64 protein-coding genes, 4 pseudogenes and 2 riboswitches (2 of these 70 cut by a window edge) are annotated in these 56,129 nt (G+C 42.7%); of the genes and pseudogenes, 59 read left to right on the top strand and 9 right to left on the bottom strand.

Annotation, left to right across the window (positions count from 1 at the left end):
• The 6 genes from B9L23_RS13870 to B9L23_RS13845 all read left to right on the top strand — a co-directional run.
• Positions 1-151, top strand: the 3' end of a protein-coding gene (locus tag B9L23_RS13870; RefSeq protein WP_062677625.1) for a peptidylprolyl isomerase. Its footprint begins 290 nt before the window's first position; the window shows 151 of its 441 coding nt (coding positions 291-441); the start codon falls outside the window, past its left edge; the stop codon is at positions 149-151.
• 264 nt (positions 152-415) lie between these two features.
• A riboswitch (FMN riboswitch) is annotated at positions 416-550 on the top strand.
• 376 nt (positions 551-926) lie between these two features.
• A complete protein-coding gene (gene ribD / locus B9L23_RS13865; protein ID WP_089097881.1) occupies positions 927-2,012 on the top strand; it encodes a bifunctional diaminohydroxyphosphoribosylaminopyrimidine deaminase/5-amino-6-(5-phosphoribosylamino)uracil reductase RibD in 1,086 nt (361 codons plus the stop codon).
• Between the two features lie 15 nt (positions 2,013-2,027).
• Entirely contained in the window at positions 2,028-2,675 is a 648-nt protein-coding gene (gene ribE, locus B9L23_RS13860) for a riboflavin synthase (RefSeq protein ID WP_081188210.1), read from the top strand.
• A gap of 21 nt (positions 2,676-2,696) precedes the next feature.
• Positions 2,697-3,890 carry a bifunctional 3,4-dihydroxy-2-butanone-4-phosphate synthase/GTP cyclohydrolase II gene (locus tag B9L23_RS13855; RefSeq protein ID WP_081188212.1) on the top strand — a complete coding sequence of 398 codons (1,194 nt, stop codon included), beginning with the start codon at positions 2,697-2,699 and terminating at the stop codon, positions 3,888-3,890.
• 73 nt (positions 3,891-3,963) lie between these two features.
• The gene (ribH, locus tag B9L23_RS13850) at positions 3,964-4,428 is read left to right on the top strand and encodes a 6,7-dimethyl-8-ribityllumazine synthase (protein ID WP_015864364.1); all 465 of its coding nucleotides are present in this window, start codon (positions 3,964-3,966) and stop codon (positions 4,426-4,428) included.
• Between the two features lie 123 nt (positions 4,429-4,551).
• Positions 4,552-4,899 carry a GNAT family N-acetyltransferase gene (locus tag B9L23_RS13845; protein WP_062752802.1) on the top strand — a complete coding sequence of 116 codons (348 nt, stop codon included), beginning with the start codon at positions 4,552-4,554 and terminating at the stop codon, positions 4,897-4,899.
• A gap of 15 nt (positions 4,900-4,914) precedes the next feature.
• Here B9L23_RS13845 and B9L23_RS13840 read toward each other — a convergent pair whose 3' ends face one another.
• Positions 4,915-5,430: a DUF309 domain-containing protein gene (locus B9L23_RS13840; protein WP_062677628.1), complete on the bottom strand. Its 516-nt coding sequence runs from the start codon at positions 5,428-5,430 to the stop codon at positions 4,915-4,917.
• Between the two features lie 126 nt (positions 5,431-5,556).
• On the opposite strand from B9L23_RS13840, the gene B9L23_RS13835 reads away from it, so the two are divergent.
• The 4 genes from B9L23_RS13835 to B9L23_RS13820 all read left to right on the top strand — a co-directional run bounded on the left by B9L23_RS13835 (position 5,557) and on the right by B9L23_RS13820 (position 7,902).
• Positions 5,557-6,327, top strand: a complete 771-nt coding sequence (locus B9L23_RS13835) for a segregation/condensation protein A (RefSeq protein ID WP_041269704.1) — start codon at positions 5,557-5,559, stop codon at positions 6,325-6,327.
• The gene (gene scpB, locus B9L23_RS13830) at positions 6,314-6,904 is read left to right on the top strand and encodes an SMC-Scp complex subunit ScpB (protein WP_015864360.1); all 591 of its coding nucleotides are present in this window, start codon (positions 6,314-6,316) and stop codon (positions 6,902-6,904) included. Before B9L23_RS13835 ends, scpB begins: the two co-directional genes overlap by 14 nt.
• Positions 6,905-6,966: 62 nt before the next feature.
• Positions 6,967-7,386 (top strand): hypothetical protein, encoded by a 420-nt coding sequence (locus B9L23_RS13825; RefSeq protein WP_089097880.1) that lies wholly within the window; start codon positions 6,967-6,969, stop codon positions 7,384-7,386.
• A gap of 24 nt (positions 7,387-7,410) precedes the next feature.
• Positions 7,411-7,902 carry a YpuI family protein gene (locus tag B9L23_RS13820; protein WP_171699241.1) on the top strand — a complete coding sequence of 164 codons (492 nt, stop codon included), beginning with the start codon at positions 7,411-7,413 and terminating at the stop codon, positions 7,900-7,902.
• Positions 7,903-7,944: 42 nt separating this feature from the next.
• Here the strand turns inward: B9L23_RS13820 and B9L23_RS21170 are convergent.
• Positions 7,945-8,211, bottom strand: a pseudogene (locus B9L23_RS21170) (DUF2935 domain-containing protein); the annotation flags it as partial.
• Between the two features lie 132 nt (positions 8,212-8,343).
• On the opposite strand from B9L23_RS21170, the gene B9L23_RS13810 reads away from it, so the two are divergent.
• The 18 genes and pseudogenes from B9L23_RS13810 to B9L23_RS13730 all read left to right on the top strand — a co-directional run bounded on the left by B9L23_RS13810 (position 8,344) and on the right by B9L23_RS13730 (position 24,473).
• A complete protein-coding gene (locus B9L23_RS13810; protein ID WP_089097879.1) occupies positions 8,344-9,390 on the top strand; it encodes a superoxide dismutase in 1,047 nt (348 codons plus the stop codon).
• A gap of 201 nt (positions 9,391-9,591) precedes the next feature.
• Positions 9,592-10,737 (top strand): D-alanyl-D-alanine carboxypeptidase family protein, encoded by a 1,146-nt coding sequence (locus B9L23_RS13805; protein WP_081188220.1) that lies wholly within the window; start codon positions 9,592-9,594, stop codon positions 10,735-10,737.
• On the top strand, positions 10,730-11,326 hold the full coding sequence (locus B9L23_RS13800) for a nucleoside recognition domain-containing protein (protein WP_089097878.1): 597 nt from the start codon (positions 10,730-10,732) through the stop codon (positions 11,324-11,326). Before B9L23_RS13805 ends, B9L23_RS13800 begins: the two co-directional genes overlap by 8 nt.
• Positions 11,326-11,859, top strand: coding sequence for a spore maturation protein (locus B9L23_RS13795; protein WP_015864354.1), 534 nt, complete (start codon positions 11,326-11,328; stop codon positions 11,857-11,859). The genes B9L23_RS13800 and B9L23_RS13795 overlap by 1 nt, the downstream gene beginning before the upstream one ends.
• A 152-nt stretch (positions 11,860-12,011) precedes the next feature.
• Entirely contained in the window at positions 12,012-12,743 is a 732-nt protein-coding gene (rluB, locus tag B9L23_RS13790; protein WP_062677609.1) for a 23S rRNA pseudouridine(2605) synthase RluB, read from the top strand.
• Positions 12,744-12,845: 102 nt separating this feature from the next.
• Positions 12,846-13,370, top strand: a complete 525-nt coding sequence (resA, locus tag B9L23_RS13785) for a thiol-disulfide oxidoreductase ResA (protein ID WP_015864352.1) — start codon at positions 12,846-12,848, stop codon at positions 13,368-13,370.
• A gap of 12 nt (positions 13,371-13,382) precedes the next feature.
• Positions 13,383-15,044, top strand: a complete 1,662-nt coding sequence (gene resB / locus B9L23_RS13780; RefSeq protein ID WP_015864351.1) for a cytochrome c biogenesis protein ResB — start codon at positions 13,383-13,385, stop codon at positions 15,042-15,044.
• A complete protein-coding gene (ccsB, locus tag B9L23_RS13775) occupies positions 15,028-16,215 on the top strand; it encodes a c-type cytochrome biogenesis protein CcsB (RefSeq protein WP_081188226.1) in 1,188 nt (395 codons plus the stop codon). The genes resB and ccsB overlap by 17 nt, the downstream gene beginning before the upstream one ends.
• Positions 16,216-16,323: 108 nt before the next feature.
• Complete coding sequence (locus B9L23_RS13770; protein ID WP_015864349.1) at positions 16,324-17,046, top strand: response regulator transcription factor; 723 nt, start codon at positions 16,324-16,326, stop codon at positions 17,044-17,046.
• Positions 17,046-18,839, top strand: coding sequence for an ATP-binding protein (locus B9L23_RS13765; protein WP_081188228.1), 1,794 nt, complete (start codon positions 17,046-17,048; stop codon positions 18,837-18,839). Before B9L23_RS13770 ends, B9L23_RS13765 begins: the two co-directional genes overlap by 1 nt.
• A gap of 174 nt (positions 18,840-19,013) precedes the next feature.
• Positions 19,014-20,186 (top strand): N-acetylglucosamine-6-phosphate deacetylase, encoded by a 1,173-nt coding sequence (gene nagA, locus B9L23_RS13760; RefSeq protein ID WP_089097877.1) that lies wholly within the window; start codon positions 19,014-19,016, stop codon positions 20,184-20,186.
• A gap of 17 nt (positions 20,187-20,203) precedes the next feature.
• Positions 20,204-20,959, top strand: coding sequence for a glucosamine-6-phosphate deaminase (nagB, locus tag B9L23_RS13755; RefSeq protein WP_089097876.1), 756 nt, complete (start codon positions 20,204-20,206; stop codon positions 20,957-20,959).
• Positions 20,956-21,684: a GntR family transcriptional regulator gene (locus tag B9L23_RS13750; protein ID WP_089097875.1), complete on the top strand. Its 729-nt coding sequence runs from the start codon at positions 20,956-20,958 to the stop codon at positions 21,682-21,684. The genes nagB and B9L23_RS13750 overlap by 4 nt, the downstream gene beginning before the upstream one ends.
• Before the next feature lie 17 nt (positions 21,685-21,701).
• Positions 21,702-22,106, top strand: a pseudogene (locus tag B9L23_RS13745) (PTS transporter subunit EIIC); the annotation flags it as partial.
• Positions 22,107-22,230: 124 nt separating this feature from the next.
• Complete coding sequence (locus tag B9L23_RS20135) at positions 22,231-22,392, top strand: hypothetical protein (protein WP_245842427.1); 162 nt, start codon at positions 22,231-22,233, stop codon at positions 22,390-22,392.
• A pseudogene (locus B9L23_RS21165) lies at positions 22,382-22,660 on the top strand (RNA-guided endonuclease TnpB family protein); the annotation flags it as partial. The gene B9L23_RS20135 and the pseudogene B9L23_RS21165, both read left to right, overlap by 11 nt.
• A 58-nt stretch (positions 22,661-22,718) precedes the next feature.
• Positions 22,719-23,468 (top strand): annotated as a pseudogene (locus tag B9L23_RS13735) (glucose PTS transporter subunit EIIB); the annotation flags it as partial.
• An 87-nt stretch (positions 23,469-23,555) separates the two neighbouring features.
• Positions 23,556-24,473, top strand: a complete 918-nt coding sequence (locus tag B9L23_RS13730; protein WP_089097874.1) for a DUF7916 family protein — start codon at positions 23,556-23,558, stop codon at positions 24,471-24,473.
• A gap of 49 nt (positions 24,474-24,522) precedes the next feature.
• Here the strand turns inward: B9L23_RS13730 and B9L23_RS13725 are convergent, their stop codons facing one another.
• Entirely contained in the window at positions 24,523-24,702 is a 180-nt protein-coding gene (locus B9L23_RS13725) for a Fe3+ hydroxamate ABC transporter substrate-binding protein (RefSeq protein WP_089097873.1), read from the bottom strand.
• Between the two features lie 153 nt (positions 24,703-24,855).
• On the opposite strand from B9L23_RS13725, the gene B9L23_RS13720 reads away from it, so the two are divergent.
• The 16 genes from B9L23_RS13720 to B9L23_RS13645 all read left to right on the top strand — a co-directional run bounded on the left by B9L23_RS13720 (position 24,856) and on the right by B9L23_RS13645 (position 38,065).
• Positions 24,856-25,470 carry a PH domain-containing protein gene (locus B9L23_RS13720; protein WP_089097872.1) on the top strand — a complete coding sequence of 205 codons (615 nt, stop codon included), beginning with the start codon at positions 24,856-24,858 and terminating at the stop codon, positions 25,468-25,470.
• 130 nt (positions 25,471-25,600) lie between these two features.
• A riboswitch (cobalamin riboswitch) is annotated at positions 25,601-25,815 on the top strand.
• A gap of 129 nt (positions 25,816-25,944) precedes the next feature.
• Positions 25,945-26,901: an ABC transporter substrate-binding protein gene (locus B9L23_RS13715; protein ID WP_089097871.1), complete on the top strand. Its 957-nt coding sequence runs from the start codon at positions 25,945-25,947 to the stop codon at positions 26,899-26,901.
• The gene (locus tag B9L23_RS13710; RefSeq protein WP_062752781.1) at positions 26,867-27,919 is read left to right on the top strand and encodes a FecCD family ABC transporter permease; all 1,053 of its coding nucleotides are present in this window, start codon (positions 26,867-26,869) and stop codon (positions 27,917-27,919) included. Before B9L23_RS13715 ends, B9L23_RS13710 begins: the two co-directional genes overlap by 35 nt.
• Complete coding sequence (locus B9L23_RS13705) at positions 27,919-29,403, top strand: adenosylcobinamide amidohydrolase (protein WP_089097870.1); 1,485 nt, start codon at positions 27,919-27,921, stop codon at positions 29,401-29,403. The genes B9L23_RS13710 and B9L23_RS13705 overlap by 1 nt, the downstream gene beginning before the upstream one ends.
• Positions 29,400-30,371: an adenosylcobinamide-phosphate synthase CbiB gene (gene cbiB / locus B9L23_RS13700; RefSeq protein ID WP_089097869.1), complete on the top strand. Its 972-nt coding sequence runs from the start codon at positions 29,400-29,402 to the stop codon at positions 30,369-30,371. Before B9L23_RS13705 ends, cbiB begins: the two co-directional genes overlap by 4 nt.
• A complete protein-coding gene (cobD, locus tag B9L23_RS13695; protein ID WP_089097868.1) occupies positions 30,328-31,398 on the top strand; it encodes a threonine-phosphate decarboxylase CobD in 1,071 nt (356 codons plus the stop codon). The genes cbiB and cobD overlap by 44 nt, the downstream gene beginning before the upstream one ends.
• Positions 31,395-31,955, top strand: coding sequence for a bifunctional adenosylcobinamide kinase/adenosylcobinamide-phosphate guanylyltransferase (locus B9L23_RS13690; protein WP_062752776.1), 561 nt, complete (start codon positions 31,395-31,397; stop codon positions 31,953-31,955). Before cobD ends, B9L23_RS13690 begins: the two co-directional genes overlap by 4 nt.
• Entirely contained in the window at positions 31,952-32,740 is a 789-nt protein-coding gene (gene cobS, locus B9L23_RS13685; protein WP_089097867.1) for an adenosylcobinamide-GDP ribazoletransferase, read from the top strand. Before B9L23_RS13690 ends, cobS begins: the two co-directional genes overlap by 4 nt.
• On the top strand, positions 32,698-33,351 hold the full coding sequence (locus B9L23_RS13680) for a histidine phosphatase family protein (protein ID WP_015864335.1): 654 nt from the start codon (positions 32,698-32,700) through the stop codon (positions 33,349-33,351). The genes cobS and B9L23_RS13680 overlap by 43 nt, the downstream gene beginning before the upstream one ends.
• Positions 33,285-33,701: a bifunctional adenosylcobinamide kinase/adenosylcobinamide-phosphate guanylyltransferase gene (locus tag B9L23_RS13675; protein WP_062677593.1), complete on the top strand. Its 417-nt coding sequence runs from the start codon at positions 33,285-33,287 to the stop codon at positions 33,699-33,701. Before B9L23_RS13680 ends, B9L23_RS13675 begins: the two co-directional genes overlap by 67 nt.
• A 14-nt stretch (positions 33,702-33,715) precedes the next feature.
• Positions 33,716-34,291, top strand: a complete 576-nt coding sequence (locus B9L23_RS13670; RefSeq protein ID WP_081188246.1) for a cob(I)yrinic acid a,c-diamide adenosyltransferase — start codon at positions 33,716-33,718, stop codon at positions 34,289-34,291.
• Complete coding sequence (locus B9L23_RS13665) at positions 34,288-34,482, top strand: hypothetical protein (RefSeq protein ID WP_089097866.1); 195 nt, start codon at positions 34,288-34,290, stop codon at positions 34,480-34,482. The genes B9L23_RS13670 and B9L23_RS13665 overlap by 4 nt, the downstream gene beginning before the upstream one ends.
• The gene (locus B9L23_RS13660) at positions 34,475-35,191 is read left to right on the top strand and encodes an AIR synthase related protein (RefSeq protein ID WP_089097865.1); all 717 of its coding nucleotides are present in this window, start codon (positions 34,475-34,477) and stop codon (positions 35,189-35,191) included. The genes B9L23_RS13665 and B9L23_RS13660 overlap by 8 nt, the downstream gene beginning before the upstream one ends.
• A 125-nt stretch (positions 35,192-35,316) precedes the next feature.
• Positions 35,317-35,865 (top strand): RNA polymerase sigma factor SigX, encoded by a 549-nt coding sequence (gene sigX / locus B9L23_RS13655; protein ID WP_081188252.1) that lies wholly within the window; start codon positions 35,317-35,319, stop codon positions 35,863-35,865.
• Positions 35,843-36,985: a GerMN domain-containing protein gene (locus tag B9L23_RS13650; protein ID WP_089097864.1), complete on the top strand. Its 1,143-nt coding sequence runs from the start codon at positions 35,843-35,845 to the stop codon at positions 36,983-36,985. The genes sigX and B9L23_RS13650 overlap by 23 nt, the downstream gene beginning before the upstream one ends.
• Before the next feature lie 267 nt (positions 36,986-37,252).
• Positions 37,253-38,065: a histidinol-phosphatase gene (locus B9L23_RS13645; RefSeq protein WP_015864328.1), complete on the top strand. Its 813-nt coding sequence runs from the start codon at positions 37,253-37,255 to the stop codon at positions 38,063-38,065.
• A gap of 48 nt (positions 38,066-38,113) precedes the next feature.
• Here the strand turns inward: B9L23_RS13645 and serA are convergent, their stop codons facing one another.
• The 3 genes from serA to B9L23_RS13630 form a co-directional block, all read right to left on the bottom strand.
• Entirely contained in the window at positions 38,114-39,691 is a 1,578-nt protein-coding gene (serA, locus tag B9L23_RS13640) for a phosphoglycerate dehydrogenase (RefSeq protein WP_015864327.1), read from the bottom strand.
• Positions 39,692-39,875: 184 nt separating this feature from the next.
• Positions 39,876-40,379 (bottom strand): inorganic diphosphatase, encoded by a 504-nt coding sequence (locus B9L23_RS13635; protein ID WP_015864326.1) that lies wholly within the window; start codon positions 40,377-40,379, stop codon positions 39,876-39,878.
• A 303-nt stretch (positions 40,380-40,682) separates the two neighbouring features.
• Positions 40,683-40,931 (bottom strand): ferredoxin, encoded by a 249-nt coding sequence (locus B9L23_RS13630; RefSeq protein ID WP_011231729.1) that lies wholly within the window; start codon positions 40,929-40,931, stop codon positions 40,683-40,685.
• Positions 40,932-41,187: 256 nt separating this feature from the next.
• Between B9L23_RS13630 and B9L23_RS13625 the strand changes: the two genes are divergently transcribed.
• From B9L23_RS13625 to B9L23_RS13605, 5 genes are all read left to right on the top strand, one after another.
• Positions 41,188-42,240, top strand: coding sequence for a YpbB family protein (locus B9L23_RS13625; protein ID WP_089097863.1), 1,053 nt, complete (start codon positions 41,188-41,190; stop codon positions 42,238-42,240).
• Complete coding sequence (locus tag B9L23_RS13620; RefSeq protein WP_089097862.1) at positions 42,234-43,730, top strand: RecQ family ATP-dependent DNA helicase; 1,497 nt, start codon at positions 42,234-42,236, stop codon at positions 43,728-43,730. Before B9L23_RS13625 ends, B9L23_RS13620 begins: the two co-directional genes overlap by 7 nt.
• Positions 43,731-43,747: 17 nt before the next feature.
• Positions 43,748-44,365: a CPBP family intramembrane glutamic endopeptidase gene (locus B9L23_RS13615; protein WP_089097861.1), complete on the top strand. Its 618-nt coding sequence runs from the start codon at positions 43,748-43,750 to the stop codon at positions 44,363-44,365.
• Positions 44,362-44,937 (top strand): LysM peptidoglycan-binding domain-containing protein, encoded by a 576-nt coding sequence (locus B9L23_RS13610; protein WP_015864322.1) that lies wholly within the window; start codon positions 44,362-44,364, stop codon positions 44,935-44,937. Before B9L23_RS13615 ends, B9L23_RS13610 begins: the two co-directional genes overlap by 4 nt.
• Positions 44,938-45,027: 90 nt before the next feature.
• A complete protein-coding gene (locus tag B9L23_RS13605; RefSeq protein WP_081189594.1) occupies positions 45,028-45,480 on the top strand; it encodes a YpbF family protein in 453 nt (150 codons plus the stop codon).
• Positions 45,481-45,507: 27 nt separating this feature from the next.
• Here the strand turns inward: B9L23_RS13605 and B9L23_RS13600 are convergent, their stop codons facing one another.
• Genes B9L23_RS13600 through B9L23_RS13590 form a run of 3 tightly spaced genes read right to left on the bottom strand, consistent with a single transcriptional unit; the run spans position 45,508 to position 46,599 of the window.
• Positions 45,508-46,077, bottom strand: a complete 570-nt coding sequence (locus B9L23_RS13600; RefSeq protein WP_015864320.1) for a manganese catalase family protein — start codon at positions 46,075-46,077, stop codon at positions 45,508-45,510.
• Between the two features lie 34 nt (positions 46,078-46,111).
• Complete coding sequence (locus tag B9L23_RS13595; protein WP_015864319.1) at positions 46,112-46,372, bottom strand: spore coat protein CotJB; 261 nt, start codon at positions 46,370-46,372, stop codon at positions 46,112-46,114.
• Positions 46,369-46,599: a spore coat associated protein CotJA gene (locus B9L23_RS13590; protein WP_015864318.1), complete on the bottom strand. Its 231-nt coding sequence runs from the start codon at positions 46,597-46,599 to the stop codon at positions 46,369-46,371. Before B9L23_RS13590 ends, B9L23_RS13595 begins: the two co-directional genes overlap by 4 nt.
• Before the next feature lie 111 nt (positions 46,600-46,710).
• On the opposite strand from B9L23_RS13590, the gene B9L23_RS13585 reads away from it, so the two are divergent.
• The 10 genes from B9L23_RS13585 to B9L23_RS13540 form a co-directional block, all read left to right on the top strand.
• A complete protein-coding gene (locus B9L23_RS13585) occupies positions 46,711-47,103 on the top strand; it encodes a hypothetical protein (RefSeq protein WP_235603552.1) in 393 nt (130 codons plus the stop codon).
• Between the two features lie 8 nt (positions 47,104-47,111).
• Positions 47,112-47,897, top strand: a complete 786-nt coding sequence (locus B9L23_RS13580) for a metallophosphoesterase (RefSeq protein ID WP_089097860.1) — start codon at positions 47,112-47,114, stop codon at positions 47,895-47,897.
• A gap of 106 nt (positions 47,898-48,003) precedes the next feature.
• Complete coding sequence (locus tag B9L23_RS13575) at positions 48,004-48,594, top strand: genetic competence negative regulator (RefSeq protein ID WP_015864315.1); 591 nt, start codon at positions 48,004-48,006, stop codon at positions 48,592-48,594.
• A 255-nt stretch (positions 48,595-48,849) separates the two neighbouring features.
• Positions 48,850-50,136 carry a Glu/Leu/Phe/Val family dehydrogenase gene (locus B9L23_RS13570; RefSeq protein ID WP_015864314.1) on the top strand — a complete coding sequence of 429 codons (1,287 nt, stop codon included), beginning with the start codon at positions 48,850-48,852 and terminating at the stop codon, positions 50,134-50,136.
• Between the two features lie 84 nt (positions 50,137-50,220).
• Positions 50,221-51,201, top strand: a complete 981-nt coding sequence (locus B9L23_RS13565; protein WP_089097859.1) for a YpdA family putative bacillithiol disulfide reductase — start codon at positions 50,221-50,223, stop codon at positions 51,199-51,201.
• 161 nt (positions 51,202-51,362) lie between these two features.
• Entirely contained in the window at positions 51,363-52,328 is a 966-nt protein-coding gene (locus tag B9L23_RS13560) for an asparaginase (RefSeq protein ID WP_062752755.1), read from the top strand.
• Between the two features lie 497 nt (positions 52,329-52,825).
• Entirely contained in the window at positions 52,826-53,500 is a 675-nt protein-coding gene (gene prsW / locus B9L23_RS13555) for a glutamic-type intramembrane protease PrsW (RefSeq protein ID WP_062752753.1), read from the top strand.
• Positions 53,501-53,591: 91 nt separating this feature from the next.
• Entirely contained in the window at positions 53,592-54,404 is an 813-nt protein-coding gene (gene sleB / locus B9L23_RS13550) for a spore cortex-lytic enzyme (RefSeq protein WP_062753196.1), read from the top strand.
• A 20-nt stretch (positions 54,405-54,424) separates the two neighbouring features.
• Positions 54,425-55,768: a germination protein YpeB gene (ypeB, locus tag B9L23_RS13545; RefSeq protein ID WP_089097858.1), complete on the top strand. Its 1,344-nt coding sequence runs from the start codon at positions 54,425-54,427 to the stop codon at positions 55,766-55,768.
• Between the two features lie 115 nt (positions 55,769-55,883).
• Positions 55,884-56,129, top strand: partial view of a flagellar brake protein gene (locus B9L23_RS13540; protein WP_089097857.1) — the 5' portion only. It continues 447 nt past the right edge of the window; only the first 246 of its 693 coding nucleotides appear in the window; the start codon lies at positions 55,884-55,886; the stop codon falls past the right edge of the window.

Below are 56,129 nucleotides of genomic sequence, written 5' to 3'. Positions count from 1 at the left end.
AAGCTGCCAATTTTTCATCGTTCATGAACCACAGCCGCACTTAGATGGGGTACACACCGTATTTGGCCAAGTAACATCGGGAATGGATGTTGTAAAATCAATGAAAAACGGCGATGTCATGAAAGAAGTAAAAGTGTTTGATGAGGAATAAGGATGAAAAAGGCTTAACAGTTTCTCTGTTAAGTCTTTTAAATATGTGAAACACCATCTCCGTAAGAGGTGAAAGAATGGAGCGGAAAAAATGGATATTATTTTTTCTTTTATTAGGAGCAAGTTTTGTATGGGGGATTATTTATTGGCTGTTTATCGCGAAATAATAAAAACATCGTTTAAGCCATCCGTTTTTGTTTCACAATCGTAAATGAATGGACAAACCGCTTTTGTGTGATATAATAATAAAAAATTCCATATTGTTCGTATCCTTCGGGGCAGGGTGAAATTCCCGACCGGCGGTGATGAAGTGGTGTCACTTCTCAGCCCGCGAGCCGTATAGGCACGATCCGGTGCAATTCCGGAGCCGACAGTATAGTCTGGATGGGAGAAGGATCACAAGATGCACATGGCCGTACTATATTAGATAAGGAGCGGTTTCGTTTGTCGCAACTCCGCTTTCCAAAATATAGAACGCGATATTTAGCGGGGATAGCTATGTGGAGTAGCGAATAAATGGCGTTTTCGCAATATGTGAGTTATTTTTTCCATATTTCAACAAAGAAAGCTGTCTAAGTTATTTTTTGGATAACGTGTCTTTGTATGAATTGTGGCTAAAAACAGACATATTCTTTCACACAACTGAAAAACTTGCTTCCCCGCTTATATAATGCCGTTTTTTAGTACGCAAAAATGTAATCATTGTGATTCTGCATAATCCTGCCCTAGGACTTTGGACCTAGGGTTTTCTTTATGCCAAAAAAGGAGGCAGCGCCATGCGAAACGATGAACAGTATATGCGCCTAGCAATCGAAATCGCCAAAGCAGGAATTGGACAAACGTCTCCTAATCCGGTTGTCGGCGCTGTTGTGGTGAAAGATGGAGAAATTGTCGGATTTGGCGCCCATTTGAAAGCAGGGGAGCCGCACGCGGAGGTACATGCCATCCGTATGGCGGGAGAAAAAGCGAAAGGATCTACCGTTTATGTAACGCTGGAGCCGTGCAGTCATTATGGGAAAACGCCCCCTTGCGCCGATTTATTAGTGGAAACAGGTGTTCAACGCGTTGTCATTGCGACGACAGATCCGAACCCGCTCGTAGCCGGTAAAGGCATCGAAAAACTAAGAAGTGCGGGAATTGACGTGAAGCTTGGGGTGCTGAAAGAGGAAGCGGATGAGTTAAACCGCGTGTTTTTCCACTACATTGCGACAAAAATGCCGTTTGTGACGCTAAAATATGCAAGCAGTCTTGATGGAAAAATTGCAACGACAACCGGAGAAAGCAAATGGATTACATCCGAAGCGGCCCGGGAAGATGTGCATCGCTATCGGGCGGTGCATGATGCGATTCTTGTTGGGGTAAACACCGTTATTGCGGATAATCCAAGTTTAACCGTAAGGCTTCCCGAAGGTGGAAAAAATCCGATACGCATCGTTTTAGATACGCATTTGCGCACGCCGCTTGATGCAAACATTCTCAATGATGGCCAAGCAGAAACGTGGATTGTTGTCGGCAGTGAAATCAGCGTTGAAAAAAGGAAGCGGTATGAGAAAGAAAATGTACAAATTATTTCCATGAAAAAGCCGCATATTGATATAGATGAATTGCTGCGCGTACTTGGTGAGAAACGAATTACTTCCCTTTTTGTTGAAGGCGGATCACACGTGCATGATAGTTTCGTGCGCGCCAAGGCAGTTAATGAAATCGTCGCATACTTTGCTCCGAAGATCATTGGCGGAAAACAAGCGCCAACGCCAATAGGGGGAATTGGTTTTGCCGGCATGGCTGACGTTATGCAGCTAGAAATTCGGCGAGTAGAGACGATCGGGCCAGATATAAAAATCGTCGCAATACCAAAATAAAAGGGTGAGTACACGATGTTTACAGGAATTATTGAGGAAGTCGGTACGATCGAGCAAATGAGACAGTCAGGCGAAGCGATTGTGATGACGATTGGAGCAAAAAAAGTTTTAGAAGACGTTCATCTTGGGGACAGCATCGCGGTCAACGGAGTTTGTTTGACCGTAACGTCGTTTACGGACCGATCGTTTACCGTTGATGTGATGCCGGAAACGGTAAGAGCCACATCGCTGCGCACGTTAACAAAAGGTTCGAAAGTGAATTTAGAACGGGCGATGGCAGCAAACGGCCGTTTTGGCGGTCACTTCGTTTCCGGACATGTCGACGGCATCGGTGAAATCATTCGTAAATGGCCATCGGCGAATGCGGTGTATTATGAAATTAAAATCCCGCAGGAATTGCGGAAATATATGATTTTAAAAGGGTCTGTCGCTGTCGATGGAACGAGTTTAACGATCTTCGGACTCACCGATGACACGTTTACGATTTCACTCATTCCGCATACGCGCACGGAAACGATTTTAGGCGATAAACATCCAGGAGATATTGTCAATATCGAATGTGATGTCATCGGAAAATATGTTGCCCAGTTCATGGAAGGAAAAAAAGAAGAACCGAAGTCGGCGATTACGCTTGAATTTTTAGAACGGCACGGTTTTAAGTAAGCAATAAAGGAGGAGCTGACGATGTTTGACACGATCGAAGAAGCGATTTATGAATTGATGCAAGGGAAAGTCATTATTGTATGTGATGACGAGGATCGTGAAAACGAAGGAGATTTTGTCGCATTGGCGGAAAAAGCGACCCCAGAAGTGATTAATTTTATGATTAAATACGGCCGCGGCCTTGTTTGCGTTCCGATTACGGAAGAATTAGCCGATAAGCTTGATTTAGCCCCAATGGTCAATCATAATACGGATTCTCATGGCACTGCTTTTACGGTTAGCATTGATTATAAATCAACGACAACAGGCATTAGCGCTTATGAACGTTCGATGACGATTCAAGCGCTGTTAGATCCCAATGCGAAAGCGAGCGATTTTAAACGTCCTGGGCACGTTTTTCCACTTGTGGCGAAAAAAGGAGGCGTATTGCGGCGCGCCGGCCATACGGAAGCGGCGGTCGATTTAGCGCGATTATGTGGCGCAAAGCCGGCCGGTGTGATTTGCGAAATCATTAAAGAGGATGGCACGATGGCGCGTGTTTCGGATTTAAGAAAAATCGCTGATGAATTTGATTTGAAAATGATCACGATTAAAGATTTAATCGAGTATCGGAGCCGAAAAGAAAAATTAGTGAAACGCGAAGTAGAAGTGATGCTTCCAACAGAGTTTGGCAAGTTTAAAGCAATTGGCTATACAAATATTGTTGATGGAAAAGAGCATGTTGCTTTAGTCAAAGGCGAAATCATTCCAGATGAACCAATCCTTGTTCGGGTTCATTCCGAATGCTTAACAGGCGATGTGTTTGGCTCCTGCCGTTGTGATTGCGGACCGCAGCTTCATGCGGCGCTCCGCCAAATTGAAGAAGAAGGCCGCGGCGTTTTATTATATATGCGTCAAGAAGGCCGCGGCATCGGGTTAATCAACAAATTGCGCGCGTATAAGCTGCAAGAGCAAGGCTATGATACGGTGGAAGCAAATGAAAGGCTTGGATTCCCTGCCGATTTGCGTGACTATGGGATTGGCGCGCAAATTTTAAAAGATCTCGGCGTGACGAAAATGCGACTATTGACAAATAATCCGCGGAAAATCACTGGATTAAAAGGACACGGCCTTGAAGTCGTCGAGCGTGTTCCACTGCAAATGCCGGCGAACAAGGAAAATGAAAAATACTTGCGGACGAAGTATGAAAAATTAGGACATATGTTGCATTTTTAAAAAACATGTTCGCCATTTTTGCTTTTTTGTATTATGATGAATACGGTGGGCGGAAAAGATAGGAGGATTTGCGATGAAAGTAATGGAAGGAAATTTAGTCGGTACAGGATTAAAAATTGCCATTGTCATTTCCCGTTTTAATGAATTTATTACGAGCAAGTTATTATCTGGCGCCATGGATGGCCTCAAACGGCACGGGGTCAATGAAAACGATGTGACAGTAGCATGGGTGCCAGGAGCGTTTGAAATTCCGCTTATAGCGAAAAAATTAGCCGAATCGAGGCAATATGATGCCGTCATTGCGCTTGGCGCGGTCATTCGCGGGGCGACAAGCCATTACGATTACGTATGCAATGAAGTAGCAAAAGGGGTTTCCCACGCAGCTTTATCAACGGGAACACCGGTTATATTTGGAGTATTAACGACAGATACGATTGAGCAAGCGATTGAACGCGCCGGAACGAAGGCGGGAAATAAAGGATGGGAAGCTGCGGTAAGCGCCATTGAGATGGCAAATCTTCTTCGCACGTTTGCTTAATTGGAGTAAAAATGCATGAAAGAGTTCACAATATAACTAAGAACGTTTATAATACGTAATGAGAAAATGACGGAAGCACTTTTCTATTTTGGAAAAGTCTTTGTCGGTAATGAGGGAGTTTTTATGCTGATTCGTTATCGAAAAAACTATGAAAAAATTGCCATGGGTCTTCTGTCGTTCATGCCGACAGAAAAAGACTTAAAAAAACTGCAGCAAACGATCAAACAGTACGAAACAAACGATGATTGGCAACTGTTTTTATGGAAAGAGAACGATGATATTATTGGCATTATCGGAGTGCTGTTGCGAGACGAAGACGTTGTCGAAATTCAACATATTAGTGTAAATCCTTCGCACCGTCATCAAGGTATTGGAAAACAAATGGTAAAGGCGTTAAAGGATATGTATCCTAATCATCGACTGCAGGCAAATGAATTTACCGCGTCTTTTTTGGATAAATGTGAGTTTTAACGAAAGAGCTGCCGTTTAGTGGTTTGGCAGCTCTTTACTCTTTTTCTTTTCCTCTCGTGCCGCGATCACATCTGAGCGATCGCGCAATTTATGTTTGTGAATTAAAAATACATCACTCATATCGCTTGCTTTTCCCCAAGAAAGCCCGCGCTCATCGCATATCGCTTGACACATTTTCCGCAATGTTTCATCGCAAACAGGCAGCTCGATGCTTTTATAAGCCTCGTTTTGTGCTATACGTTCGATATAATGTTCCAGCTGTTTGGCAAGTCGCTGTTCATCTAACCCTAACTCGCGAACCGCTTTTTGTTCTTTTTGTAAAAGTGATAGCGCTTTTCGCATCATACGCAGCGCCCCCTGACCGTTGCCGCGGCGATGATGGTACAGCGCTACGGCAATTTGAATAAGCACGACCCATACTTTTTTGTAGCCGTCTTTTTTCCAATGCTCTTCTAATATTTCATGACATTCAAAATAATCACGGTCTGTATGAAAATGAATTAAATAGCGGATATAAGCGTCAGGATACATCGTTTCACAACCTTTCTATTGTTGTATCCGTATTGTATCAATTGTATCATATTAGACGTGAAAAATTTGCTTGGACAATGTTAGGTGATCGTCTATACTTAACGATAGCGTAATGAAAATGGTGGGATGAACGTGCAATATAATGTGAAAATTGATGCGTTTGAAGGTCCGCTCGACCTTTTGTTGCATTTAATTAATCGTTACGAAATCGATATTTATGATATTCCTGTTGCGCAAATTACCGAGCAATATATGGCATATATTCATGCGATGCAAGAATTGCAGCTGGATATCGCAAGTGAATATTTGGTGATGGCGGCAACGCTTTTGGCGATCAAAAGCAAAATGTTGCTGCCAAAACATGAAGAAGAAATATTGGATGAAGGCGTGGAACTGCCTGAAAGCGATCCGCGTGAAGAATTAATGCAGCGGTTGTTAGAATACAAAAAATTTAAAGAAGCGGCGCAAGCATTGAAAAAGAAGGAAGAAGAGCGAGCGCTTTTATTTACAAAGCCGCCGAGCGATTTAAGTATGTATGCAGACGAAAAAGAAATGATGAAGCGGCCGCTCGATGTAAATGTTTACGATATGCTTGGCGCGCTGTCAAAACTATTGCGCCGCAAAAAATTGCAAAAACCGCTTCACACGAAAGTTACCCGTCAAGACATTTCGATCGAAAAGAGGATGGAGGAAATTTTGGAGGAGCTGAGGCGTACAAAAACGAGAAAAAATTTTTATGATTTATTTCCATATTATGACCGTGGACACATTGTGGTGACATTTTTAGCGATTTTAGAATTAATGAAAAAAAATGCGATTATTATTGAGCAAGAGCGAAATTTTGCCGATATTTTCATCTCTAGCAATGAAAGGATGGAACAACATGGAGATGAATGAATATAAAGCGATTGTCGAAGGACTGCTATTTGCTGCAGGTGATGAGGGATTGTCGCTTCAGCAAATTGCCGCCGTCTTAGAAATTGAAGAAGAACAAGCACAGGCGATCATTCATATGCTGAAAGAGGAGTATGAACAGCAAAAGCGCGGCATTCAGCTTATTGAATTAGCAGGAGTATTTCAACTGGCGACAAAAAAAGAACATGCCCCATATTTAAAAAAGCTTGTTGAATCGCCAAGTTCGACTTCGTTGTCGCAAGCGGCGTTAGAAACATTGGCGATTATCGCTTACCGCCAACCGATTACAAGAGCGGAAATTGAAGAAATTCGAGGGGTGAAAAGCGATAAACCGATACAAACGCTAATTGCCAAAGCGCTTATAAAGGAAGTCGGGCGTGCGGAAGGAACGGGGCGCCCGATTTTATATGGCACGACGAAGGAGTTTCTTGACTACTTCGGTTTGAAAACGTTGGAGGAACTGCCTCCGCTTCCGGAATTACAGGGAGATGATGAGGTGGAGAAAGAAGCTGATTTGTTTTTCGAAAAATTTGAAGAAAATTTTAACGAATCAACATGAGTATGATAAGATAGGAATAACTTTATATTTTCGTTTTTTGGCATGATAAGGGGGCTTGTTGTATGTGGATTTGCCGCTTGCAAGGATATGAGCTGGAAAAATCGAAGCCGAATACGTTTGAAGATTATTTCAGCCGCTCGGAAGTAACGTTTCGCGAAGATGGGGTTGAAAAAACGCTTCACGTTCTATATTTGCGCTATTTTGAGGAATCTATTTCATCGTTTACGCCGTATGAACAAAATCCGATTTTTACTGTTTTAGGGCGTGACGTCTATTTCCGCGATATCGTTGCTTTCGTATGTTTATTGCAAAATCCGGCTTTCCGGCACCGTAAGCGAGTATATATTAATGAGAAAGAAGAATTTCGCCGCTATTTTGCGCATATGGAATTTACGAAGCTTCCAGACATATTTGCATCATTGCAGACAAATGGCGAATATCATTTAACGTCACCGCTTCTTTTTATTCGCCAGCCATCTTAAAACCGATATGGGGGTCTTGTGAATATGGGGAACTCAATGGTTTTGAATCAAACGAAACAAGTAGAAGCCTTTTTGCAAAAAACCGTTCAGACGATTTCCAATTATTTAAATGAAATAACATTGACCAAACTATTGGCGGAACAAGAAGGAGGCGACAAAGCCTACTATGAATTATTGCTTTCGAATTTACGCCGCCTCGTTGTATATTGCGAGGAGGGGCTTGAGGCGTGCCGTATCATATTAAATGATGAACCATTTCGTAAAGCGGCGGCGGAAAAAACATTGTATCGTGTCTATCATCTATGTATTGCCGAATATTTTACGCCAAAAAGCGATGCGTGGTATGAAGATAGCCGTTCCGCTTATACGGGACGCAACTCGATTAAGTTTCGTCAAACCCCTCCGCCTTCGTTGAAAGCTTTGTTGTTATCGCTTGAAAGCGAGTTTCAGACAATTCGTGAAGAGCTGGAATTTTATGAAACGGATTATCGGACGAAAATGATACAATCCAATTGAACGCAAGCTGTCCCACATCTGGGGCAGCTTTTTTGATGTTCATCATTCTGTCCTTGGTTTTGTCGGGTCACAGGCAGGCGGTTTTACTTCATACGTCGTTTCAGCTAGTTTTTGCAAATAATAACATTCTTCTCGTGCCATATGGTTCGCCATAAGCGGCGTCAGGACGCCAAGCACTTCTTTGTTTAGCTCCATTTCTTCCAATTCGCGCAAAAAACATTGAAAAATAACCATTTCTAATTGAATGCCCCGGTGAAAGCGATGTAAAGCAGGGAAATCGTATACGTTTGTTCGTAAATATTGTTCCAATGTGTTTTTCACTTGTTCCTCATCTCGATTTATATGTATGAGTACTAAGGAAAATGGGTGAATGCGGACAAGAACGAGTTTTAGGTAGTGGGCATACGATATGGTGATAAAAATTAAGGGAGGTTTTTCAAGATGAATGAACAAGAACGAATTCAACAATATGTGGCGGAAGTAAAAGAATGGGGAAAACAAGTCGAGCAAATTTTGCTTCAGCGGGGGGAGGACGGCGGCGATTGCCGCGTTGATTCATTGCTTTCCTACATCGAACATCATGGCGACGCATGGACAGAGGACGCCATTTATGAACTTCAGCGCATGGTGGACGAAGTATATGAAAAAGCGCTGGTGTTTCAGCAAAATGGACAGTCGGCCATCAGACAGGAGGAAAGCGGAATAGAAGAAAGACAACAAACGTCCATCGGACAGGAGGAAAACGGGATAGAAGAAAGACAGCAAACGGTCGTCAGACAGGGGGAAAGCGGGACAGAAGAAAGACAACAAGCGGCCAGCGAACAGGAAGAAGAAAGCGAGGCAGAAGAAAGACAACAAACATATGTGGCAGCAGGAAGACACGTCCTTCCGCCGCTTCCATACAGCTACGATGCGCTTGAGCCGCATATTTCCAGAGAAATTATGCGGCTGCATCATACAAAGCACCATCAAAGCTATGTGGACGGCTTAAATAAAGCGGAAAAAATGATGAAAAAAGCGCGCGAAACAAATGACTATGAACTGTTGAAGCATTGGGAGCGGGAAGCGGCGTTCCACGGTTCTGGACATTATTTGCACACGATTTTTTGGAATAATATGCATCCAAAAGGCGGCGGCCAACCGCGCGGTGAGTTGCTAGAACAAATAAAACGAGATTTTGGAAGTTTTGAAAGATTTAAGCGTCATTTTACCGAGGCGGCAAAAAGCGTCGAAGGAGTCGGCTGGGCGCTGCTCGTTTGGTCGCCGCGGTCGCACCGCTTAGAAATTTTACAGACGGAAAAGCATCAATTCATGACGCAATGGGATACGATTCCGCTTCTTGTGATAGACGTTTGGGAGCATGCCTATTATTTACAATATAAAAACGACCGTGCAGCATATATTAACAGCTGGTGGAATGTTGTTCATTGGCGCGATGTGGAAGAACGGTTTGAGCAGGCAAGAAAATTGCGCTGGAAACCGTTTTAATGAAAGGCGAAGGGGCATCCTTCGTCTTTCTTGCGTTAGCGTCATCTACAAGCGAAAGCTATCATGTTTTTCGTTCGTTAACAAGGCGGATTTGTACACTTGCAAATGACGTTTGTGCTGATGAACTTGTACATTTTACAATCATATCTATATTTTTTTGCGCATACACTTGTACAAAACAGCAAAAGGGATGGGGATTACATGAAGATACGGAAACAAATTGCACTGTTCATCGCAGCGGTGATGATGCTTTTTTCATGTATTCCGGATCGGGCAAAGGCAATGAACGGAGTCAGTGCGCAAAGCGCCATTTTGATGGAGCAGAATTCCGGACGCATATTATTTGAAAAAGACTCGCATACGAAGCGGCGCATTGCAAGCATTACCAAAATTATGACGGTGATTTTAGCGATCGAATCAGGCAAAATGGATGACACGGTAACGGTAAGCGCCCGCGCTGTTCATACAGAAGGGTCGTCGATTTATTTAAAGGAAGGAGAAAAAATAAAGCTTCGCGATCTTGTCTATGGGACGATGCTGCGTTCCGGAAATGACGCGGCGGTGGCGATTGCCGAACATGTGGGTGGCAGCGTGGAAGGCTTTGTTTTTTTAATGAACCAAAAAGCAGCGGAAATCGGCATGCGCAATACCCATTTTGCCAATCCACACGGATTAGACGATTCGGAAAATCACTATTCCACTGCCTATGACATGGCGCTTCTTATGCAGTATGCGATGAAAAATAAGGAGTTTCGCAAAATTTCCGGAACAGAAGTATACCGGGCTCCTGCTTCTCCCGGAGAAGATTGGGATCGGGTATGGAGGAATAAAAATAAGCTGCTCACTAGTTTGTATGAGTATTGCACCGGAGGAAAAACCGGCTATACAAAACGGGCAAAGCGAACGCTTGTGACTACCGCTTCCAAAGGCGGAATGGATTTAATTGCGGTAACATTGGATGCACCGGATGATTGGAATGACCATATTGCCATGTATGAATATGGCTTTGGCCATTATATGATTGCAAAAGTAAACCGAAAACGAATGGTGAAAAAAATTCGTGATTCCTTTTACAGAAAAAACATACAAGCAAGCCGTGATTTGCGATATCCTGTGACGGAAGAAGAAATCAAAGAACTGCACGTAAAAATTTATCTTCTTCGTCCGAAAAAAGATTGGAAGAAAGACGAAAGGGGCATTCCGACCGTCGTTGGGAAAGCGGTGCTGTATTTAGGGGATCAAGCGGTGGATGAAGTTCCGCTTTTGTATAAAAAGAGCGTAAGCAAGGAAACGAACCATTCCATTTGGAACGCATTTCATTTTTTAGGTGTGGGAAGCGATGGTTAATCTTATTTGGGTAGCGATGGCCATTATTGGAATTGTTTTTGCGATGATAAACGGTACGATGAATGAAGTGAATGAAGCGATTTTTAAAAGCGCGAAAGAAGCGGTCACAATCAGCATCGGCATGATCAGCATATTAGTGTTTTGGCTTGGATTAATGAAAATTGCCGAGGAAGCCGGTCTTCTTGAGAGGCTTGCTGCTTTTTTCAAACCGCTTGTCCGCCGTTTGTTTCCGGAAGTGCCAGCAAACCATCCAGCGCTTGGCTATATCGTCTCCAACATGATTGCCAATATGTTCGGGCTTGGCAACGCCGCCACTCCAATGGGGATTAAGGCGATGGAAGAATTGAAAAAGCTCAATGGCCATAAAGACGAAGCAAGTCGTTCGATGGTAACGTTTTTAGCAATTAACACATCAAGCATCACCCTTATTCCAGCGACGGTCATTTCGATTCGCATGACATATGATTCGGCATCGCCTGGAGAAATTATTGGGACTACGCTCGTCGCTTCAACCATTTCGACGGTTGGCGCGGTTTTCATCGACCGTTATTATTATTGGAAACGCATGCGGAAAGGCGGGAAGCGGTAATGGCGTTCATCCAACTCCTTTCTACTTGGCTTATTCCAGTAACCATTGCGTTTATTCTTTTATACGGAACCGTAAAAAAAGTGCCAACTTATGAAGCGTTTGTCGAAGGCGGAAAAGAAGGGATACAGATTGCCTTTTCGCTTATTCCGTATTTAGTCGGCATGCTTGTTTCGATTGCCATTTTCCGCGCGTCTGGCGCGCTTGATTATATGATGAACGGGATTAAACCGCTTGCTGATGCGATCGGTCTTCCGGCTGAAGTGGTGCCGCTGGCGATGATTCGCACCATTTCCGGCACCGCTGCGCTTGGGATGACAACCGATTTAATTGCTACATATGGTCCCGATTCGTTTATTGGCAGGCTTGCATCCACCATACAAGGAAGCACGGAAACAACGTTGTATGTTTTAACCGTTTATTTTGGCGCCGTCGGCATTAAAAAGATGGGAGATGCGCTCAAAGTAGGGATTTTAGCAGATATTCTCAGCTTTATCGTTTCCTTTTTTATTGTGCTGTTTGTCTTTGGAAGATAGCTCGCCTATGATTAGGCGGCTTTTTTTTGTCGTTTTCTATCGATATAACTTTTGTATTTGTCGAAAAAGGGCGAGTATGATAAAAATAGTGAGAGAGCATGCTTGTATCTTTTGGATCGAAAGAGTAAGATGATGAAAGAGGTGAAACAGTGATGGAACGATTGCAAAAAGTTATTGCTCATGCAGGCATCGCATCAAGACGAAAAGCAGAACAACTCATATTGCAAGGAAAAGTAAAGGTAAACGGGAAAGTCGTTACCGAGCTTGGCGTGAAAGTAGGTCCTCAGGATAAAGTGGAAGTAGATGGGATACCGGTAGAAAGAGAGGAGCCAGTATATTATCTTTTTTATAAACCGCGCGGGGTCATTTCAAGCGTAAAAGACGATAAAGGCAGGAAAGTCGTAACCGATTTTTTTAAAGATGTTGATAAACGCATTTACCCGATTGGCCGTCTCGATTATGATACGTCCGGAATTCTTTTGCTTACGAACGATGGGGATTTTGCCAATTTATTAATGCATCCTCGTTACGAAATCGAGAAAGTATATATCGCAAAAGTGAAAGGGATTCCGACACGGGAGCAATTAAAACAGCTTGAAAAAGGAATTATGCTCGAAGATGGCATGACGGCGCCGGCAAAAGTAAAACTGCTTTCTCACAATAAACAAAAACAAACAGCCATTATTGAAATTCGCATCCATGAGGGACGGAATCGCCAAGTGCGCCGAATGTTTGAAGCAATTGGATGCAAAGTGATGAAACTAAAGCGAGAGCGATACGCTTTTCTCGATTTAAAAGGGTTAAACCCTGGTGAATATCGTAAACTTACACCGCATGAAGTAAAGCAGCTGCGCGCGCTTGCGTTGTCAGGCGGTGGAAAATAACCGTTTACATTGTCACATAAATTTCATATAATATGAATTTTCACTATAAATAACACTGTTATAATGGAAAATGGAATATTATGATTTCGAGGGGTTAGGAATATGAAAAAACAACAACGCCTTATCATGCGAACAATTGTTTTGTTGTTATTATTGGCGGCGGTAGGATATACGATTTATTCCAACTTTTTTACAGAAAAAGAAAGGGTAAAAGTTGGTTCGACGGCGCCGGATTTTGTCTTGACCGATTTAAGCGGAAAAGAACACCGTCTTTCTGATTATCGCGGCAAAGGGGTGTTCTTAAACTTTTGGGGAACGTGGTGTAAGCCGTGCGAAAAGGAAATGCCGTACATCAACAGCCAGTATGGCGTATATAAAAAGCAAGGGGTCGAAGTATTGGCGGTCAACGTTGGCGAGCCGAAGTTGAGCGTGCAAAAATTCGCCGATCGATTTGGTTTGACGTTTCCAATTATGATTGACCGTGAAGATCAAGTCATGAACGCATATGATGTCGATCGATTGCCAGCAACCTTTTTAATCGACAAAAACGGCAAAGTCAAAAAAATCATCACAGGAACAATGACGGAAGAAATGGTAAAGCAGTACATGGAAAGCATTAAACCGTAAGGAGTTTTGCCAATGGAACATGTAAAATGCGAATGCGGTCATGTTAATCCACATGGGACTTTTTTTTGTGAATCATGCGGAAAACCGCTTGAGGAAAATACAGAGAAGCGACTTTTGGACATGCGCTATGAAGGGAGCGCGCGCCGTTCCCAAACATATAATAAGACCATTATCGATAAAATTTGGGCGTTTTTCTCTTCCGTGAAGGTCGGAGTGGCGCTTATTGTTATTACACTCATCGCCTCAGCGATCGGAACGATTTTTCCACAGGAAATGTATATTCCGCCGAATGTTAGCCCTGCTGAATATTATGCCGATCAATACGGATGGGCAGGAAAATTATATTATAAGCTCGGATTTAATAACTTGTATAAGTCATGGTGGTATATGCTTTTAATTGCGTCAATCGGCGTATCGCTCGTCATTTGCAGTTTAGACCGTGTGATTCCTCTTTATCGCGCGTTGAAAAAACAAGGCGTCACAAGACATCCGAACTTTTTGCGGAAGCAGCGGTTATTTAGTGTTTCGAAAGTCGATGATGCCGATGATGTGTTAAAACGCGTGAAAGAAAAATTGGCGCAGCGCCACTACCATATTCGTGAAGAAAACGGCAATATTTTAGCAGAAAAAGGTCGTTTTTCCCGCTGGGGCCCTTATGTCAATCATATCGGATTAATTATTTTCTTAATTGGAGCGATGCTTCGCTTTGTTCCGGGAATGTATGTCGATGAGGTGCTGTGGATTCGCGAAGGAGAAACAAAAGAGATTCCCGGTACACAAGGAAAATATTTTTTAAAGAGCGAAAAGTTTATTTATGAGACATATGAAAAAGGAAAAGAAAATGAAGTGTTTAATGCGGCGATTGATCGCGTCGGCAACGGCACGGTAGCAAAAAATTACCAAACGAACGTTGTACTCTACAAACGTGTCGGTCCTATTGTCGCCGGTGAAGAACCGAAGCTACAAAAAATAAAAGAGTATAAGATACGTGTCAACGAACCGTTGAAATATGATCATTACGCGCTATATCAAGTCGATTTTAAACAAAACGAGCCGTATAAAATGGCGTTTCAATTAATGGATAAAACGTCGGGAAAATCGTTTGGCACTGTCGTTATTGATTTGCACAATCCGAAATCTTCCTACGATCTTGGCAACGGTTATCGGGTAGAACTATTAAGCTATTTCCCTGATTTTTATTTTGATGAGGAAGGGAATCCGGCTACAAAATCAAAAATTCCAAACAATCCGGCGTTCGTGTTTAAAATGTTTACCCCTGATAAGCCGAAAGGGGAAGTAAGCTTTGTGGCCATTCAGCAAACGATTGAACCGTTTGGGGATAACAAGTATAAAATGAAGTTTGCTGGATTAGAGACGAGAAACGTATCAGGACTTACTGTGCGCCGCGACTTTACGCTTTGGATTTTAGGCGTTGGCGGAGCGATCTTTATGATTGGTCTCATCCAAGGAATGTATTGGAACCATCGCCGCATCTGGCTGCAGCGCGTCAATGGCGAAGTATGGCTTGCTGCGCATACGAATAAAAACTGGTTTGGTTTAAAAAATGAAATTCGCCGCATCCTTGACGGAACCGGATTAGCGATGCCGGTCGATCAGGCGGATGAGGAGACAAAAGCGGGACAAGGAGGGCAAATGCATGGCGCAGCTCAGTAGCACGTTACTATATATTGCTTTTATTCTTTACTTAATTGGAACGTTTTTTTTCGGCGGCGCGATTCGCGATAAAAGAAAGGAACGAACGGGAAAAAATCGCTGGTCACAACTTGGAATTATCACGACGATTATCGGTTTTCTGTCTCAATTAGGCTACTTTATTACACGGTGGATTGCAGCGGGACATGCCCCGGTCAGCAATTTGTTTGAGTTTACTACCTTTTTTGGAATGATGATTGTCGCCGCCTTTATCATTATTTATTTTATTTATAAAATAAGCATTCTCGGCTTATTCGCACTGCCAGTCGCCTTATTGGTGATCGCTTACGCCAGCATGTTTCCGCGCGAAATTACGCCGCTGATTCCTGCATTGCAAAGCGACTGGCTACATATCCATGTGACCACTGCCGCGGCGGGAGAAGCAATTTTGGCTGTTAGCTTTGTTGCCGGTCTCATTTATTTAATCCGTGTCGTGGACCAGTCCAAGCCAAGCAAGCGAACATTTTGGCTGGAAGTCGTCATGTTCTGCTTAATTACGACGCTCGGCTTTGTGCTTGTATCAACAGCATTCAGCCTTGCGGACTATGAAGCAAAATTTACATGGATCGATAAAAACAAGCAACAGGCGGAAGTCGTTTATCATATGCCTGCATTAGTCGGGCCGCATGAAGGAAAGCTAGTGAAAGAAAGCGCCGATCGTTTTGAGCCGCTTGTTTATATGCCGGCAATTATCAATGCGAAAAAATTAAATACGGTGATTTGGTCGCTAATCGGGGGCGCGATTTTATATGCATTGCTCCGTCTCGTGCTGCGGAAGCGGATCGCCGCTGCCTTGCAGCCGCTTGTCAAAAACGTAAACTTAGATTTAACGGATGAAATCAGTTATCGCGCTGTCGCCATCGGGTTTCCGGTATTTACACTTGGAGCGCTCATTTTTGCGATGATCTGGGCGCAAATTGCGTGGACTCGATTTTGGGGCTGGGACCCGAAAGAAGTATGGGCGCTCATTACATGGTTATTTTACGCCGCGTTTTTGCACCTTCGTTTGTCAAAAGGATGGCACGGTGAAAAATCGGCATGGCTTGCGGTCATTGGTTTTGCGATCATTATGTTTAATTTAGTCGCAGTTAACTTAGTGATTGCCGGGCTGCATTCATACGCCGGAACATGACAACATGACTGGAATAAAAGGATGCCCGAGGCTTGGCATCCTTATTTTACAATGAAGTAGATAATTGTCATGAATTTTTGTACAATAGTGAACAAGGGAGGATGTTCTATGGATAAAGATCAACAAGTCAAAATTTTAGTAGTAGATGATGAAGAACGCATTCGGCGCTTACTAAAAATGTATTTAGAGCGCGAAAACTATATCATTGATGAGGCTGATAACGGCGATGACGCGCTCGAAAAAGCGCTCGAAAACGACTATGATGTCATTTTGCTTGACCTCATGCTGCCAGGGAGGGACGGTATTGAGGTATGTAAAGGAATTCGCGAAAAGAAAGCAACCCCGATTATTATGCTGACAGCAAAAGGGGAAGAATCAAACCGTGTTCAAGGGTTTGAAGTAGGGACAGACGATTATATTGTTAAGCCATTTAGCCCGCGCGAGGTCGTATTGCGCGTAAAAGCGCTGTTGCGGCGTGCGGCGAATACTGCGTATGTTCTTGCTGACACGACCGCAAAAGATGTGCTCGTTTTTCCGCATTTAACAATTGATAACGATGCCCATCGCGTAACGGTTGACGGTCAGGAAGTGAATTTAACGCCGAAGGAATACGAGTTGCTTCTATTTTTGGCAAGATCTCCAGATAAAGTATTTGACCGTGAACAGCTATTGAAAGAAGTATGGCACTACGAATTTTTTGGCGATTTGCGCACGGTAGATACCCATATTAAACGTTTGCGTGAAAAGTTGAATAAAGTCTCCCCAACGGCGGCAAAGATGATCGTAACCGTTTGGGGGGTTGGCTATAAATTTGAGGTAGTGAATGACTAATGTGGCTTTTTCGCAGCGTAGTCGGGAAATTATGGGTTACTATATTATTGCTCGTTTCGTGTGTGTTATTTGTTCTTACGATTCTCTTGTTGAAATTTTTTGAAAATTATTATGTGCAAGAAGCGGAAAAAGAATTAACTCAGCTAGCAACAAAAATATCGGAAGTAATACATGATTACGAAGACGAAAAACTGGCCCGTTCCATTGCATGGACGCTTGTCGGTAATATGTCTAAAGCTGTTATTTTTGTTGATTCATCGCATTACTGGTATTCTCCTACAAACGATGAATTGCGGGATCTGCCGTTATCATTCATTAAGCAAGATAAAGATTTGCGAAAAGTATTGACAGAAGGAAAAAACGTAAAAAAGAAAACCTATTTGCCAAACGTACAAACCGGCAGAAGTCGATATAGCAGTGATGTGATTATTGTTGGCGTGCCGCTTGAAATGGCAAATGGAAATCGGGGCGGAGTATTTATTTACCAATCATTGCAGGCAATTGAAGATACAACAAGGCAAACGAAAAAGTTAATTTTTCTTGCGGCATTTATCGCCATTGTGTTAACAACATTTTTTGCCTTTTTCTTATCGACCCGTATTACCGCTCCATTGCGGAAAATGCGGCAAGCAGCGTTTGAAGTGGCGCGAGGCAAGTTTGATACAAAGGTGCCAATTTTAACGGATGATGAAATTGGCGGCTTGGCAATGGCGTTTAATCAGATGGGCAGACGGCTGCAGTTTAATATTAATGCCCTAAATCAGGAAAAGGAGCAGTTAGCAAGCATTTTAAGCAGTATGGCCGATGGAGTTATTACATTTAATCGCGATGGCGAAATATTAATTACGAATCCGCCTGCGGAGCGGTTTTTGCAAGCATGGTATTTTGAGCAAGGAAACGGTGCGGAAACGATGGCTCCGCTGCCGCCGCAAGTAAAAGAGTTATTTATTCGTGTTGTCCGCGAGGAGAAAGAGCAATCGATTGAATTGTCGCTACAAGGACGGACATGGGTGATTTTGATGACGCCGCTTTACAGCAAAACGACTGTACGCGGTGCGGTAGCGGTGCTGCGCGATATGACGGAAGAACGCCGCTTGGATAAACTTCGCAAAGATTTTGTCGCCAACGTTTCCCATGAGCTGCGCACGCCGATTGCGATGCTTCAAGGGTATAGCGAAGCGATTATTGATGATATTGCGGCAACGGATGAAGAAAAGAAAGAAATGGCAAAAGTGATTTACGACGAATCGTTGCGCATAGGCCGTCTTGTCAATGACTTGCTTGATTTGGCGCGCATGGAAGCGGGGCATATTACATTAGATTACGAAACCGTTCAGCTCGTTCCGTATATTGAGCGGATTATTCGCAAATTCCAAGGGCTAGCAAAAGAAAAACAAATTGATTTGTCGGCAGAGTTTAAAAATGAGGATATCCAAATTACGATGGATCCAGACCGGATCGAGCAAGTTTTGACGAATTTAATTGATAATGCGATTCGTCATACGGATAAAAACGGAATGGTCAAGATCATTGTTGAGCGAAGCGGAGACGGCGTCACGATTCATGTCCAAGATTCCGGCTCCGGCATCCCAGAAGAAGATTTGCCGTTTGTGTTTGAACGCTTCTACAAAGCGGATAAGGCGCGTACGCGCGGCCGCTCGGGAACGGGATTGGGCCTTGCCATTGCGAAAAATATCGTTGAGGCCCATAAAGGGACGATTTCCGTTCATAGCAAGCTTCATGAAGGAACGACGTTTACGTTTTATTTGCCAAACGGTCCTCATGAAACATAATATGCCCCCTTGTCTAAGCAGCGGGGGCTGTTTTTTTGATGGCAGAGCGAAAAAGAATAGGGAAGCTAATGAGTAATGATGCGTTTATTTCGAACGATACAAAATATATAGTGGTATAGACAACTAGATGATATGATGTTAATATAATTATATAGAAAGAAGGTGCAATAATCAGTGAAACGATGGTTGCTTAAAAATGCGGTTATATATGCGGAAACAGGAAAAATCGAGCAAGGATATGTGCTGACAGAGGGAGACAAAGTGATTGAAGTAGGGCCGATGTCCTCATGCCCAGCTTCTAGTGAAGCGGAGGTGATAGAGCTTGACCCAAGCTTCTCCATTGTACCAGGGTTTATTGATGTCCATATCCATGGAGCATCTGGAGCCGATGTAATGGATGCGACAGACGAATCGTTGCGCACAATGGCAAAAACATTGCCAAAGGAAGGAACAACAAGTTTTTTAGCGACGACGATGACCGCACCGATTGCGGATATTGAACGTGCTTTGCAAAACGTTGCGCAATATATATATAGAAGCAATCCACCCGGAGAAGCAGAGGTGCTTGGCATTCATTTAGAAGGTCCATTTATTTCTCCAAAACGCTCGGGAGCGCAGCATCCAAAAAATATTATTGAACCAAACATCGAACTATTTCAAAAATGGCAGAACATCGCGAATGGACATATTCGTCTTGTCACGCTGGCGCCGGAAGAAAAGAATGGATTGGCGCTTGCGGCATACTTAAAAGAAACTGGTGTCGTCGCCTCGATCGGTCATTCCGATGCGGTTTACGAACAAGTAACCGCCGCCATTCAATCAGGAGTGACCCACGCCACTCATTTATTCAACGGCATGCGCGGTATTCATCATCGCGAGCCGGGAGTTGCCGGAGCGGTTCTTATGCACGATGAAGTTGTATGTGAACTAATTGTCGATGGAATTCATGTTGCGCCGGAAATGGTCCGCTTTGCGTACAAAATGAAAGGCTGTGATGGTCTCATATTAATTACGGATGCGATGCGCGCGAAATGTCTCGGCGCCGGTATATATGAACTTGGTGGCCAAGACGTCATTGTTCAAGGAGAAAAAGCAACATTACGAGATGGCACATTGGCTGGAAGCATCTTAAAATTAGGCGATGCGGTGAAAAACATCATGTCTTTTACAGGCTGTACGCTGGAAGATATTATCCGCATGGCTAGCTGGAATCCGGCAAAGCAGTTAGGCGTTTCAGACAAAAAAGGAAGCATCCGCGCCGGGAAAGACGCTGATCTTGTCGTATTAGACGAACAGCATCATGTTGTGATGACGATATGCCGTGGTAAACTTGCCTATTCAAAATAAAAAAGGGGGATCAGACGATGAAATTAATTGAAGCAGCCAACTACGAAGAGATGAGCCAAAAGGCGGCTGACATCATTATTGCCCAGGTAAAGGAAAAACCTGATTCCGTTCTTGGTCTTGCTACGGGATCGACAATGCTTGGCACATATAAACAATTAGTCGAGGATCATCGCCAAAATGGAACATCTTGTCGAAACGTTCGTACGGTCAATTTAGATGAATATATTGGTTTGTCACCCGATCACCCGAACAGCTATCGTTACTATATGAATCAACATTTATTTTCCCATATCGATATCCCGCTTTCGCAAACATATATTCCAAATGGAGCAAGCGATGATGTGGAGGCGGAATGTCGACGCTATGAACAGCTAATTGAAAGTTTGGGAGGAATTGATTTACAGCTGTTAGGAATTGGAAGAAATGGACATATCGGTTTTAATGAGCCAGGGACATCGTTTTCGGCACCGACGCATGTAGTCGAGCTGGCGCCGTCAACACGGCAAGCGAATGCCCGCTTTTTTCCATCTTTAGATGATGTACCGCGCCAAGCGATTACAATGGGAATCGCAACGATTATGAAAAGCCGTCATATATTGCTATTAGCGTCAGGAACGGCGAAAGCGCCAATTATGGCGAAGCTGTTCGAAGAAACCGTGACTACAGATGTGCCGGCATCGGTGCTTCATACTCATCCGAACGTCACGGTAATTGCTGATCAAGATGCATTGTCGCTTGTACCAGATGAAAAACGAAAGGTGTATGCAAAATGATTAGCAAAAACTCACCGCTTCCTATCTACTATCAATTAGAGCAAGGAATTAAAGAAATGATCGAAAAAGGGCAGCTCAAGCCGGGAGAAATGATTCCGTCCGAGCGGGAACTGGCAGAAACATACGATATTAGCCGAATGACTGTTCGACAGGCGATCAATAACTTAGTGAATGATGGATATTTAGTAAGAAAACGCGGCAAAGGAACATTTGTTGCCGCGACAAAAATCGAACAGCCGCTGAAAGGGCTTACAAGTTTTTCGGAAGATATGCGCGCGCGTGGCATGGAACCTGGAACAAATGTGCTCGATTTCAACATTGTTCCTGCCAGTACGTCGTTAGCACAGCTGCTCGACGTCCGCGAAGGAGCGGATCTTTACGAAATCCGCCGCGTTCGTCTTGCCGACGGGTTGCCAATGGCGCTGGAAACGTCTTATATCCCATGCTCGCTTGTTCCAGCATTAACGCGTGAAATTGTAAGCGGTTCCGTCTATGAGTTTATCGAAAAAAATGCAGGTTTGTCCATTCGCTCCGCCGTGCAAGTGCTGGAGGCATCTGTTGCCCGCAAGATGGAGGCGGAGCTGCTGCAAGTGAAAGAAGGCGCGCCTGTGTTGTTAATGCTGCGCAGAAGCTATTTAGACAACGGGCGGCCGTTAGAAGTCGTCAAATCGGTTTATCGTGGCGACCGCTACAAATTCACGATTGAGATGGAACGCGCAAAATAAAAAGAGGGGGAGTTTCTATGTTGGGATTTTTACAACGGCTTGGAAAAGCTCTAATGCTGCCGATTGCTGTTTTGCCGGCAGCGGGGTTGTTGCTTCGGCTAGGACAGCCAGATTTATTGGATATTCCGTTTATCGCGGCGACAGGGGATGCCATTTTTTCGAATTTAGCGCTTATTTTTGCGATCGGGGTCGCTGTCGGGTTCGCGAAAGACGGAAGCGGCGCCGCGGCGCTTGCCGGCGCGATTGGCTACTTTGTATTAACGAAAGGAACAGCGGCCATTGATAAAGACATCAACATGTCTGTACTAGGCGGGATCCTTTCCGGTGTCATTGCCGGTCTGTTATATAACCGCTATCATGATATCAAGCTGCCGGATTGGCTTGGCTTTTTTGGCGGGAAGCGATTTGTTCCGATTGTCACGAGAACATCCGCCGGAAGCCCACTGCTTTAGCTGTGGGAGGAAGGCGGGGTTTATATTTTCAGTATATATTGAATTTTTCGTTCAATATAAGTACACTGGATTTAGAAAGGTAGGTGAATCAAGAATGCTCTGCACTCTCAAGATTAAATTAATGCCAACTCTTGAACAGTTTCATGCGCTGCTGGAAACAATGAAACGGTTTAACCAAGCATGCAACTATATTAGCGAGATTGCTTTTCGCTCCAGAACCTTTTCCAAAACGAAAATCCAGCGGCTTTGGCATTAAATTCTTCAAACAGGAAGAGTCATATACGTCTAAAGCCAGCTTTTTTGACGGGGATGAGATTCCTGAATATAATGCCGACAATCCAAAAGAATATAAGTTCAGTGGCAAACGTATTAAGCGCGGCTTGTATCGAACAAAGTCTGGCAAACTAATCAATGCTGATGTCAATGGCGCATTAAACATCTTAAAGAAAAGTAAAGCTGTAGACCTGAGTGTCTTATGCTCTAGCGGCGAAGTGGACACGCCTCAAAGAATAAGGATTGCTTAAAGCAGTCAAACTTCTTTGGAAGCCCCCACTTCAAATTTTCGCTAGAAAATTAAGTGGGGGTAGTTCACGGCGGTTCTTTGCGGGCGATCCAGATGCCGGTATTTTCATGGCAGGATTTTTCCCGATTATGATGTTTGGTCTTCCAGCAGCGGCGCTTGCAATGATTGCGGCGGCAAAAAAAGAGCGGCGCAAAGCGGTAGCCGGAGCGCTTCTTGGAGTGGCGTTCACATCGTTTTTAACAGGAATTACCGAGCCGATTGAATTTTTATTTATGTTCTTATCCCCGCTTCTTTATGTTGTTCATGCCGTGTTAACAGGTCTTTCGATGGCAGTTGCGACGATGCTCGGCATTCATCATGGATTTACTTTCTCAGCCGGTGCGATTGACTTTTTCTTAAACTACGGAATTGCGCAAAAACCTTATTTGTTAATCGTTCAAGGACTCATTTATGCGATTGTCTATTTCGTTGTATTCTATTTCCTTATTACGAAGCTAGATTTGAAAACGCCGGGACGCGAAGATGAGGTAGAGGGCGAGTTTATCGGCAGCGGCGTGTCGCAATCGGGTGCAAAATACGAAGATCTTGCGGCAAAATATATGGAGGCATTAGGCGGTAAAGAAAATCTTGCGCAAATTGACAATTGCATTACACGCTTGCGCTTAAAAGTAAATGATATGTCAAAAGTCAATGAAGCTGAATTGAAGCGTTTAGGAGCGAAAGGCGTACTCCGTCTGAATCAAACCGATTTGCAAGTCGTTGTTGGTACAGATGTCGAATTTTTAGCAAATGCACTGAAAAAATTATAAAAAAGTAAAATGGACGGCCCATTCCTTTATTGGAATGGGCTAAATGCTAGCATACGAGGATCATAATACAATAAGGGGAGTGTTTCCATGAAACGGCTGTTGGACTGCAGCGCTTCTGATTTTCGCAAGATGACTGGGAAACAATTAAAACAATCGATTCAAGCGTCAGAAGGAAGGGTAATCGTCGCGGAAGTCATTGGAGCCTTTGCGCCGCTTTATCCAGCGGTGACAAATGCAGAATTGGCGGCCGCGTTTGGGGCGGATTTGCTATTGTTGAATATGTTCGATGTGTTTCAGCCGGTTGTGAACGGTTTGGATACGAATGAGCCGAATCAGATGGTGGAACGTCTAAAGCAGCTGACAGGACGTCCAATTGGCGTCAATTTAGAGCCTATTGACCCGAACGCGAAGCAGCTAGAGAATTTTGCTTCGCTTCCAAAAGGAAGGATGGCAACGGAAGAATCATTGCAAGAAGCAAAGCGTCTAGGTTTTGATTTTATCTGCTTAACAGGAAATCCGAAAACAGGCGTTACGAATAATGAAATTGTGAAAGCAATTGAAACAGCGCGATCTGTTTTGGGAGAAGACGGTCTTATTATCGCGGGGAAAATGCACGCAGCAGGCGTTGCCAACGAAACGGGAGAAGGCATTGTATCCGAAGAAGTCGTTGTGCGTTTTATTCGTGCCGGTGCTGACGTCGTTCTTATGCCGGCCCCAGGAACCGTACCGGGAGTGACATTAGACAAAACAGAACAGCTTGTTCGGGTTGCACATGAACATGGGGCGCTTGTTATGCTTACGATCGGTACAAGCCAAGAAGGGGCGGATGAGAATACGATTCGTCAAATCGCGCTTGCAAGCAAAATGGCAGGAGCAGATTTATACCATATCGGTGACGCCGGCTATCACGGAATCGCCATTCCGGAAAACATTATGACGTATTCCATCGCCATTCGCGGCAAACGTCATACGTATATTCGCATGGCAAGATCCCCATTGAGATAGTGAACATATATTGATTGTGTCATGATAGAGCTGTTACGAAGAAGGATGATTATTCCTTCTTCGTTTTTTGTTGGAAGCAATCTTCGCAAATGATTTTGCCTTCCTGTTGGAGGAATGCCTTGATTTCTACCATTCCTCTGTATGCCGGATATCTCATATGAACATAAATCGGTTCATTTTTTTCAATTGTTTTGTTGCAAACAGAACAAGTTGGACGAATGCGAAACATAAGGCATCTATCCTTTCCAACTAGTGATGCGTTTATTATAGCATGAAAAGTTTCACTATTCTTCAAAAAATAGAAAAATTTTAGGGATATTCCGTTTACTCATGATACAATAAAAGTAATTACCATTTTTTAAATAAGGAGAGGAGCTGCACGATGTTTGGAAAAGTAGCCGCCGATGTGCTTGGATTAAGCGATATCGGCTCGGTTATTAAACCGGAAAACTATGATAAAGTCGATGCCGATGATTACGTGATGCATGAAGATGGGGAAAAGATTTATTTCTTAATTAAATCGAAATCGGATGAGTATTGCTTTACCAATAAAGCGCTTATTCATTTGGATGGCACGAGCGCAACAAGCAAAAAACGCGTATTGCGCCGCTATGATTATTACAAACATACGATTTCCGATGTGTCGCTCGAAACGGCAGGCACGGTCGATTTAGACGTGGAGATTAAGTTTAAAATCGGCGCCCATGCCTATTCGATTGACGTCCATAAAAGGCATTTAGAAGAACTAAAAGATTTATATAAATCGCTGCTCGCCATCTCTGAGCTTTGCCATGAAAACAAAACGAAGCTCGAGTACGCGCATAAAAGTTTGGAATTGACGGCAAACGTATTCGGGCAAGTGAAAAGTGACACAAATAATTTCGTTGCCGATTTCAAAGCGGTGAATGAACTTGCGTTTCAATGGCTCGTTGACGCGAAAACAAAATATACGGTGAAAGACTTCGGCTTTGTGTTTGAACGGTATATTAATAATTAATTGCATTGTAACCCCCGAATCGCTAAAAGTTCGGGGGTTTTAATGAATTGAAAACATTGAAACTTTGAATTTTTTATTGCCAAACGATCTTTCTTCCTTTAATATTATAACTGTCAATTGTTCGACAATTTTATACAATAGCGGCAAGGTGCCGAATGGAGCGATTCGCTCCTAATGGCTTAATAGGGAATCTGGTGAAAGTCCAGAACTGTCCCCGCAACTGTAAATGCTGACGAAATGAAATCGCCACTGTACGGTGGAATGGCAAGCGCCGTTTGCCGTATGGGAAGGTTCAGAGTAGGATGAAGCATGAGTCAGTAGACCTGCCTTGTTCGCTTATAGTTTCCTATCTTCGGGGGGTGAGATGAGGAAACGGCAACGGTGGCTGCCTTCGTGTATACATATTGCCGTTTCTCGCTCATTCCGAGTTAGGAATGAGTTTTTTTATTTTACATAAAGAAGGGGGAACAAAAAATGAAAAAATGGAAACAGTATGTCATGTTGCTCGTATTCATCCTTACATTTGGCTTCTTGTTTGGATGTAATGGAGAGAACACAAACAAAGAGCCTGCAAAAAAAGAAGAACCGAAAACGGAACAAGCGGCGTTTCCGGTAACGGTAAAAGATGGATTAGGCGAGGATGTAACGATACAGTCTGAGCCAAAAAAAATCGTTTCCTTAATTCCAAGCAACACAGAGATTGCCTATGCGTTGGGATTAGGAGACAAAATCGTTGGCGTCAGCGATTTTGATAACTATCCGGAAGATGTAAAAAATAAGGAAAAAATAGGCGGCTTAGAGTTTAATGTAGAAAAAGTTATTTCGTTGAAGCCAGATTTAGTACTTGCCCATGCGTCTAGCGCACATAACTCGAAAGATGGGCTTCAGCAATTAAGAGATGCGGGTATTGCTGTATTGGTTGTCTATGACGCGAAAACGTTTGATGATGTATATCATTCAATCGAATTAATTGGCAAAGCGACAGGAACTGCGGACAAAGCACAAGAAATCATCCAAAATATGAAAACAAAATTAGAAGCTATAAAAGAAAAAGCAAAGCAAATTAAAGAGGAAGATCAAGCAAAAGTATGGGTCGAAATATCACCAGCTCCAGAAATTTATACTGCTGGAAAAGGAACGTTTATTGATGAGATGCTCCAGGCGATCTCCGCGAAAAATGTCGCCGGTGATTTAGAAGGGTGGCCGATGGTTACGGAAGAAAAAGCGGTCGCGTACAAGCCGGATGTCATTATTACAACATACGGCGGAGCGAAGCAAGTGTTGGACCGTCCTGCTTGGAAAGATGTCCCGGCGGTGAAAAACAAACGGGTGTATGATGTAAATACAGACTTAGTAAGCCGTCCAGGTCCACGTTTGATCGAAGGAGTAGAGGAACTTGCAAAAACAATTTACCCGGATATTTTTAAGTAATATATGGATGTATGCAGTTGCAATAACGGTCGTTATTACTTCGCTCTTGCTGGGGATATCGATAGGTTCTCTATCGATTCCCTTTTCTACTATTATCAAGATTATTTTTTCGATCTCGTTTGGGTTGCCGTTGCCCGGCGATGTTCCCGATGATCTCGTGCAAATCGTGATGGCGATCCGCCTTCCACGCGTTGTGCTTGCGTTTCTTGTCGGGGCGTCGCTGGCGGTCGCGGGAGCTGCGTTTCAAGGGCTGTTAAAAAATGCGCTTGCCGATCCGTATACGCTCGGCGTGTCGTCAGGTGCTTCTGTCGGTGCTGTTTTTGTCATTTTCTTCGGTATTCAATTACCGTTATTTGGTACATTTACGCTTCCTATTGTCAGCATTATATTTGGCCTTGTGACGCTCGTGCTTGTTCTTTTATTTACACGAGCGGTGGAGCGAAAAATGTCCGTAGAGACCATCATCCTAGTTGGAATTATGTTCGGGGCGTTTTTCAGCGCACTTATTTCCTTAATGATTGCACTAACCGGAGAAGAATTGCGGCAAATTATTGCATGGCTGATGGGGAGCGTAGCGATGCGCGGCTGGAAATATACGATGATGATGCTTCCGTTTTTTCTCATCGGAGTGATCATGCTGCTTTTTAATGCGCGCGAACTGAACGCTTTTGCGTTTGGGGAGTCGGCCGCTATGCATATCGGGGTCGATGTGTTGAAGCGAAAAGTGATGATTTTAACCGGTGCTTCGCTGCTAACTGGCGCGGCGGTGTCTGTTTCCGGAACGATCGGTTTTGTCGGATTGGTCGTTCCACATATGGTTCGCCTCGTCTGTGGTCCGAACCATCGTCTTCTGTTACCGCTTTCCCTATTGTATGGCGGTGCCTTTCTTGTTCTTACTGATTTATTGGCACGCACGATTATTTCACCGAGAGAATTGCCAATCGGCGTAATTACCTCATTGATTGGCGCACCTTTATTTGCACTACTATTTTTTCGAAGAATGCGAAGAAAGACGTGATGAATGTGCTTGAAGTAAACCATGTTTCTTACCACTATCATCGTAAACAAGTGCTTCATGATGTAACGTTTACCGTAGCAAAGGGAGAAGTATTTGGGATTTTAGGGCCAAATGGGAGCGGGAAAACGACCTTATTGAAACTGTTAAGCAAGGAGTTGTTATTACAAAACGGAAGCATAACAGTAAACGGCCGGCCGCTTCGTTCTTTTTCGCAAAAAGAATGGGCTCGTTTTGCCGCGGTGCTTCCGCAAACGGTTGATGCGGCATTCGGATATACGGTAAAAGAAACAGTGGAACTTGGAAGATATGCCCATCAAAGCGGTCTATTTCCGACATGGACGGAAGAAGATGAACAAGCGGTGAAAACAGCAATCGAAGAAGTTGGGCTAATGGAAAAAGCAGAAGAAGGGATTGACCGTTTGAGTGGGGGAGAACGTCAGCGTGTTTATTTAGCAAGAGCGCTTGCGCAGCAGCCTCAGCTTTTATTGCTAGACGAACCGACCAATCATATGGACATTACCCAGCAAATGAAGCTATTGGACCAGCTTGTCCGCTCGGCGAAGGAAAAAGCGTTAACGGTTATTGCGATTTTTCATGATATTAACATCGCTAGTTTATATTGTGACAGGCTTTTAATGTTAAAAAACGGGGAGGTAGTCGCGCTAGGGACGCCGGAAGAGCTGATGGAACCTGAGATTTTCCGTTCTGTATTTCACGCGTCCGTAAGCAGGCAAGCACATCCGACCGTCTCTAAACCGCTTATGGCGTTTTTACGGGAATGGCAATTTCCGATATTACAACATAACGAACTGCGCGAACGATTCGCGTGGACAATGTTGGAGGACTGCGTCGTTGTAACCGCAACCGAGCCGCTTAAGGTGTTATCTTCCGCGCTTGTCGGATCAGGCTTTCAATGGGCGACTCATTTTGTCAATCGTCAAGTTTCAAAAGATTATGATTGCGAAGATGCGGAAACGGAAATGAAACATTATTTACGGCGCCGCGGCTTTCCCGTCCAAAAAACGATTGGAATGATGACCGCTGTTTCTGTCGAAGATGCCGTCTGCATGTATGAGAAACATGATGCGTTTTCTGTATGGACCGTTGTTACCGCTGGAGTAGGAAATGCCGTTGATGCCGCACAAGCGTGGAAACGAGAGGAATTAAGCCAAAAAGTCGGCACGATTAACATTATGGTATTTATCGACGGAACGTTGACGGATGCCGCTTATGTGCAGGCTTTAATGACGGCGACGGAAGCAAAAACAAAAGCATTATACGATGAAAAAATTGTCGATCCTGAAACAAGCACCTATGCAACAGGAACATCGACGGATTGCATCGCGATTGCCGCGACACAAACAGGAGCAACGTTTCCTTATGCTGGCACGATCACACCGATTGGAAAAGCGATCGGGCGAACCGTTTATGAAGCGACAAAGGAAGCCCTTCGCCGTTATAAACAGCGGAGGGAATCATTGTGAGTCATCTTTTGGCGATTGCTCTGGCGCTTGTGTTGGATTGGTTGTTTGGCGATCCTCGTTGGCTTCCGCACCCCGTGCGTGGAATCGGATCATTCATTTCCTTTTTCGACAAACGGCTTAATCAAGGGCGATATCGGCGCATGAAAGGGATTATTACCGTCGCGGCCGTAGCAGGAATGGTTTACTGCCTGGCGTCTCTTGTTGTATATATCAGTTATTCTCTTTCATGGATATTTGGCGTTATGATGGAAGCGGTCCTTATTTTTACGACGATTGCGACAAAAAGTTTACAAGAAGCTGCCTGGAATGTGCTTATTCCTTTAGAACAAGGAAAAATCGAAAAGGCCCGCCGCGAATTAAGCATGATTGTCGGCCGGGATACAGAAAATCTTGACGAACCGGAAATTGTGCGCGCTTGTGTAGAAACGGTGGCGGAAAATACGAGCGATGGAATTACCGCGCCGTTGTTTTACGCTTTCATCGGCGGGGCTCCATTGGCGCTTTTTTATCGGGCCGTAAATACGTGTGATTCGATGCTCGGCTATAAAAATGAGGCGTATCGCGAATTCGGTTGGGCGTCAGCGCGCTTGGATGATGTGGTCAATTATGTGCCTGCTCGTCTTACGGCGATGGTGATGATATTTGTCCATAGCGGAAAGCGACTTCGTTATTGCTTGCGGGTGCTTTTTCGCGACGCTCGCAAACATCCAAGTCCAAACAGCGGATGGCTAGAATCGGCGATGGCGGCGCTTTTAGGCGTGCAGCTTGGCGGAACGAACACATATAACGGAATCGTTTCGCACCGGCCGACGATCGGCGATCCGCTCGTTCCGCTAAAAAAAGAACATATTCGCCATGCAGTGCGGATTATGCTCGTTACGGTTTTATCGTTTGCGATATTGCTGTTCGTAGGAGGGATATTGATTGAATTTGCCAGCACATGGAGCAAATCCCCGCCAATTATATGAGCATCTTGGGATTCCAATTCCAGAAACTTACGTTGATTTTAGTGTCAACACAAATCCATATGTATTGCCGCTGTCGCTTTGGCCGAAACAAGCTGATTTTTGCGGTTGGACGATGGAATATCCAGACCCGGATGCTTCTTTATTAGTTGATTTACTTGCGCGTATCGAAGGAATCGCACCGGAGCAAGTGCTGATTTCCAACGGCGCTTCGGAATGCATTCATTTGCTAGGACAATTATTTTCACGGAAACGAATTGGAATTGCGGAACCGACGTTTTCTGAATATCGCCGCGCTTGTGAGGCTCACCATTGTAAGATCGTTTCGATTGTCTCGAATGAGGAAAGCAACTGGAAATATAATCTAAGTGAGTTAACAACGTTATTAGGCGATGTTGATGCTTTCTTTTTATGTCATCCAAACAATCCAACCGGAACGGTGATGACGGAAGAAGATCTATATGCGTTGCTTGTGGCAGCGGAGAAGGCAGAGACATTTGTTGTCATCGATGAAGCGTTTTATCATTTTTGGATCGATGGCTTTACCGCATTGCAGTGGGTGAACGACTTTTCCCATCTGATCGTTTTGCGTTCATTAACGAAAATCCATCATTTAGCCGGGGCGCGTATCGGCTATATGGTTGCCAATAAGGAAGTCATTGCGCAAGTAAAAGAATTGCAGCCGCCATGGAGCGTAAGTAGACTTGCCCAGCAGCTGGCGTTGCATTTTTTGCCGATGAACGAGTTTGTCGCACAAACAAAGCGGATGATTGCCAGTGAACGGGAGCGAATAACGACGATATTAAGCGAATATGGGTATTATGTTTCGCCATCGGTCGTTAATTTTTATTTATTACGGTTGCCAAACCGTTCCACAGAAGCGCTGCTTTATCATTTATTACAAAAAGGGATTGTACCGCGCCATACGATGAATTTCCGCGGCCTTGACGGCCATTATTTGCGTTTAGCGGTGAAGACGAAGGAAGAAAATGATCAATTGCTGCATGTGCTGAGGCGGTGGGCGCAATGATCGTGTTTATTAGCGGGGGTGTCCGAAGCGGAAAAAGCCGAATTGCTGAAACTTATGTACAAAAGCTGGCAACTCCAGAAAGTTCTTTACACTATATCGCAACGGCACGAGCGTCTGATGACGAAATGAAACAGCGGATTGATCATCACCAAAAGCGGCGAAAGAAACAACCGATGAAGTGGATCACATGGGAACAGTCGGTGCGGCTTGATAAACTGATTCCTGTTTTTACAAAAAGCGACGTTGTTTTGCTTGATTGTATAACGAACTGGCTTGCTAACGAATTGTTTGCTGATGAAAGCTGGCAAAAGGAAGCGAACTGTTTTCATAAGGCAAGACAAATGTGGATTGTGTTACAGCAATTAGAAAAAGCGTGCAAGGCGTTAATCATTGTCTCGAATGAATTATTTTCTGGAGGAGTCCCGGATGATTTAGGGACATATCATTTTATGAAAACGCTTGGGTGGCTTCATCAACAAATTGTCGCAAACGCTCAAATCGCCATTTTGGCGCAGAATGGCATAGCTGTTGTGAAAAAAGGAGAATCATTGTCATGAAAGCGGTTTGGAGCGGGTTTTTATTGTCTGTTCAATTTTTAACGGTGATTCCTATTCGGAAGCAGATTGATTGGAACGCTGCCACGGCACGCTGGTCTGTCCGCGCATTTCCGCTTATCGGTGCGCTGATTGGCGTTATTGAAGCTGTTACGTACTTCATGTTTTCTTCGTTTTCTTCTCTTTCGCCATTGTTTCTTGCGCTTTCCCTCATGTGGCTATCTATTTGGATCGCAGGCGGATTGCACGCGGACGGTTGGATGGATGTAAGCGATGCGTTTTTTTCGTATCGGGATGTAAAGCGGCGTCAAGAAATCATGAGCGATTCGCGTGTTGGAGCGTTTGCGGTATTATCGATTTTGTTTTTGCTTTCATTTCGCTTTTTATTTATGTTTGAAACAATATGTTCCGATTTTGATATATTCCTTATTGCCGTTATTCCGGTGTTGTCGAGAACGGCGATGGCATGGCTGCTTATTTATGGAAAACCAGCAAAACAAACGGGCATGGCCGCTGCTTTTCGGGAACATGCCGATCGTTACGATGCGCATGTTGCAATGATTATTGGCAGCTGTTTGCTCGCGTGTTTATGCGCCGCCCATTTTTCTGTTTGGAAAACCGTTATATTTTTAGCGTGTGGGACAATATTTGCTGTTTTCGTTGCGCGTTTGTTTTTTGAAAAACAATTTGGCGGCATTACCGGTGATGCGCTTGGGGCGTTTGTCGAAGGAGTGGAGACGTGGCTATGGTGTATGATTTGGCTATTACGTTCATACGTCATGGTATGACGCCGGAAAATGAAGCAAGACGATATATCGGGCATACGGATGTACCGCTTGCAGAGCAGGAAAAAGCGCGGCTTCTTAAAGCAGACTTGCAGCTTTTTGCGCCTGTTGATTTGCTTGTATCAAGCGATTTGCTGCGGTGCCGGCAAACGTGTGAGCTGTTGTTTCGAAGTTATTCCGGCGCGAAATTCGAAATGGCGCAATGGCGGGAAATGCATTTTGGCGACTGGGAAGGAAAAACGTTTTTGGAGTTGAAAGAAATAAAAGAGTATCAAAAATGGTTGAATTCCCCGCTTTCGACTGTTCCTCCCAACGGGGAAGGCTATCAACAATTTCAAACAAGAGTGGAGCAAGCGTTGGAACAAACGATCATACTTGCCGAGAAAACAAATGCGAAGCATGTCGCCGTCGCCACGCATGGCGGCCCGATTCGTTACGTATTGGAGCGCTACGCTCCGCAAGAACGGTCGTTTTGGGAATGGGCGGTGCCATTTGGCGGCGGGTATACACTGCAATCAACGCTCGAGAGGTGGAAGGAGAAAAAACGATGCATTTCATTGTCGGAGGTGCTTTTCAAGGAAAACGAAAATGGGCGTGCACTTACTACCGAATAACAGAACGGAAAGATGTCGTTTGGTATAACGGATATGAATGCGAATATGGCGAGCCAGATGCGAATATACTCGAACGAATCGTTGTGATGGAAGGATTGGAAGCAGCGATTCGGTGTATTCCAGATTTAGCTTATTGGAAACGCATGTTTCAAATATGGCATGAGTGGGAACGACAAAGTTCCGGACGAACGGTTGTGTGGATTGGTTCCGACATTACGCAGGGGGTTGTCCCGGTGGAAAAAGAAGAACGATTATGGCGCGATGTAACCGGCTGGTGTTACCAGCAATTGGTTCAGCTTTGCGACCGCGTCGATCGTGTTTGGTGCGGATTAGCAGAACGAATGAAATAAGGGGGAGAAACGATATGAGACTATATACGAGAACAGGTGACAAAGGAAAAACGAGTTTAATCGGCGGACGTGTCGATAAAGATCATCTGCGTGTGGAGGCGTACGGGACGCTAGATGAAGTAAATTCATTTGTCGGGCAGGCGATGACGCTGTTAAATGATGAGAAATTTCAAGACATTTACGCTGAATTGCAAAAAATTCAACATGAATTATTTGATTGCGGCGGCGACTTGGCCATTGTGAATGGGAAGATTCCGTACAAAGTAACGGCAGATATGGTGACATTTTTGGAAACGCGCATCGATGAATATGTGAAAGAAGCTCCGCCGCTTGAAAAATTTATTTTGCCTGGCGGCTCTAAAGCTGCGGCGGCGCTTCATGTCGCCCGCACGGTAACAAGAAGAGCGGAACGGTGCATCGTGTCATTAAGCAAAGAGGAGCCGATTAATGAAATTGTATTGCAATACGTGAATCGTTTATCTGATTACTTTTTTGCTGTCGCCCGCGTCATTAACGCGCGTTTGGGAGTAAAAGACGTCGAATATGAACGGAGCGCGATCGTGTTTCGGGATAAGGAGGGGAAAAAATGATAGGAAGCCGGAAACAATTTGCCGCGACAATTGTGTTGATTAGTTTATCGGTGATGGGTAAAGCGTTTGTTTTGGCGATTATTCCTTCTTTGGCTATTGCAACACTTGCAAACATCATCGCTTCCTCACTCGTTATTCCGGTGCTTTGGAGATGGACAATCATGGAATCGGAGAAGATGCCACGTGCGTGATGTATTGTTTATACCTTTTTATGATGGCATAGAGTTAGTGGTTGCGGCGGATGGTTCGGCAGCAATTGGAGAGAAAGAGAAGGATGTTGTACACGCTCCATATGATGTTGTTTCGTATTTTGCTGCGCGCGTTGCATTCATGGAAGTATTGAGCGTTGGAGCGAAGCCGCATGCCGTGGTACTGCAAAATTTTGTGCATGATGAAGCGTGGGAAACACTTTGCAATGGCATCCGCAGGACGTGTCAAGAATTGCATATAGACATTCCGGTCATCGGGAGCAGTGAAACGAATTTTCCAACGTTGCAGTCCGCTGTTGGAATAACGGTTGTCGGTACGGTACAAACAGAGCGAAAACGGGTCGGAATAACACCAAAAGATGCAAAATTTGCGGTAATCGGCGAGCCGCTTGTTGGAGATGAAGTATTGAAGCGTAAGGAACGTATGCTTTCTCTTTCGTTATTTCAAGCACTATTGAGACAAACGTATGTTTATGAAATTGTTCCGGTTGGTTCAAAAGGAATTTATTATGAATTGCAACAGTTGCTTCAGGACAACGGTCTTTCCTCTTTCTCTTGTTCCTGCTCGTTGCCGCTTTTTGCTTCATCCGGTCCGGCTACTTCTGTATTAATAAGCTATGATCCTCATATGGAAGAAGAAATAAAGAAGATGGTAAAAGATTTATTTTTTTCGATCGAATTGCGCTTATAGATTAGTAGAGATGAAAGGGAAGAATATTCCGTAAATATTCTTCCTTTTTTTGCGAAGAAACTTTATGATAGTTGTAACGAAACGATTGTTCTATCGACAGATGTAGTAGAATGGGAGGAGAAAGGATGGACTCCGTTTTTGAGGAGTTGTACGAAAAGTATCATGATGACATTTTTAATTTTTTATTTTATATGGTACGAAATCGAGAACAGGCAGAAGATCTCGTTCAAGAAGTATACATAAAAGTATTGCGTTCGTATAAGCGATTTAAGGGGGAAAGCAGTGAAAAAACGTGGCTGCTATCGATTGCTCGCCATGTGGCAATCGATTTTTTTCGCAAACAAAAAAGCTGGCGGCGGAGAGTGTCAGAAAAATTCGATTGGAACGATGATCAGCTTTGTGATATGCAGCCACTCCCGGAGGAAATTGCGATTCAAAAAGAAGAAATTCAACGGATGTACCGTTGTTTAGAGCGTTGTACCATTGATCAGCAACTTGTCATTGTACTCCGCTTTATTCAGTCACTATCGATCGCAGAAACAGCAGAAACGTTAGGATGGACGGAAAGCAAAGTAAAAACAACGCAACACCGGGCATTAAAAGTATTAAAAAAGTATATGGAGGAAGAAGCGGCGAAAGGAGGAAAACAACATGAAAAAATTTCGGTGGAATGACGAATGCCTCCAATATACGTTGCAACAAATGCCGATGATCAAAGATCATCGTTCGAAAGAAGAAGTGTACCGACAATTGATGAAAGCAAGAAAAACAGCACGTTTGAAAGCGTGGTTTCTTCCATCGTTTGCTTCGATCGTTGCAGTCATAATCGTTGTTGTCATTAGTGTGCACAGCCTCCCGTTTACCAAACAGACAGAAGAAAAATCGGATAAATCTGTCATTACGTTGCAAGCTGATCAGCGTTCCAATATGAGTCAACCGCTTTTGTCAGTAAACCAATACAGCGAGTTTCCATCGCACATTGTTACAAAAGAAGCTTTGAATGATCAAGATGTTGCTGTACTAGGGCTTCCCGACCAGCAGTCTCAAATCGTGATTCCGATTAGCGTGCCAGTCCCAAAGCATGAGTCGGTAAAACGGCAGCTAGAAACGGCCAAAACACAAATTGATGAACAAAAATGGGGAGTCTCGAAACATTTGCTTAATGGGGTAACGATGGTGCCTTCTCGTGAAAGCAAACGAGTTTGGCTTGTTTATGTTTCGAAACAACATCCGATTTTTTTGGAAGGAAGAGTGAGTGAGTCGCTGTTTTTATCCAGTATTGAAGAAACCATTCGATGGATGGGTGGCAAGAAAATTCGCTTTTTTACGGGAAATAAAGAAGGGATGAAACTAAGTCATAAAGGATATATAGAATCGATGGAAATTCCAAAAAAGAAGCGGGCGTATTATTTATATCAGCTCAGTTCGTCGCATCCTGTATATCTCGTTCCGTCCCCCCAACATTTCCCAACATTTCTCAAAGCGTTAAGACAAATGCAAAAAGATGCTAGTGCATCACTGCGATCAACGATTCCGCGGGGAGTGCAAATTGAGAAAGTAGATGTGCAACAGGATCACGTCGTTGTTCAATTTACTGAGGATTCAAAGCTTGATGTATCGCCATCGTTATGCTGGATGGTGGAAGCAATTTTACTTACCGCTAAGGAGTTTGGTTTTCGCTCGGTGACGTTTATGGGGGGGAATGTAAAACAGATCGGTCCATATATATTTGGCAAGAAGATTGATGTACCCGTTGGCCCAAATCCGATGATGGCGACTTTGCATACAAGATAAGGGAGGGCAGTATTTTTTAATGTGAATGAAGTTCTATTTGTTTTTTTTTGACATAATACTATATGGTGTAAAAATAACAAGGAGGGATGAGCGACGATGGGTGATGTGGTGAGACGATTGCTTGTAGTGGCGGGAATGGCCGTTTGCATTCGGTTATTATTTATGGTAGGGTTAACTGGTTAACGTTTCGAAAATTCGTGAAAATCGTTGTCCTCTCGCATTTTCATACGATATAATGATAGAAACATAGTGGGAGGCGATTTGTGAATGTTAACAGACTACCATAACCATCTAGAACGCGGAACGCTGACATTGGACTATTTGCGGCAATTTACCGATGAAGCGGCGCGGAAAGGAATTCAACATTTCGGTATATCCGAACATGCCTATCATTTTTATCAAACGAAAAATATTTTATCGAATCCATGGGTAGACGAACGTCGCTATTATGATATGGCAGATTATGTCCGTCTTTTCCATGAGGCGTGGGATGCCGGAATTGATGTAAAAATGTCTATCGAAATGGATTATACGCCAGGAAAACATGAAGAGATGGCGGCGTTTATTCGATCATATGAGTTTGATTATGTCATCGGTTCCATTCACTGGATCGATGATTTCGGCATTGACTTAGCGGAATATCGAAAGGAATGGGAACGCCGGGATTTGTACGATACATATCGCAAATATTTTGACCAAGTCGTTACTTTAGCCGAGTCGAACTTATTTGATATTATCGGTCATATAGATCTGGTCAAAATATTTAAATATGTTCCGGAGGATGAAGAATTTTTATTAGAGCAATATGATCGTGCCACGACAGCGCTTGCGAATTCCAAAACATGTGTGGAAATCAGCACTGCTGGACTCCGCAAACCGGTTGGCGAGCTATATCCGGATAAGCGGCTGTTGCAAATGTGCTATGATAAGGGAATTCCGATTGTGCTTTCTTCTGATGCGCACGTTCCAGAGCACGTGGGGGCGGATTACGACAAGGCGATTGCGCTGGCGAAAAGCGTTGGCTATACGGAGCTGATGACGTTTCAAAAAGGGGAGCGTAAAGCGGTGCCGCTTGGATAAGAGAACAGCAATGGAAAAAGGAATGGGAAATTCCCATTCCTTTTTTGCTTATGAAACTTCTAATCTTTTTACCGTTTCAATATCTTCAATTTCAGCTAATTTCTGAAGTAAAGCGTCATCAATCGGTTTATCTAACGAAAGCATCATAATTGCCTTTCCACCTGCCTGCTCGCGTCCGACTTGCATTGTAGCGATATTTACTTGATGTTCGCCGAGGACGTTTCCGACCTTTCCGATCATTCCTGGTCGGTCTTGATGTTGGATGTAAAGAAGATGTCCATCTGGTGCAAAATCAATCGTAAATCCATCGAAGTGAACGATGCGGTCGCCATAGTTTGGAATGTGCGAGCCTTTAATCGTAAACGTTCTGTTTTCCCCGTGTACGGTAAGGGAAATGCAGTTTGCGTAACCATGTGTTTCATCGGAAAATTTTTCTCCATACGTAATGCCGCGTTCTTTTGCGATCATGGCGGCATTCACTTCGTTAACCGTCGAAGCGACGCGCGGCCGTAAAAACCCAGCGAGCAAGCTGCGAGTGATATATGTCGTTTCTAAATCGGCAACCGTTCCCGCATAGGTTACGGATAGTTCTTGGACAGGAATATTCATATATTGTGATGCGATCGTGCCCATTTTTTTCGCTAAATTGTAGAATGCTTGAATTTTTTCATATACGTCTTTAGACAATGTTGGTAGATTAATAGATGATGTAACTGGTTTTCCTTCTAAAAAGTGTAATATTTCCTCGGCAACTTGTGTAGCAACATTGAGCTGCGCCTCTATAGTCGAAGCGCCAAGGTGAGGGGTGACAATCACATTATCAAAAGCAAAAAGCGGATGATCGCCTGGCGGTTCTTGTTCGAATACGTCGAGAGCTACCCCTGCAACATGGCCGCTTTGAAGAAATGGAATTAATGCTTGTTCGTCAATAATACCGCCGCGGGCACAGTTGATAAGGTATACGCCCTTTTTCGTTTTGGCCAAATTTTTTTCGCCAAGAAGCCCTTTTGTTTCTTTAGTTAATGGAGTGTGTACGGTAATAATATCAGAGCAAGCAAGCACTTCATCAAGTGTATGGATCGATACACCAAGTTTTTCCGCCCGCTCTTTTGTTAAAAATGGATCATATACGTGAACCGTCATGCCGAATGCGCGCGCGCGTTTGGCTACTTCGGATCCGATGCGGCCAAATCCGATAATTCCTAAATGTTTTCCTTGCAACTCTGTTCCAACGAACGCGGAACGATTCCACTCCCGGGATTTCACAGAAACATGTGCTTGCGGAATATGGCGCACAAGCGCAGCCATCATAGCAAATGTGTGTTCAGCAGCAGAAATCGTATTTCCGTTTGGAGCATTAATAACGACAATCCCGCGCTTCGTTGCTGCTTCTACATCAATATTGTCAACTCCCACACCAGCGCGCCCGATGATTTTTAAATTTGGCATTTTGGAAAGGAGTTCTTCTGTCACTTTCGTAGCGCTGCGAACAAGCAAGGCGTCAAATTCATGAAGTTGTTCTTCTACTTCTGTTACCTTTTTTTGTACGATTTCAATTTGTTCGGATTTTCGTAGTGGGGCTAATCCTTCTTCGCTAATTGCGTCGGAAACTAAAATGCGAAACACGGTGGTGAGCTCCTTTCTTTTTTCAAGGATTTTAAATTTCTGATAATTTAACATAATAAATTACCATCTGTCAATGATATGATAAGAAGTCATACCAATGTAAACGTTTTTATTATGAAATGTTCGGATTTTCCTGAATAAGAAACGCCCAAGTCGTCAACCGTTCACTTGGGCGTCTTTTCTGTTATTTATTTTTTTGTTCGTTGTAGCGAGCGATGCATTCATCAATTAGTTTAGCGGCAGCTTCTGGACCTTCCCACGAGCCGATTTCCGTCCGTTTCCCTTCCAAGTCTTTATAGCGTTCGAAGAAATGGGCGATTTCTTTTAATTTATGCTGCGGAAGATCTTCGATGCTGCGTACTTCATCGAAACGCGGATCTTCGACAGGAACACCGATTAATTTCGCATCCTCTTCACCGCTGTCAATCATATTTAAATAACCGATGACACGTGTGTCGATCACACAGCCAGGGAACGTTGGATTTGTGGTGATGACTAAAATGTCAAGCGGGTCGCCGTCTAAAGCGAGCGTGTTTTGCAAATATCCATATTCTGCCGGATAAAACATTGGAGAGTATAAGACGCGGTCTAGTTTGAAAATGCCCCGTTCTTTGTCAAATTCGTACTTGTTTTGGCTTCCTGTCGGAATTTCGATAAATGCTTCGACAACTTTATTTTCAAATGCCACAACATTTTCCTCCCTTTGTATGTATGTATGTGTTTCTATTATAGAATAGATGGTAGAAGTATAGCAACTATGTAAATATAACTCAATGTTTCGTTCTTTCGATCAACAAATTTTTCAACAGTCGACAAAATCTCATTAAAATATGACGGTGGATTTCAGCAAAACATGATTGGATGATCTTGTTTTTGTGCAGGAGCGGGTAATCGATCCGTTATTGCTTAAGTGGACGGCAATAGAGGCTTCATTCAGATCATTTCCATAAAAAACCCTCTTGCATTTTGCATACAAGAGGGTGTATTTTTATTAATCAAATTTATTTGGATCGCCATCAAACGGTTCGTCTGCAACCTTAATCGATTCCGTTGGGCAGCCTTCGAATGCATCCATCATGTCATCGATAAGAATTTCTGGCACTTCCACGATGCCTTGGTTGTCATCTAGTGTTACGTATGCAATGCCATCTTCATCGTAGTCATAAATATCCGGAGCTGCGGCACCGCACGCACCACATGCAATACATGTTTCCTTATCAACAATCGTATATTTTGGCATAAATAAAAACCTCCTCAAATTCTATTTCAAACGGACTGTCATCTCCGTGTTGTATACTCGGAAATGAGCTTTCACTTCTTATAATAAGACTGTTTCCACAACTTTTCAATACAAAAAATATTACACCGATATTTTTAAACATACATTTCCCATTATGCATTTTTTCTAGATGAGAAAAACTTTGTGTGAGAAACGAAGAGAGTATTTCTGCTACAATGGATGTATATCAAAGTGTTTCAATAAAGGAGCGGCGCGAATGAAAGGTGGGTATGCTTCGTTTCTTGTTTTATTTTGTTTGCACCGTTTCAGCGGGGAGCGGTCTTTATCCGCGATATATCATCTATTTACCGGAAAAAAGTCGTCACAAACGTTACAAGATAGTAAATGGTTTCAGTTAGAACCATTTTTCGGAGTGTGGAAAGAAGTTACGTTAAACGATGTCGAGGCAGCAGCGCAACAGTTGTTCGAAAACGGCTTGATTTCCCCTGTACAAAACCGTTCTTATATACTGACGGAAGCTGGAAAAAAGCAGTTAGACGAACAGTTGCATCAAGTGTTTTTTCCGGTTCATATAAACGGATGGCGGTATCACGCCACAGAAAAAACGTTTTGGTATCGGTTGTCCTTGCTTGTTCAAACGTTATCGAACGTGCTCCATCGAACCCGTTTTGAACCGATTCATCGCCATGAGGAAACATTGATTTGGGTAAAGAATTACTTATTATCGCAAAAAAGGACAGTGCATGAATTAGCGCAAACGCTTTATAAAGAAATATATGACATTCTTTCTTCCGTTTCGGAAGAAGAGGCGACGGTGTTTACATTGCGCTTAACGAGTTTTGAGCGAATTGGCTGGACAAATGAGCAAATCGCTTCCTATTTGCAAAAAGATCCAGTATACGTTCGGTTTCAATTCCAAAATGTATTGCATTATATGATGGCTAGAGCGGAATCAAAACGTTCATCCGTTTTATATGAATTGATGCATGATTTATCGCTGCCGATACCATTAACGTTTTCGACACAAAAAACGTATGAATGGCTATTGCGTGGAAAATCGATCGAAGAGATCGCTAAGCTGCGCCGTTTAAAAAGAAGCACCATTGAAGACCATGTGGTGGAAATTGCGGCGAATATTCCTCATTTTTCTATTCAACCGTTCATCAATGAGAAAAGAGCGGCAAAAATTATTGAAACGGTACGAAAATTACGGACGCGGAAATTAAAGGTGATTCGTGACGCTATCGATGACGATGTCAGCTACTTTGAAATTCGCCTCGTATTAGCAAAGGAAGGAGAAATGTGGTGACATTAGAACAGTTGCTTCAAGAAAAATTCGGCTACTCCTCTTTTCGAAAAGGACAACGGGAAATTATTGAAGACATTTTGCGCGGATATGATGTATTAGCAATGTTGCCGACTGGTGGGGGAAAATCACTTTGTTATCAGCTTCCCGCATATGTATTGCAAGGCAGCGTGTTAATTATTTCGCCGCTCGTTTCGCTGATGGAGGACCAAGTGCAGCAGCTTCGCCAACGTGGAGAAAAGAGAGTCATCGCATTTAATAGTTTTTTAGAAACAGAAGTAAAGATCAAAGCACTTGAGCGGCTTCATGAATTTCGGTTTATTTATGTTTCCCCGGAGATGCTGCAGTCGGAACGATTGCTTCGCGCCTTAATGAATATCCGTATTTCCTTATTTGTAGTTGATGAAGCACATTGCATTTCCCAGTGGGGTTACGATTTCCGTCCTGATTTTTTAAAGTTGGGAGAAATTCGTAAGCGTCTTGGCTCTCCAACTTGTCTGGCGTTAACAGCCACCGCACCGCCTGAAGTGATGGATGATATTGTACATATTTTGCAGCTCCAGCCTCTTCGTCGGCATATTCATTCTGTTGACCGGCCTAATATCGCCATCAAAGTGGAGAAAACGGACTTTATCCATGAGAAAGTAAACAGGCTGCTTGATTATGTAAAAATGCTAGAAGGACCTGGGTTAATTTATTTTTCAAGCAGGCAATGGGCGGAAACGATGGCGCAGAAGCTGCAAGAGGAAGGAATTGAGCGAGTCGCCTATTATCATGGAGGAATGGATTCCGAACAGCGAATGCTTGTTCAGCAACAATTTTTACGTGACCAATTGGAAATTGTATGCTGTACGAATGCATTTGGCATGGGAGTAAATAAAGAAAATATTCGTTTTGTCATTCATTTTCACATGCCTGGTCAGATAGAGGCTTATTTACAGGAAATCGGCAGAGCCGGCCGCGATGGAAAAAAGAGCATTGCCATTTTACTATATACCAATGGTGACGAGAGCATGGTACAATCTCTTATGGAAACGGAATTGCCGGACGATGTGCAAGTAAAACAATTATGCGAAAGCTTATTATATGGTGTAACTCCGGATCGTTTAGAACAGCAAATGAATGCATGCTCGTTAACAGATGTGCAAAAACGGATTTTAACGTATTTTTTCGAAGCGGAAGGAATCATTTCTTCCAAGCGGTTGCTTACGGAACGGGATGTTGCCTGTTTATATCAGACAATGATGAAGTATATCGAGACGCGCAGGCAATGGAAGCGAAAAAAGCTGCGGGAAATGATGAGTTGGGTGTTGCATCGTTCATGCCGGCGTGAGGCGATCGTTCAGGCGTTTCAACAGTCATTGGAGAGAAAGCCAGATTTATGCTGCGACCGATGCGGATTTCCGCTCGAGAGCTACTTGCGCATGGAGAAAGAGGATAAAGATCTGCATTTCCATGGCTGGAAAGCGGAATTAAAGCGAATTTTCTTTTAAAGCGAGGCGTGTCTAGAATGAGGCGGCAAAGTGAACAAATCCGCATGATGGACGATCGTGAAGTACTCATTCATTTATATTTTACTCAGTTATTGTTAATTGTCGTATCAGCAATCATCGGATTTTTTCTTTTTGATCTTTCGACATTCCGAAAAATTTGGCATTTTGATGTTGCCACGGTGTTAAAGTATGGCGGCGGAAGTGCAATGATTGTATTGGCCATCGATTTTTTATTGATGCGTTATTTGCCGGAACATTGGTATGATGATGGAGGAATTAACGAAAAAATTTTCCAAAAACGGTCGATTCCGCATATCTTTTTTTTATGTTTATTGATCGCTTTTAGTGAAGAACTATTGTTTCGTGGAGTGATCCAGACGCATTTTGGCTTGTTTATTGCCAGCATCGTGTTCGCTTTGTTGCACGTGCGCTATTTAGAAAAGTGGTTTTTATTTGGGATGGTCGTATTGTTAAGCTTTTTTCTTGGATATATTTACCAACGGACAAACAGTCTTTGGGTCACCATTTTTGCTCATTTTCTTATTGACTTTATCTTGGCGATCGATATTCGTCTTCATTATGTCCGTCATTATGTCCGCAACATGAAAGAGGGAGACGGGAGTGATAATGTGTGAATCATGATCAAGCAGAATCATTGCGCGAATTAGTGGAACAAAGAGACGAAATGGTGCAGCAAGAAGATGTATTATCACTTCCATCGCGCAGAGAGGTGCATAGACAAAAGAAATCAAAAAAACGGGTGAAATGGAAGTTAAAATATCCGCTTATTCGCTTGTTAGCACTATTTTTTATTTTACTTCCGATTTCGATGTTAAGCATTTATTATGCAAATGATGATTCAAAAACAGTGACTGTTGTAACACGCAGTGAGACGGGCAGCTACGAACAAATTGACATTGCTCCTGCTGAGGAAAAGGCGGCGCCGCCATCAAGCGAGCCAAGCTCGCAAAAAAAAGATCGGCCTGAATCAGACGCACAAAAAGAAAATAAAGCTTCGGATAAGCAAAAAAAGCAAAAGATTATTACACATACAGTCCAAGAAAATGAAACATTGTACAGCATTGCGATGAAATATTATCAAAGTGATAAAGGAATGGAAATGATAAAAAAATGGAATCATTTAAAGAGCGCACAGCTTCATAAAGGACAAGTGCTGCAAATTCCAGTGATGGACGCTGAAAAGTAAGGAGGCGTACCATCACTTTTTTGTTCTACCTAAATGGGCTCGTACATACGTTTATAATAGAGGTCAGTGAAAAAACGAGGGGATCCGGCCGTGAGCAAAGTATTTTTCGAACAGCTTCATATTGATGAAGTAACAAAACAAATGCTGCTTGGAGTGATTGAAAAGAAGCAAAAATGGGAACGTTTGAAGAAACGGGTCCTGTCTTTGCAGATTGTCACTTTAGGTGGATTTGCGGTATTTTTCGTATATGTTTTATTTTATCTGATTTTTCCCAGCGGTACATTGACTGCGTTTATTAAGATGTTTTTAGAAAAAACAGTGCATTTGTATATATTATTATTGTTGTTTACATTGTATTGGGCCATTTTATATTACAAAAAAAAGTGCGATAAAGCAGAAGAAGAATTTCATTCGCTTCGCTGTGAAATCATTCAAAAAAGCGCCGATTTATGGAAAGAAGAGCAGCAATGGAAAGAGCGCCATAAATTGTTTGAGATCATGAAAAAGGAGTACGACATTAATTTGTATTTTGAAAATAGCTGAATGGTACTCCATTCAGCTACCTTTCGATTAAAAAATTTTCTTGCGGTCACGCTCTTCTTTTAAAATTTCGACTGCTTCGCGAAAACGCTGGGCATGAATGATTTCACGTTCACGTAAAAAGCGAAGCCCATCGTTTAAATCTGGATCATCGCTCATATTAATAATCCATTGATAGGTTGCCCGCGCTTTTTCTTCGGCAGCGATATCTTCATATAAATCGGCAATTGGGTCTCCTTTCGCTTGAATGTATGTCGCCGTAAATGGAACTCCAGCGGCATTATGATAAAATAAAGCGCGGTCATGATCGACATAGTGTGCGTCAAGACCTGCTTCTTTCAGCTGTTCTAGGGTGGCGTCTTTTGTTAATTTGTATACCATTGTCGCAATCATTTCCAAATGAGCTAATTCTTCGGTTCCAATATCTGTGAGCAAACCGACTACTTTATCAGGGATGGAGTAGCGTTGATTTAAATAACGAAGCGCAGCGGCGAGTTCTCCATCCGCACCTCCATACTGTTCAATTAAATATTTCGCCAATTTTGGGTTGCATGTGCTGACACGAACAGGATATTGCAATTTTTTTTCATAAATCCACATCGTCATTTCCTCCCTTTACAGCGAGTTGTTTTTGCTATACTTGCCAAGGCCAAGGAGAATCATTCCAATTCCACGGATAATTGGAATAGCTGTTTCCATATTGCTGAAGTGGACCATAACAGGATTCAAACTGTTTTTTCAGTTGTTTCCGTTTTTGCGCAAGCTGGTTAAATTGCTGGATGGCTTGGTAGTCAGTAGGATGGGTGTCGAGGTATAACGTTAAGTCGACGAGGGCAAAATCAACCGCTTGGAGCTGTTCTAAAAGTTCATAGTATTCTTTTGGCAACTGTTTCATTGGTAATCACCTTTAGTTTTCATTTCATAAGGACCATAATATGGATCATAAAAAATTTTCCAAAGGGTTCCTTTTTTTAACGCTTCATGCAATGGGAATTGCGGCAAGTTTGGCGGCTGAAATCCGACATATTGATTTGGAGCGGTGACATAGGTTTTGACGCGAATTGGCGGGCAAGGGTCAAATGGGCTTACATAAGGTTCGTATTGCTTTCGTGTTGTGAACATAAGAAACCTCCTTTTTGGGCAGAACTTCAGTCTATATTTATGACCATTGCGTTTTGTTCATGACTTCTTTTTTCGGTGAATACATGTAAGAAAAAAGGGAGGAAACAGGTTGTGTTTTATCTGTTATATATTGCTGTCGGATTTTTATGCGGGTATTTTATGATTCATTGGATGCCGCCAGTGACTCCGTTTGATTTTGCCTATTTTATCACTGAACTTATTTTTAATCCTTTGCGGACGTTTTTAGCAATGATTTGTTTTTTTATTGGTTTTTTAGCCAATGCAGTAGTGATCCGCACCGTCATTGAAGGAGTGATTTTATGCTTGCAGCGAAAGCAGGTGCGTTGGAAGGAATGGTTTATTTGCTGCGGGGGGATGGGAAGCTTTTATTGGCTATTTCAATGGGAAACGAGGCTCGCTGCTTTATTTTTTATTTTCTCTTTGATTTATGGTATGATATCGGTGGATTTGGATCGTTCTCGTCAATATAATCGAAACTTATAGGGGGAGTTATATTGATTTGGATCATTTTTTTTGCTTTTTTTTGTATATTGGCTTATATGTGGTGGGAAGCGCATCGAAACCGCGTTGTTCACATTGAATTGACCTTTCCTCAGTTTCCAAGTAGTTTTCGGGCGTTTTCCATTTTTTTTATTTCTGATCTTCATCGGCGGGTATTGGCAAAAAGAATTGTGGAGGAGATAAAAGGAAAAGCGGATATTGTTTTAGTTGGCGGGGACCTTACGGAAAAAGGGGTGCCCGTCGCGCGTGTCAAGGAAAATATTCGCCGTTTAAAAATGATTGGACCGGTTTATTTTATTTGGGGGAATAATGATTATGAAACGGAATATGATTTGCACTCGCTTTTAGTGGAGGAAGGAGTGCATATATTGGAAAATAGCGCTGTTATGTTGCAATCCCCGAATGGGGAGAAGCTTGCTCTCATTGGAGTGGAGGATATGAGCAAACGGCGCGCAAGATTGGACCAAGCGCTTCAAGGGGTGGATGAGGATGCATTTCGCATCCTTGCTTCGCATAATCCGAAAATCGTCGGGCGTCTTCGTCCCGAACATCGTATTTCGCTTGTGATCAGCGGTCATACGCATGGAGGGCAAATTCGTTTCTTTTCGTTTGGGCTCTATGAAAAAGGCGGTTTAAAAAATGTGAACGGAACAGCCGTTTATGTCAGCAACGGGTACGGGACGACAGCCGTTCCGCTTCGCTTTGGAGCCCCTGCGGAAACGAATTTGATCACCATTTGTTCACGGAAAGAAGATAAAGAAAAAATGCTTGTCTAAATGACTATAAACGATGTAAACTCATTAATAATAACAAACGAACCATTTATGAATTATTTCATACAATAAACATAAGAGATGGCTGTGTAGGTAAGGAGGGGTGTTGATGCGTCTTGAACGCTTAACCCACAATAAAATCAAAATTTTCCTTACGTTTGATGATTTGATGGATCGCGGTTTAACGAAAGAGGATTTATGGAAAGATACGTTTAAAGTTCATCAATTGTTTCGCGATATGATTGAGGAGGCAAGCGAGGAGCTCGGCTTTGAAGTAAACGGGTCGATCGCAGTGGAAGTATACTCTTTACCAGCACAGGGAATGGTTGTTATCGTAACAAGTGAGGGCGAATATGACGACATGGAGGAAGAATTTGCTGACGATTATATTGAAATGCAAGTAACGCTCGATGAGAGCGATGACATATTTTATGAATTTCAGACGTTTGAAGATGTCATTCAGCTCGCTCATCGTCTTTACTCGATCGGTTGTCTAGACGGAACCCTCTACTCCTACCAAAATCGTTTTTACTTGCATGTCGCTGAGGAACCGCCGATCCCAATCGATAACTTTGTTGCTTTATTAGCGGAATTTGCCAGCCCTTCAACGATAACGATACATCGTGTGCAAGAATATGGTAAGAAGCTAATTGAACATCGAGCCATTGAACAACTTGTTCGTTATTTTCCAGTGCGTTAATGCTTTATCAGACCCCGTCGTATGGACAAGGGGTCTGGCTTTTTATTTTTTCCATATGTTAGATGACAAGGAAAATAAATATATACTAAGGAAAAGACAGCTTATTGACATAAAAGCGATGTAAATGGTTGTAAATAGCCGTAAATCGCTTGGCATTTTATTTTTTTTCCTTTGCATAAATAAAAAGAAAGTGTATACTATGACATGAAAGGTGACAATATCAAATATTATAGCGAATTTATAGGAGGTTTACGTATGGTAGCCGACAAGCATACCAACGAAGAAAATCTGGAAGAAAAAGCGGAAAAATATGATGTATTAACAGCAACACAAACTGTTATACATAGAGCATTGGAAAAATTAGGGTATCCAGAAGAAGTATATGAGTTGCTCAAAGAGCCGATTCGCATGCTGACAGTGAGAATTCCTGTGCGCATGGATGACGGTACTGTAAAAATTTTTACCGGCTACCGTGCCCAGCATAATGATGCCGTTGGTCCAACTAAGGGGGGCGTTCGTTTCCATCCAAACGTAACAGAGCGTGAAGTGAAAGCGCTATCTATTTGGATGAGCCTAAAATGTGGCATTGTCGATTTGCCGTATGGCGGTGGAAAAGGCGGAATTGTATGTGATCCGCGTACGATGTCATTCCGTGAATTAGAACGATTAAGCCGTGGTTATGTTCGCGCGATTAGCCAAATCGTTGGTCCGACAAAAGACATTCCTGCACCAGATGTCTTTACGAACTCGCAAATTATGGCATGGATGATGGACGAATATAGCCGCATCGACGAATTTAACTCTCCTGGATTTATTACAGGAAAACCTTTAGTGCTAGGCGGGTCGCACGGGCGCGAAACCGCGACGGCAAAAGGGGTTACGATTTGTATTCGCGAAGCGGCGAAAAAACGCGGTATCGACTTGAAAGGAGCACGCGTGGTCGTTCAAGGTTTTGGAAACGCGGGAAGCTATTTAGCAAAATTTATGTATGATGCCGGTGCGAAAGTCATTGGCATTTCCGACGTATATGGAGCTCTTTACGATCCGAACGGTTTAGATATCGATTATTTGCTTGAGCGCCGCGACAGCTTTGGTACGGTAACGAAATTGTTTAAAAATACAATTACGAACAAAGAATTGTTAGAGCTTGATTGCGATATTTTAGTTCCAGCCGCAATTGAAAATCAAATTACGAAAGAAAATGCGCCAAATATTAAAGCAAGCATTGTCGTGGAGGCGGCAAACGGTCCAACGACGCTAGAGGCGACGGAAATTTTAACGGAACGCGGCATTTTGCTTGTTCCAGACGTATTAGCTAGTGCCGGCGGTGTAACGGTATCCTATTTTGAATGGGTGCAAAATAACCAAGGATATTATTGGACAGAAGAAGAAGTCCAAGAACGATTAGAAAAAGTGATGGTAAAAGCGTTTAACAACGTATATGAAATGGCGCAAACCCGCCGCGTAGATATGCGATTGGCTGCTTATATGGTCGGCGTTCGAAAAATGGCGGAAGCGTGCCGTTTCCGCGGATGGGTATAAAGAGCATGCAAAACATATTTACAACATGCCAAAAATCCCCTATCATATGATAGGGGATTTTTGGATGTTTAAGGAGTGAACCGGATGAAAGAAGAAAAAATCATTATTGTTGGCGGTGGTCCTTGTGGGCTTGCTGCGGCGATCGCTTTGCAAGATGTCGGTTATCGTCCGTTAGTAATAGAGAAAGGAAATATCGTTAATTCCATTTATCATTTTCCGATTCATCAAACGTTTTTTAGTACGAGTGAGCGTCTTGAAATTGGCGGGGTTCCGTTTATTACGGAAAATCGGAAGCCAAAGCGAAATCAAGCACTCGCTTATTATCGCGAAGTAGTTACGAGAAAACAAGTGCGTGTACAAACGTTTGAAAAAGTGGAGCAAGTAGAAAAACAAGAAGATGGAACATTTCTTGTCCAAACGACAAAAGAACAATATCGCGCCCAATACGTTATTATTGCTACCGGATATTACGACAATCCAAATTATATGAACATACCGGGAGAAGATTTACCGAAAGTAACGCATTATTTTAAAGAAGCGCACCCGTATTACAACACCGATTGTGTTGTCATTGGCGGAAAAAATTCTAGCGTGGACGCAGCGCTGGAACTTGTCAAGGCGGGAGCACGTGTCACGGTATTGTACCGGGGAAGCGGATACTCTCCAAGCATCAAACCTTGGATTTTGCCGGAATTTGATTCTCTCGTCCGCAAGGGAATTATTAAAATGGAGTTTAACGCTCATGTAAAAGAGATTACGGAGGATGCCGTCATTTACGAAGTAGGGGGCGAAATCAAAAAAATTAAAAACGATTTTGTATTTGCGATGACAGGATATCATCCTGATCATGAATTTTTGAAAAAGATGGGAGTCGGGGTCGATCCAGAAACGGGCCGGCCGCTTTATGATCCAGAAACAATGGAAACGAATGTACGCGGAATTTTTATCGCAGGTGTCATTGCGGCAGGAAATGATGCCAATGAAATTTTTATTGAAAACGGGCGCTTTCACGGTGAGCAAATCGCTGCTTGTATCGCAAAACGGGAAAAGGAGAAAGGGCAATAACAGAAGGAGGCTGGTTTTTTTCAGCCTCTTTTTTATCATTCCATAAACATTTCTTGCAGTTTCTGCGGATCGTTTAGACAGTATATTTTTTTATTTATCGACAACCATTATTTTGTGTTGTAATTCATTTATGCTATTATGTTTCTAAAGAGGTGACATTAATGAAAAAAGTGGCACTAATTACTACAGGTGGAACAATAGCAAGCAAAAAGACAGAAGAAGGCAAATATGTTTCAGGGGAAATGACGGGAGAAGAATTAGCACAAATTTGCAATTTACCTGATGATATTAAAATTGAAATACATTCTTTATTTCAACTGCCCAGCATGCATATTACATTTGAGCATTTATTAACCTTAAAAAACAAAATCGAAGAAATTTATCAAGATAAAACAATTGATGGCATAGTTGTTACACATGGAACAGACACACTCGAAGAAACCGCATATTTTTTAGATTTAACGATTTCAGATGATCGCCAAATCGTTTTAACAGGCTCACAACGCTCTCCAGAACAACAGGGAAGTGATGCTTATACAAATATTCGCCATGCGGTTTATACGGCTTGTAATGACGATTTAAGAGGTGTAGGAACGGTTGTAGTATTTAATGAACGCATATTTGTGGCCAGACATGTGAAAAAAGTACATGCTTCTAATTTACAAGGCTTTGATGTTTTTGGATATGGGTATTTAGGGATTATCGATAATGATAAAGTATACATATATCAAAAGCCAATTAGAAGGGAAACATACAAAATAAAAAATGAAATACCTGAAGTAGATATAATCAAATGCTATTTGGACGCTGACGATAAATTTATAAAAGCAGCCATAAACGCTAATGTAAAAGGAATTGTTTTAGAAGGGGTAGGCAGAGGACAAGTATCACCAAAAATGATGGGCGCAATAAAAGAAGCTGTATCGAAAGAAATAAAAGTTGTAATTACAACAAGTGCAGAAGAAGGGGAAGTATATACGACTTATGATTATTTAGGCAGCGCTTATGATCTTGTTAAAAATGGAGTTATTTTAGGGAAAGATTTAGACAGTAAAAAGGCAAGAATAAAATTAGCCGTATTGCTTGCAGCTAATGAAGATAATTTAGAAGGGAAATTCAGTATATAAATGGGCACAAGGACAGTGTAGTTAACACACTGTCCTCTTTAAATAGGGAATATCTGGATGAGGTGAGCCGCATCATAATATATACACTTTATACTCAAATATTCTCTATAAAATCGAACTTTTAATTTATTCATAAAATTATTATCGAATCTCTAGTTTTGTGCTTGTCTGATTTTATCTAGCACCACGGGTTAAATATATTTGATAAATCACACGTATGAGTTTTTGTCACGTTTTTAGCTGTGTGGATTTCGTCATTGAGTACGGCCCCAACACCCCTTTTCCGCGCGCTTCTTCTCTTCCGGCTACTTTGACAGATGAAATTAGGTTATCATCTTCCTTCATCGAAATAGTACCGCCTGTGTGAATAATCAGGAACTTTTTCGCTGTTCTTCCTCCTTCGAGAAAGTTCTGCTATGATGAAATATCGGAAGGTCATTTTCAAATGCCACATTCTCATGTTACCATAAAGAAAACGGATGGAAACGGGGATTTGTATGTTAACGTTAATTTCGTCTGGCATTGCCCCAGGTGTTGCGCTGCTTAGTTATTTTTATTTAAAAGATGAATATGAAACCGAACCGCTATCCATTGTGTTGAGAACATTTGTTATTGGGGCGCTTCTTGTGTTTCCCATTATGTTTATTCAATATGTGTTTCATGTGGAAGGAATCGCAGCCTCTAAGATAGCTCGCGCCTTTTTTTTGTCGGGATTATTGGAAGAGTTTGTGAAGTGGTTTATTGTCTATTTTTTTATTTATGACCACCACGAGTTTGATGAGCCGTACGATGGCATCGTATACAGCGCAAGTGTATCGCTCGGTTTTGCGACGATGGAAAATATTTTGTATTTATTGGCAAACGGTGTAGAATTTGCCGTAACAAGAGCGTTTTTACCTGTCTCAAGCCATGCTTTATTCGCAGTCATTATGGGGTTTTATTTTGGAAAAGCAAAATTTACTATAAAAAAGCGGCGCTACTTATTTCTTTCTTTTTTTCTGCCATTTCTATTGCACGGGACGTATGATTTCATTTTGTTGACACAGGAAAAATGGAGTTATTACATGGTTCCGTTCATGCTGTTATTATGGTGGTCTGCTCTTCGAAAAGTAAAACAAGCGAAAGGATTACATGATTACGATAGGATCCCTTCAGCAAAAAGCCAAGCATAATACGCTTGGTTTTTTGTTTTTTTTGCATAAAAAGGCAAATTCGAAAGAAAATAGGGATAAAACAACAGAAGTAATACGGGAGGGTTCGCGTATGATAAGGAAAATAAAGTGGCATTTATGGTTTGCCGTATTGGTTGCTTGTTTGTTTATCTGTGGAAAACCAGCGGAAGAAGTAAAAGCGTTTTCGAATCAAGTGATTCAGCGAGGGGCGGTTGGAGATGATGTCATTGAATTACAAGCACGATTGCAGTATATCGGATTTTACAATGGAAAAATTGATGGAGTTTTTGGCTGGAATACATATTGGGCAGTGCGCAACTTTCAATATGAATATGGGCTTCCAGTCGACGGGCTTGTCGGTGAGAGTACAAAAGCAAAACTAGTAAAGGTATCGAAATATCATGAGCAATTTGTGAAGGAGCAAATTCGCAAAGGCAATTCGTTTACCCATTACGGGGGCACTCCGTTAAGCCAGCAAGTAAAAAGAAATAAAAGGGGCGGCGGAAACAGCTCGGCAAAAGCAACAGCATCCAATGTGCCAAACGGTTTTTCACAAAACGATATTCAATTGATGGCAAATGCCGTATATGGAGAAGCGCGCGGAGAGCCTTATATCGGCCAAGTCGCCGTGGCAGCCGTCATTTTAAATCGCTTAGAACATCCTTCGTTTCCAGATACGGTGGCGGGAGTGATTTTTCAGCCTGGGGCATTTACTGCAGTAGCCGATGGGCAAATTTGGCTGACGCCGAATGAAACGGCAAAAAAAGCGGTGCTAGATGCGATTAACGGTTGGGATCCTACCGGTGGAGCCATTTATTATTTCAACCCGTCGACAGCAACGAGTGCATGGATTTGGAATAGGCCGCAAATTAAGCGGATCGGCAAACACATTTTTTGTAAATAATGCAGGAGGTGAACAAAAAAATGATACGAAATTTATTAATCGGAGTACTGTCACTTGGAATTGTCGGAACAGCGTATTGGGGATATCGGGAACACCAAGAAAAAAACGCGATATTAATTCATGCTGAAAATAACTATCAGCGTGCTTTCCACGACTTAACCTATCAAATTGACTTATTGCATGATAAAATCGGCACAACGCTTGCCATGAATTCCCGTGCGTCACTTTCTCCGGCTTTGGCTGAAGTATGGAGAATCGCCTCAGAAGCCCATACAAGTGTCGGACAATTGCCGCTTTCTTTACTCCCGTTTAACAAAACGCAAGAGTTTCTTGCCAAAATAGGGGAGTTCAGCTATCGGGCAGCGATTCGCGATTTAGAAAAAGAACCGCTTACGAATGAAGAATATCGCACGTTACAAGCCCTATATAAAAATGCGGCAAATATTCAACAAGAACTTCGCAATGTTCAACATTTAGTTTTAAAAAACAACTTGCGTTGGATGGATGTGGAATTAGCGCTTGCTACAAACGACAGCCCTGACGATAACATTATTATTGATGGGTTTAAATCAGTCGAAAAAAATGTAGATACTTTCTCGAGATCATCAGAATTTAGCCCGACATTTATTGGGTTGAAGAATAAAGAAAAAGGTTTTGTCCGTGCGAAAGGAAAACCAATTTCAAAAACAGAAGCGAAACAAATTGCTCGTTCTTTTCTTGGGTTAAAAGGAACAGAAAACATAAAAGTGACAACAAGTGGAAAAGGAGCAGATGAGCGCTTTTACAGTTTGACGATCCGCGATCCAAAAAAGAAAAGCAGTATTTATATGGACATTACAGAAAAAGGCGGTTATCCGATTTGGGTAATCGATAGCCGTCCAATAAAAAAACAGGCGATTAGTTTGCATGAAGCGGCAAATAGAGGGGTGAAATTTTTGCAGAAGCACAAGTTTAAGAATTTAGAGCTATATGATAGTTCCCAATATGATAACGTAGCTGTATTAACATTTGTGACAAATGAAAACGGAATTCGCATTTATCCGGAAGCAATTAAAATGAAAGTAGCTCTTGATGATGGAACGATTGTCGGCTTCTCTGCGCGTGATTACTTATCTTCTTCCGTTAAACGCCCGCTGTCAAAACCAAAATTGACAGCAGAACAAGCGAGGAAAAAAGTAAATCCAAATTTAAAAGTAATGGAACAGCGCCAAGCAATAATTGTAAACGATATGAACGAGCAAGTGCTCTGCTATGAATTTTTAGGAACACTTGGAGAAGACACATATCAAATTTTTATTAATGCAAACACAGGAATGGAGGAAAAAGTCGAAAAGCTGCAAAGCGTTGAACAAAACTATAGTTAAAGGATATGTTTGTATAGGTGCAAATCCTATCTCTCCCTTTACCAAAGGAAAAGCTTGATGCAAGCTTTTCCTTTTTGTTTTAATAAACATGAGAAGAAAATGAGAGGGAGAGACGATGTTAAAAATAGGGGATACGATAATGTTAGAACCAGCAGGCGGGGAAGAGGAAAAATATAAAAGCAAAGTGGCAGAAATAAGTGACGGTTATATACATATTAACTATCCAATTAATGTAAAAACAGAAAAAACCGTGTTTTTATTAAATGGAATGCAATTTAAAGCAAGTTTTGTTGGGTCGGATCATTGTCTTTATTTATTTGAAACAGAAGTAATTGGAAAAGTGCGGCAGCCGGTGCCAATG

Source organism: Parageobacillus galactosidasius, from assembly GCF_002217735.1.
Taxonomy (GTDB): Bacteria; Bacillota; Bacilli; order Bacillales; family Anoxybacillaceae; genus Parageobacillus_B; species Parageobacillus_B toebii.
The sequence above is the reverse complement of the archived record's forward strand: the minus strand, read 5'-3'. Positions and strand labels throughout refer to the sequence as shown.

What these genes read in the sequence shown, in the direction of transcription:
- ribD (WP_089097881.1), top strand. Translation starts at nt 927, where the DNA reads ATGCGAAACGATGAACAGTATATGCGCCTAGCAATCGAAATCGCCAAA.
- ribE (WP_081188210.1), top strand. Translation starts at nt 2,028, where the DNA reads ATGTTTACAGGAATTATTGAGGAAGTCGGTACGATCGAGCAAATGAGA.
- B9L23_RS13855 (WP_081188212.1), top strand. Translation starts at nt 2,697, where the DNA reads ATGTTTGACACGATCGAAGAAGCGATTTATGAATTGATGCAAGGGAAA.
- ribH (WP_015864364.1), top strand. Translation starts at nt 3,964, where the DNA reads ATGAAAGTAATGGAAGGAAATTTAGTCGGTACAGGATTAAAAATTGCC.
- B9L23_RS13845 (WP_062752802.1), top strand. Translation starts at nt 4,552, where the DNA reads ATGCTGATTCGTTATCGAAAAAACTATGAAAAAATTGCCATGGGTCTT.
- B9L23_RS13840 (WP_062677628.1), bottom strand. Translation starts at nt 5,430, where the DNA reads ATGTATCCTGACGCTTATATCCGCTATTTAATTCATTTTCATACAGAC.
- B9L23_RS13835 (WP_041269704.1), top strand. Translation starts at nt 5,557, where the DNA reads ATGAACGTGCAATATAATGTGAAAATTGATGCGTTTGAAGGTCCGCTC.
- scpB (WP_015864360.1), top strand. Translation starts at nt 6,314, where the DNA reads ATGGAGATGAATGAATATAAAGCGATTGTCGAAGGACTGCTATTTGCT.
- B9L23_RS13825 (WP_089097880.1), top strand. Translation starts at nt 6,967, where the DNA reads ATGTGGATTTGCCGCTTGCAAGGATATGAGCTGGAAAAATCGAAGCCG.
- B9L23_RS13820 (WP_171699241.1), top strand. Translation starts at nt 7,411, where the DNA reads ATGGGGAACTCAATGGTTTTGAATCAAACGAAACAAGTAGAAGCCTTT.
- B9L23_RS13810 (WP_089097879.1), top strand. Translation starts at nt 8,344, where the DNA reads ATGAATGAACAAGAACGAATTCAACAATATGTGGCGGAAGTAAAAGAA.
- B9L23_RS13805 (WP_081188220.1), top strand. Translation starts at nt 9,592, where the DNA reads ATGAAGATACGGAAACAAATTGCACTGTTCATCGCAGCGGTGATGATG.
- B9L23_RS13800 (WP_089097878.1), top strand. Translation starts at nt 10,730, where the DNA reads ATGGTTAATCTTATTTGGGTAGCGATGGCCATTATTGGAATTGTTTTT.
- B9L23_RS13795 (WP_015864354.1), top strand. Translation starts at nt 11,326, where the DNA reads ATGGCGTTCATCCAACTCCTTTCTACTTGGCTTATTCCAGTAACCATT.
- rluB (WP_062677609.1), top strand. Translation starts at nt 12,012, where the DNA reads ATGGAACGATTGCAAAAAGTTATTGCTCATGCAGGCATCGCATCAAGA.
- resA (WP_015864352.1), top strand. Translation starts at nt 12,846, where the DNA reads ATGAAAAAACAACAACGCCTTATCATGCGAACAATTGTTTTGTTGTTA.
- resB (WP_015864351.1), top strand. Translation starts at nt 13,383, where the DNA reads ATGGAACATGTAAAATGCGAATGCGGTCATGTTAATCCACATGGGACT.
- ccsB (WP_081188226.1), top strand. Translation starts at nt 15,028, where the DNA reads ATGGCGCAGCTCAGTAGCACGTTACTATATATTGCTTTTATTCTTTAC.
- B9L23_RS13770 (WP_015864349.1), top strand. Translation starts at nt 16,324, where the DNA reads ATGGATAAAGATCAACAAGTCAAAATTTTAGTAGTAGATGATGAAGAA.
- B9L23_RS13765 (WP_081188228.1), top strand. Translation starts at nt 17,046, where the DNA reads ATGTGGCTTTTTCGCAGCGTAGTCGGGAAATTATGGGTTACTATATTA.
- nagB (WP_089097876.1), top strand. Translation starts at nt 20,204, where the DNA reads ATGAAATTAATTGAAGCAGCCAACTACGAAGAGATGAGCCAAAAGGCG.
- B9L23_RS13750 (WP_089097875.1), top strand. Translation starts at nt 20,956, where the DNA reads ATGATTAGCAAAAACTCACCGCTTCCTATCTACTATCAATTAGAGCAA.
- B9L23_RS20135 (WP_245842427.1), top strand. Translation starts at nt 22,231, where the DNA reads ATGCTCTGCACTCTCAAGATTAAATTAATGCCAACTCTTGAACAGTTT.
- B9L23_RS13730 (WP_089097874.1), top strand. Translation starts at nt 23,556, where the DNA reads ATGAAACGGCTGTTGGACTGCAGCGCTTCTGATTTTCGCAAGATGACT.
- B9L23_RS13725 (WP_089097873.1), bottom strand. Translation starts at nt 24,702, where the DNA reads ATGTTTCGCATTCGTCCAACTTGTTCTGTTTGCAACAAAACAATTGAA.
- B9L23_RS13720 (WP_089097872.1), top strand. Translation starts at nt 24,856, where the DNA reads ATGTTTGGAAAAGTAGCCGCCGATGTGCTTGGATTAAGCGATATCGGC.
- B9L23_RS13715 (WP_089097871.1), top strand. Translation starts at nt 25,945, where the DNA reads ATGAAAAAATGGAAACAGTATGTCATGTTGCTCGTATTCATCCTTACA.
- B9L23_RS13705 (WP_089097870.1), top strand. Translation starts at nt 27,919, where the DNA reads ATGAATGTGCTTGAAGTAAACCATGTTTCTTACCACTATCATCGTAAA.
- B9L23_RS13690 (WP_062752776.1), top strand. Translation starts at nt 31,395, where the DNA reads ATGATCGTGTTTATTAGCGGGGGTGTCCGAAGCGGAAAAAGCCGAATT.
- cobS (WP_089097867.1), top strand. Translation starts at nt 31,952, where the DNA reads ATGAAAGCGGTTTGGAGCGGGTTTTTATTGTCTGTTCAATTTTTAACG.
- B9L23_RS13680 (WP_015864335.1), top strand. Translation starts at nt 32,698, where the DNA reads ATGGTGTATGATTTGGCTATTACGTTCATACGTCATGGTATGACGCCG.
- B9L23_RS13675 (WP_062677593.1), top strand. Translation starts at nt 33,285, where the DNA reads ATGCATTTCATTGTCGGAGGTGCTTTTCAAGGAAAACGAAAATGGGCG.
- B9L23_RS13670 (WP_081188246.1), top strand. Translation starts at nt 33,716, where the DNA reads ATGAGACTATATACGAGAACAGGTGACAAAGGAAAAACGAGTTTAATC.
- B9L23_RS13665 (WP_089097866.1), top strand. Translation starts at nt 34,288, where the DNA reads ATGATAGGAAGCCGGAAACAATTTGCCGCGACAATTGTGTTGATTAGT.
- sigX (WP_081188252.1), top strand. Translation starts at nt 35,317, where the DNA reads ATGGACTCCGTTTTTGAGGAGTTGTACGAAAAGTATCATGATGACATT.
- B9L23_RS13650 (WP_089097864.1), top strand. Translation starts at nt 35,843, where the DNA reads ATGAAAAAATTTCGGTGGAATGACGAATGCCTCCAATATACGTTGCAA.
- B9L23_RS13645 (WP_015864328.1), top strand. Translation starts at nt 37,253, where the DNA reads ATGTTAACAGACTACCATAACCATCTAGAACGCGGAACGCTGACATTG.
- B9L23_RS13630 (WP_011231729.1), bottom strand. Translation starts at nt 40,931, where the DNA reads ATGCCAAAATATACGATTGTTGATAAGGAAACATGTATTGCATGTGGT.
- B9L23_RS13625 (WP_089097863.1), top strand. Translation starts at nt 41,188, where the DNA reads ATGAAAGGTGGGTATGCTTCGTTTCTTGTTTTATTTTGTTTGCACCGT.
- B9L23_RS13615 (WP_089097861.1), top strand. Translation starts at nt 43,748, where the DNA reads ATGAGGCGGCAAAGTGAACAAATCCGCATGATGGACGATCGTGAAGTA.
- B9L23_RS13600 (WP_015864320.1), bottom strand. Translation starts at nt 46,077, where the DNA reads ATGTGGATTTATGAAAAAAAATTGCAATATCCTGTTCGTGTCAGCACA.
- B9L23_RS13595 (WP_015864319.1), bottom strand. Translation starts at nt 46,372, where the DNA reads ATGAAACAGTTGCCAAAAGAATACTATGAACTTTTAGAACAGCTCCAA.
- B9L23_RS13590 (WP_015864318.1), bottom strand. Translation starts at nt 46,599, where the DNA reads ATGTTCACAACACGAAAGCAATACGAACCTTATGTAAGCCCATTTGAC.
- B9L23_RS13575 (WP_015864315.1), top strand. Translation starts at nt 48,004, where the DNA reads ATGCGTCTTGAACGCTTAACCCACAATAAAATCAAAATTTTCCTTACG.
- B9L23_RS13570 (WP_015864314.1), top strand. Translation starts at nt 48,850, where the DNA reads ATGGTAGCCGACAAGCATACCAACGAAGAAAATCTGGAAGAAAAAGCG.
- B9L23_RS13565 (WP_089097859.1), top strand. Translation starts at nt 50,221, where the DNA reads ATGAAAGAAGAAAAAATCATTATTGTTGGCGGTGGTCCTTGTGGGCTT.
- B9L23_RS13560 (WP_062752755.1), top strand. Translation starts at nt 51,363, where the DNA reads ATGAAAAAAGTGGCACTAATTACTACAGGTGGAACAATAGCAAGCAAA.
- prsW (WP_062752753.1), top strand. Translation starts at nt 52,826, where the DNA reads ATGTTAACGTTAATTTCGTCTGGCATTGCCCCAGGTGTTGCGCTGCTT.
- sleB (WP_062753196.1), top strand. Translation starts at nt 53,592, where the DNA reads ATGATAAGGAAAATAAAGTGGCATTTATGGTTTGCCGTATTGGTTGCT.
- ypeB (WP_089097858.1), top strand. Translation starts at nt 54,425, where the DNA reads ATGATACGAAATTTATTAATCGGAGTACTGTCACTTGGAATTGTCGGA.